Annotated in this window: 50 protein-coding genes, 1 pseudogene and 1 riboswitch (1 of these 52 running past the window's edge); of the genes and pseudogenes, 22 read left to right on the top strand and 29 right to left on the bottom strand. The window is 69.8% G+C overall.

Translation table 11 applies throughout. The features are described 5' to 3' along the window. Window positions 1-163: 163 nt before the first annotated feature. The 4 genes from PUT80_RS34810 to PUT80_RS34825 form a co-directional block, all read right to left on the bottom strand. Window positions 164-1,246 (bottom strand): Gfo/Idh/MocA family oxidoreductase, encoded by a 1,083-nt coding sequence (locus PUT80_RS34810; RefSeq protein ID WP_275294682.1) that lies wholly within the window; start codon window positions 1,244-1,246, stop codon window positions 164-166. After that, window positions 1,243-1,974 (bottom strand): sugar phosphate isomerase/epimerase, encoded by a 732-nt coding sequence (locus PUT80_RS34815; RefSeq protein ID WP_275294683.1) that lies wholly within the window; start codon window positions 1,972-1,974, stop codon window positions 1,243-1,245. The genes PUT80_RS34810 and PUT80_RS34815 overlap by 4 nt, the downstream gene beginning before the upstream one ends. Window positions 1,975-2,067: 93 nt before the next feature. Next, the gene (locus tag PUT80_RS34820) at window positions 2,068-2,607 is read right to left on the bottom strand and encodes a GNAT family N-acetyltransferase (RefSeq protein ID WP_275294684.1); all 540 of its coding nucleotides are present in this window, start codon (window positions 2,605-2,607) and stop codon (window positions 2,068-2,070) included. Window positions 2,608-2,626: 19 nt separating this feature from the next. Further along, the gene (locus PUT80_RS34825) at window positions 2,627-3,358 is read right to left on the bottom strand and encodes a FadR/GntR family transcriptional regulator (protein WP_037818796.1); all 732 of its coding nucleotides are present in this window, start codon (window positions 3,356-3,358) and stop codon (window positions 2,627-2,629) included. Between the two features lie 214 nt (window positions 3,359-3,572). Between PUT80_RS34825 and PUT80_RS34830 the strand changes: the two genes are divergently transcribed. From PUT80_RS34830 to PUT80_RS34860, 7 genes are read left to right on the top strand one after another with little or no spacing between them, the layout of a single operon-like run. Beyond that, a complete protein-coding gene (locus PUT80_RS34830) occupies window positions 3,573-5,180 on the top strand; it encodes an ABC transporter substrate-binding protein (RefSeq protein WP_275294685.1) in 1,608 nt (535 codons plus the stop codon). Window positions 5,181-5,196: 16 nt separating this feature from the next. After that, window positions 5,197-6,156, top strand: a complete 960-nt coding sequence (locus PUT80_RS34835) for an ABC transporter permease (protein ID WP_037713542.1) — start codon at window positions 5,197-5,199, stop codon at window positions 6,154-6,156. After that, window positions 6,156-8,117 (top strand): dipeptide/oligopeptide/nickel ABC transporter permease/ATP-binding protein, encoded by a 1,962-nt coding sequence (locus tag PUT80_RS34840; RefSeq protein WP_275294712.1) that lies wholly within the window; start codon window positions 6,156-6,158, stop codon window positions 8,115-8,117. The genes PUT80_RS34835 and PUT80_RS34840 overlap by 1 nt, the downstream gene beginning before the upstream one ends. Next, window positions 8,114-9,079: an ABC transporter ATP-binding protein gene (locus tag PUT80_RS34845; protein WP_037818793.1), complete on the top strand. Its 966-nt coding sequence runs from the start codon at window positions 8,114-8,116 to the stop codon at window positions 9,077-9,079. Before PUT80_RS34840 ends, PUT80_RS34845 begins: the two co-directional genes overlap by 4 nt. Next, window positions 9,076-10,005, top strand: a complete 930-nt coding sequence (locus PUT80_RS34850; RefSeq protein ID WP_043833635.1) for a dihydrodipicolinate synthase family protein — start codon at window positions 9,076-9,078, stop codon at window positions 10,003-10,005. The genes PUT80_RS34845 and PUT80_RS34850 overlap by 4 nt, the downstream gene beginning before the upstream one ends. Then, the gene (locus PUT80_RS34855) at window positions 10,005-12,011 is read left to right on the top strand and encodes a beta-galactosidase (protein WP_275294686.1); all 2,007 of its coding nucleotides are present in this window, start codon (window positions 10,005-10,007) and stop codon (window positions 12,009-12,011) included. Before PUT80_RS34850 ends, PUT80_RS34855 begins: the two co-directional genes overlap by 1 nt. Further along, complete coding sequence (locus PUT80_RS34860) at window positions 12,008-13,837, top strand: sialidase family protein (protein ID WP_275294687.1); 1,830 nt, start codon at window positions 12,008-12,010, stop codon at window positions 13,835-13,837. Before PUT80_RS34855 ends, PUT80_RS34860 begins: the two co-directional genes overlap by 4 nt. 35 nt (window positions 13,838-13,872) lie before the next feature. Here PUT80_RS34860 and PUT80_RS34865 read toward each other — a convergent pair whose 3' ends face one another. The 3 genes from PUT80_RS34865 to PUT80_RS34875 form a co-directional block, all read right to left on the bottom strand. After that, entirely contained in the window at window positions 13,873-14,598 is a 726-nt protein-coding gene (locus tag PUT80_RS34865; RefSeq protein ID WP_240690655.1) for a sulfite exporter TauE/SafE family protein, read from the bottom strand. Between the two features lie 244 nt (window positions 14,599-14,842). Further along, window positions 14,843-15,568 carry a GntR family transcriptional regulator gene (locus PUT80_RS34870; RefSeq protein WP_275294688.1) on the bottom strand — a complete coding sequence of 242 codons (726 nt, stop codon included), beginning with the start codon at window positions 15,566-15,568 and terminating at the stop codon, window positions 14,843-14,845. Window positions 15,569-15,924: 356 nt separating this feature from the next. After that, entirely contained in the window at window positions 15,925-16,689 is a 765-nt protein-coding gene (locus PUT80_RS34875) for an SGNH/GDSL hydrolase family protein (RefSeq protein ID WP_037818783.1), read from the bottom strand. A gap of 126 nt (window positions 16,690-16,815) precedes the next feature. Here PUT80_RS34875 and PUT80_RS34880 point away from each other — a divergent pair, with 126 nt between their 5' ends. Continuing rightward, window positions 16,816-18,015 carry a glycosyltransferase gene (locus PUT80_RS34880; protein ID WP_275294689.1) on the top strand — a complete coding sequence of 400 codons (1,200 nt, stop codon included), beginning with the start codon at window positions 16,816-16,818 and terminating at the stop codon, window positions 18,013-18,015. A 62-nt stretch (window positions 18,016-18,077) separates the two neighbouring features. On the opposite strand, the gene PUT80_RS34885 is transcribed toward PUT80_RS34880, so the two are convergent. Continuing rightward, window positions 18,078-19,070, bottom strand: a complete 993-nt coding sequence (locus PUT80_RS34885; protein ID WP_275294690.1) for an aldo/keto reductase — start codon at window positions 19,068-19,070, stop codon at window positions 18,078-18,080. Window positions 19,071-19,820: 750 nt separating this feature from the next. Next, window positions 19,821-20,132 carry an antibiotic biosynthesis monooxygenase gene (locus PUT80_RS34890; protein WP_006247389.1) on the bottom strand — a complete coding sequence of 104 codons (312 nt, stop codon included), beginning with the start codon at window positions 20,130-20,132 and terminating at the stop codon, window positions 19,821-19,823. Between the two features lie 107 nt (window positions 20,133-20,239). Here PUT80_RS34890 and PUT80_RS34895 point away from each other — a divergent pair, with 107 nt between their 5' ends. Beyond that, entirely contained in the window at window positions 20,240-21,181 is a 942-nt protein-coding gene (locus tag PUT80_RS34895) for a helix-turn-helix domain-containing protein (protein WP_275294691.1), read from the top strand. A gap of 492 nt (window positions 21,182-21,673) precedes the next feature. Here PUT80_RS34895 and glgC read toward each other — a convergent pair whose 3' ends face one another. From glgC to PUT80_RS34915, 4 genes are all read right to left on the bottom strand, one after another. Continuing rightward, window positions 21,674-22,891, bottom strand: a complete 1,218-nt coding sequence (gene glgC / locus PUT80_RS34900) for a glucose-1-phosphate adenylyltransferase (RefSeq protein ID WP_275294692.1) — start codon at window positions 22,889-22,891, stop codon at window positions 21,674-21,676. Next, window positions 22,888-24,045 (bottom strand): glycogen synthase, encoded by a 1,158-nt coding sequence (gene glgA, locus PUT80_RS34905; protein WP_134663472.1) that lies wholly within the window; start codon window positions 24,043-24,045, stop codon window positions 22,888-22,890. Before glgA ends, glgC begins: the two co-directional genes overlap by 4 nt. A 66-nt stretch (window positions 24,046-24,111) precedes the next feature. Beyond that, window positions 24,112-24,867 carry a putative protein N(5)-glutamine methyltransferase gene (locus PUT80_RS34910; RefSeq protein WP_037818777.1) on the bottom strand — a complete coding sequence of 252 codons (756 nt, stop codon included), beginning with the start codon at window positions 24,865-24,867 and terminating at the stop codon, window positions 24,112-24,114. After that, entirely contained in the window at window positions 24,864-25,349 is a 486-nt protein-coding gene (locus PUT80_RS34915) for a universal stress protein (RefSeq protein WP_199841133.1), read from the bottom strand. The genes PUT80_RS34910 and PUT80_RS34915 overlap by 4 nt, the downstream gene beginning before the upstream one ends. A gap of 207 nt (window positions 25,350-25,556) precedes the next feature. On the opposite strand from PUT80_RS34915, the gene PUT80_RS34920 reads away from it, so the two are divergent. Next, window positions 25,557-27,629, top strand: coding sequence for an AMP-binding protein (locus tag PUT80_RS34920; protein WP_037818776.1), 2,073 nt, complete (start codon window positions 25,557-25,559; stop codon window positions 27,627-27,629). Window positions 27,630-27,631: 2 nt separating this feature from the next. On the opposite strand, the gene PUT80_RS34925 is transcribed toward PUT80_RS34920, so the two are convergent. Next, a complete protein-coding gene (locus tag PUT80_RS34925; protein ID WP_275294693.1) occupies window positions 27,632-28,516 on the bottom strand; it encodes a LysR family transcriptional regulator ArgP in 885 nt (294 codons plus the stop codon). A gap of 70 nt (window positions 28,517-28,586) precedes the next feature. On the opposite strand from PUT80_RS34925, the gene PUT80_RS34930 reads away from it, so the two are divergent. The 7 genes from PUT80_RS34930 (at window position 28,587) to PUT80_RS34960 (ending at window position 36,188) form a co-directional block, all read left to right on the top strand. Beyond that, on the top strand, window positions 28,587-29,192 hold the full coding sequence (locus tag PUT80_RS34930; protein ID WP_343076911.1) for a LysE/ArgO family amino acid transporter: 606 nt from the start codon (window positions 28,587-28,589) through the stop codon (window positions 29,190-29,192). 70 nt (window positions 29,193-29,262) lie between these two features. Beyond that, the gene (locus PUT80_RS34935) at window positions 29,263-29,715 is read left to right on the top strand and encodes a MarR family transcriptional regulator (protein WP_275294695.1); all 453 of its coding nucleotides are present in this window, start codon (window positions 29,263-29,265) and stop codon (window positions 29,713-29,715) included. Continuing rightward, window positions 29,712-30,509 (top strand): ATP-binding cassette domain-containing protein, encoded by a 798-nt coding sequence (locus tag PUT80_RS34940; RefSeq protein WP_134732917.1) that lies wholly within the window; start codon window positions 29,712-29,714, stop codon window positions 30,507-30,509. The genes PUT80_RS34935 and PUT80_RS34940 overlap by 4 nt, the downstream gene beginning before the upstream one ends. Continuing rightward, window positions 30,469-31,290: an ABC transporter permease gene (locus PUT80_RS34945; RefSeq protein WP_134663478.1), complete on the top strand. Its 822-nt coding sequence runs from the start codon at window positions 30,469-30,471 to the stop codon at window positions 31,288-31,290. The genes PUT80_RS34940 and PUT80_RS34945 overlap by 41 nt, the downstream gene beginning before the upstream one ends. 45 nt (window positions 31,291-31,335) lie before the next feature. Next, complete coding sequence (locus tag PUT80_RS34950) at window positions 31,336-33,465, top strand: transglycosylase domain-containing protein (RefSeq protein ID WP_199818087.1); 2,130 nt, start codon at window positions 31,336-31,338, stop codon at window positions 33,463-33,465. 158 nt (window positions 33,466-33,623) lie between these two features. Next, entirely contained in the window at window positions 33,624-34,001 is a 378-nt protein-coding gene (locus PUT80_RS34955; protein WP_275294713.1) for a contact-dependent growth inhibition system immunity protein, read from the top strand. Window positions 34,002-34,574: 573 nt separating this feature from the next. After that, window positions 34,575-36,188 (top strand): AMP-binding protein, encoded by a 1,614-nt coding sequence (locus PUT80_RS34960; protein WP_275294714.1) that lies wholly within the window; start codon window positions 34,575-34,577, stop codon window positions 36,186-36,188. 102 nt (window positions 36,189-36,290) lie between these two features. Here the strand turns inward: PUT80_RS34960 and PUT80_RS34965 are convergent, their stop codons facing one another. The 4 genes from PUT80_RS34965 to PUT80_RS34980 all read right to left on the bottom strand — a co-directional run bounded on the left by PUT80_RS34965 (window position 36,291) and on the right by PUT80_RS34980 (window position 40,330). Beyond that, the gene (locus tag PUT80_RS34965; RefSeq protein WP_037818767.1) at window positions 36,291-36,698 is read right to left on the bottom strand and encodes an ATP-binding protein; all 408 of its coding nucleotides are present in this window, start codon (window positions 36,696-36,698) and stop codon (window positions 36,291-36,293) included. Between the two features lie 2 nt (window positions 36,699-36,700). Continuing rightward, window positions 36,701-37,075, bottom strand: coding sequence for an STAS domain-containing protein (locus tag PUT80_RS34970; protein ID WP_051172419.1), 375 nt, complete (start codon window positions 37,073-37,075; stop codon window positions 36,701-36,703). 1,096 nt (window positions 37,076-38,171) lie between these two features. After that, window positions 38,172-39,767, bottom strand: coding sequence for an FMN-binding glutamate synthase family protein (locus PUT80_RS34975; RefSeq protein WP_343076912.1), 1,596 nt, complete (start codon window positions 39,765-39,767; stop codon window positions 38,172-38,174). Between the two features lie 41 nt (window positions 39,768-39,808). Beyond that, on the bottom strand, window positions 39,809-40,330 hold the full coding sequence (locus tag PUT80_RS34980; RefSeq protein ID WP_275294696.1) for a DUF6790 family protein: 522 nt from the start codon (window positions 40,328-40,330) through the stop codon (window positions 39,809-39,811). A gap of 59 nt (window positions 40,331-40,389) precedes the next feature. Here PUT80_RS34980 and PUT80_RS34985 point away from each other — a divergent pair, with 59 nt between their 5' ends. Further along, window positions 40,390-40,803 (top strand): MarR family transcriptional regulator, encoded by a 414-nt coding sequence (locus PUT80_RS34985; RefSeq protein WP_037818764.1) that lies wholly within the window; start codon window positions 40,390-40,392, stop codon window positions 40,801-40,803. Between the two features lie 112 nt (window positions 40,804-40,915). On the opposite strand, the gene metH is transcribed toward PUT80_RS34985, so the two are convergent. From metH to PUT80_RS35035, 10 genes and pseudogenes are all read right to left on the bottom strand, one after another. After that, window positions 40,916-44,521 carry a methionine synthase gene (gene metH / locus PUT80_RS34990; RefSeq protein ID WP_275294697.1) on the bottom strand — a complete coding sequence of 1,202 codons (3,606 nt, stop codon included), beginning with the start codon at window positions 44,519-44,521 and terminating at the stop codon, window positions 40,916-40,918. A gap of 17 nt (window positions 44,522-44,538) precedes the next feature. Further along, a riboswitch (S-adenosyl-L-homocysteine riboswitch) is annotated at window positions 44,539-44,615 on the bottom strand. A gap of 44 nt (window positions 44,616-44,659) precedes the next feature. Further along, entirely contained in the window at window positions 44,660-45,262 is a 603-nt protein-coding gene (locus PUT80_RS34995) for a maleylpyruvate isomerase N-terminal domain-containing protein (RefSeq protein ID WP_275294698.1), read from the bottom strand. Window positions 45,263-45,266: 4 nt separating this feature from the next. Continuing rightward, on the bottom strand, window positions 45,267-46,637 hold the full coding sequence (locus PUT80_RS35000) for a carboxylesterase family protein (RefSeq protein WP_275294699.1): 1,371 nt from the start codon (window positions 46,635-46,637) through the stop codon (window positions 45,267-45,269). 203 nt (window positions 46,638-46,840) lie between these two features. Beyond that, a pseudogene (locus tag PUT80_RS35005) lies at window positions 46,841-47,698 on the bottom strand (lysylphosphatidylglycerol synthase domain-containing protein); the annotation flags it as partial. Next, window positions 47,650-48,636, bottom strand: coding sequence for a glycosyltransferase family 4 protein (locus PUT80_RS35010; RefSeq protein ID WP_275294700.1), 987 nt, complete (start codon window positions 48,634-48,636; stop codon window positions 47,650-47,652). The gene PUT80_RS35010 and the pseudogene PUT80_RS35005, both read right to left, overlap by 49 nt. Window positions 48,637-48,688: 52 nt before the next feature. Beyond that, window positions 48,689-49,528 carry an aldo/keto reductase gene (locus PUT80_RS35015; RefSeq protein WP_238607249.1) on the bottom strand — a complete coding sequence of 280 codons (840 nt, stop codon included), beginning with the start codon at window positions 49,526-49,528 and terminating at the stop codon, window positions 48,689-48,691. Between the two features lie 43 nt (window positions 49,529-49,571). After that, window positions 49,572-49,907 carry an STAS domain-containing protein gene (locus PUT80_RS35020; protein WP_275294701.1) on the bottom strand — a complete coding sequence of 112 codons (336 nt, stop codon included), beginning with the start codon at window positions 49,905-49,907 and terminating at the stop codon, window positions 49,572-49,574. 774 nt (window positions 49,908-50,681) lie between these two features. Next, window positions 50,682-51,095: an SsgA family sporulation/cell division regulator gene (locus PUT80_RS35025; protein ID WP_037818751.1), complete on the bottom strand. Its 414-nt coding sequence runs from the start codon at window positions 51,093-51,095 to the stop codon at window positions 50,682-50,684. Between the two features lie 488 nt (window positions 51,096-51,583). Further along, window positions 51,584-52,456 (bottom strand): alpha/beta hydrolase, encoded by an 873-nt coding sequence (locus PUT80_RS35030; protein WP_275294702.1) that lies wholly within the window; start codon window positions 52,454-52,456, stop codon window positions 51,584-51,586. A 51-nt stretch (window positions 52,457-52,507) separates the two neighbouring features. Next, window positions 52,508-53,443, bottom strand: coding sequence for a LysR family transcriptional regulator (locus tag PUT80_RS35035; RefSeq protein WP_275294703.1), 936 nt, complete (start codon window positions 53,441-53,443; stop codon window positions 52,508-52,510). 118 nt (window positions 53,444-53,561) lie between these two features. Between PUT80_RS35035 and PUT80_RS35040 the strand changes: the two genes are divergently transcribed. Further along, the gene (locus PUT80_RS35040; protein WP_275294704.1) at window positions 53,562-54,431 is read left to right on the top strand and encodes an alpha/beta fold hydrolase; all 870 of its coding nucleotides are present in this window, start codon (window positions 53,562-53,564) and stop codon (window positions 54,429-54,431) included. Further along, entirely contained in the window at window positions 54,428-55,831 is a 1,404-nt protein-coding gene (locus PUT80_RS35045) for an MFS transporter (RefSeq protein ID WP_275294705.1), read from the top strand. Before PUT80_RS35040 ends, PUT80_RS35045 begins: the two co-directional genes overlap by 4 nt. Before the next feature lie 2 nt (window positions 55,832-55,833). On the opposite strand, the gene PUT80_RS35050 is transcribed toward PUT80_RS35045, so the two are convergent. Then, a complete protein-coding gene (locus PUT80_RS35050) occupies window positions 55,834-56,739 on the bottom strand; it encodes a LysR family transcriptional regulator (protein ID WP_275294706.1) in 906 nt (301 codons plus the stop codon). 109 nt (window positions 56,740-56,848) lie between these two features. Between PUT80_RS35050 and PUT80_RS35055 the strand changes: the two genes are divergently transcribed. After that, window positions 56,849-57,601 carry an alpha/beta fold hydrolase gene (locus PUT80_RS35055; protein ID WP_275294707.1) on the top strand — a complete coding sequence of 251 codons (753 nt, stop codon included), beginning with the start codon at window positions 56,849-56,851 and terminating at the stop codon, window positions 57,599-57,601. A gap of 37 nt (window positions 57,602-57,638) precedes the next feature. Next, window positions 57,639-57,671, top strand: the 5' end (the start) of a protein-coding gene (locus PUT80_RS35060; RefSeq protein ID WP_275294708.1) for an SDR family NAD(P)-dependent oxidoreductase. The gene runs 768 nt beyond the window's last position; 33 of the gene's 801 nt are visible here — the first part of the coding sequence; its start codon is at window positions 57,639-57,641; its stop codon lies off the right edge, out of view.

The raw sequence follows: 57,671 nt of genomic DNA on the forward strand, positions 1-57,671 counted from the left end.
CCAGCCCCTCCCCCGCACCCCGATACGAAGCCTCCCTGCGGTCTGGGGGTGCTTGTCAAGGCATCTTTCCCGCCTTGACAAGCACCCCCAGACCGTCAGCACAATCAAGCTTCGGGGTGCCCCACGCAAGCACAAGCGATGTCGCCGCCAGGCGACGAGCCGTTCACAACGTCCGCACAAACGGATCCCACTCAACGGGCAACAGCTCCGCCACCTCCACCCGACTACCCACCTCAACCCCCACCCCGCACTCCATGGACTCCTCAACAGCCACCATCACATCCAGCACGTGATAAGCCATCTCCCCGGAAGCCCTCTCCCCCACCCCAGCCCGAACCGACCGAGCCAAATCAAGCACCCCCGTACCCCGAGAACCCGAATGCCCCACCGCGACAAGTTCCTCAGACTCCCCACCCACATGCACCACAGCAGAACCGTCAAACCGATTAGGATCCGGCAAAACCGCAGTCCCCAACGAACCAGAAACCTCAACAACCCCAGTCCGCCGCAACGCAGAATCAAAAGACAGCAAAACCTGCGCACACCCCCCGCGCGCAAACTCGATCAACGCACTAACCGTAGTAGGCACAGTAACCGCAAACTCAGTCCCAACCCGAGGCCCAGCCCCAATCACCCGAGTCTCCCGCCCCCGCCCGCCAACCCCAGTAACCTTCCGCACCGCCCCAAAAACCTGCACCAGCTGCGTCAAGTAATAAGGCCCGATATCCAGCAACGGCCCGCCCCCGGCCTGAAACAAAAACTCCGGCGCGGGATGCCAGCTCTCCGGCCCAGGCGTCTGAAACAACGCCAGCGCCGCAACAGGAACCCCGATCCGGCCGAGCGCACGAAGCGCGGTCTGGTGCCCAGCCCCCAGAAGGGTGTCCGGCGCCCCAGCCACCCGCACGCCCTTTTCCCGCGCCCGGTCGAGAAGTTTCCGCACCGTCGGCCGATCAACCCCGATCGGCTTCTCCGACCAAACGTGCTTCCCCGCCTCCACCGCCGCGAGACTCACCTCGACATGCACCGCGGGCACAGTCAGATTCACGACGATCTCGACATCCGGCAACGCGAGCAGATCCGCCATCGACCCGCTCCATGGAACCCCGTATTTCGCCGCCTGCCCCCGAGCCCGGGATAAATCGAGATCAGCGACCCCCACCACCCGCAGATCCGGAAACGCTGTCAAATTCTCCAAATAGGTGTCACTGATAAACCCAGCCCCGACGACCCCGACCCCGACCGTCACTTCCCCACCCCAGCGAGATAAGCGAAACTCTCCGCGATACCGCCGAAAACATCCTCATGCCGATCGAACTCCACCACCCGCAACGCCTCCGGAGCCGCCGCGAGCACATCCTCCAGCGGCACCCGCCCCTGCCCCGCGGGCACCTGCCCGGAAGCATCGACCGCCAGCGACCCGTCCTTCACGTGAATCGCGCGCACCCGCTCCCCCAGCCGATGCAGCAACGCGGGCGCGTCCTCGCCGCCCGCCGTGGCCCAGTAGGCGTCGACCTCCAGCACGACCTCCGGGTCAAGCCGATCCGCGAAGACCTCCAACGCGCTGCGCCCGTCGATCCGCGATTCCAGCTCCCACCAATGATTGTGGTACCCGACCCGGACGCCGTATCCCGCCGCGACCTTCGCCGCGGCATTGAGCGCTTCCGCAGCGGCAACGATATCCGCTGAATTCTGCCACTGCGCCGCCGGAATCATCGGTTCGATGACGACTTCGATCCCCAATTCCCGAGCCGCCGCGAACACCGCGTCCAGATCCTTCCCGACCAACGCGGCGTGTGCGGTCGGCGCGCTCAACCCGTGCGCGGCCAGCCCCGCACGAAGCACCTCGACGTTCTCCACCACCCCGTACGGCTCCACGCTGCCGAACCCGATCGCAGCCAGCCGCCGCAACGTCTCGTCCGGATCGGCCGCGAACGCGTCGCGCACCGAGTAGAGCTGCACCGAAGGTCCACCCATGCCAACTCCCAGAGGTAGAGGGCTTTCGCCAATTCCTACCACCTGGTCAGAATTGACACCAGGACAAAACCGGACGGAAATCCCGCGCCAAGATCAGCCGAGTTCCTTGTGCCAGATCAGAAAATCGCACGGAGTGGCCAGCAGCGGAGCCAGCTCCGGATGCGGCCCGTCGATCGTCGACGTCTCCACCACCCGGTACCCCAGCCGGCCGTACCACTGCGCGAGGAACTCCTTGGACGGATGCGTCCACTCCCGCGGCACCAGCAGCTCGAGCTGCATCCGCGTGCACCCCTCGGCCCGGCAATGCCTCTCCGCGAACCGGACCAGCTCCCGCCCGATCCCAGCGCCGCGCACCTCCGGCGAGGCAGCGAGCAGACCGAACTCCCCGAGGTCCTCAGCCAGGCGCTGGATCCGGACCGAGCCCACCACGGCCCCGTCGATCCAGGCGACCGCGATTTCCCCCGAGCGAACCAGCCCGGCCATCTCCGCGGCATTGGTCCGATCGGCCGAACCGGCCCACAATCCCGCCTCGGCCTTCGCGTAGACGGTGTTCACCAGATCGGTCAGCAAGGCCACCAGCGCGGCGTCCTCGGCGGCGGACGGCGGCAGGAAGGCGATCTCCGGAGTCGTCACCTGTCCAGCCTAACCACACTCAGCTGGCGGCCGAACCGGAAACCGCGGGCCGCGCCTCCCCGAAGCCGCCGTAGCGACCGGCTTTCGCGCGCTTGCGCACCTCGTCGAAATGCCGGTGCACCGCGTGCGCGGCCGCCTCCGCGTCGCCGCTCACGAGCGCGTCCACGATCGCCTGGTGTCGTTTCGCGGTGGCCGGAGCGGACGAAACCGGCCCGCCCATTTCGCCTTCCGCGGCCCGGTAGACGTCCCAGAACAAGCCGGTCAGCTCGCGCGCCAGGTCGAACCCCGCCTCGGCGCAGATGAGGTCGTGGAATTCGCGGTCGGCCACCGCCGCGTCCGGCCCCTTGCGGCGCATCCGCGCCACGCACGCCTGCAGTTCCCCGATCAGCTCCGGCCGGTGGTCGCGCGCGACCCGGCTGGTCAGCTCCGTTTCGATCATCTCGCGGACCTCGAGCAGGTCGCGCAGCCGTCCGGCGTCGGTGCTGCCGCGGCTGCGCGTGCGGAAGAGCAGCCACGTCTGCAGCGCCTCCGACCCCGCCGCGCCGACGAACGTGCCGTACCCGTGCCGGACCTCGACGATGCCGAGCGCCTGCAGCGCCTTCACCGCCTCCCGGATCGAATTCCGGCTGACCCCGATGTCCTCGGCCAGGCTCAGTTCGGTCGGCATCGGCGCGCCGGTCGGCAGCTGCCGGTCGACGATCAGGTCGATGATCTGCTTGGTGATCTCTTCACTGCGTTGCGGGCGCGCCACACGTGTCTCCCGGATGTCTTTCTTGCACTGGCACGTCGCCATCGGAGGACATCCTACGTCATGATCGGCTCGCGCCGCTGCACCCGCGCGGGTGGGAACAAGCCTCTTGACCGGGGCGGGAACGGGACTTAGGGTTCCGGCAAGTCATAGGACGTCCCACGTCCTACTTCTCGATGCTTTCTGGGTGGAACACCGCATCAAGTCAGGAGACGCCATGTCCCGAACCGCCATGGGGACTCAGTTCAACCGGCGCGCACTGCTGCGCTACGCCGGCCTCGCCGGGGCCGCCGCAGCGGTTTCGTCGACGCTCGCCGCGTGCGGCGGCCCCGCGTCGACCAACAAGACCGGCAGTTCGTCCGGTTCGGTCACCGCGGTGATCGGGTACGGCAACAACCAGACCTGGGACCCGCTGCAGACCGCGTCGGCGTTCGCGATGGCGGCGATCCTGCACAGCTACGAATCGCTCGTCGAGGGCGATCCGGTCACCCGGGAACCGTTCCCCGGCCTGGCTAAGGCGCTGCCTGCCGATCTCAAGAGCACCACGCTGCGCTTCGAACTGCGCGACGGCGCGAAGTGGCACGACGGAAAGCCGGTGACCGCGGACGACGTGGTGTTCACCTACGCCCGTGTGCTCGACCCGAAAGAAAACGTGCTCATCCACAGCTTCTTCGCGCAGTGGCTGGAGTCGGTCACGAAGGTCGACGCGAAGACGGTGGAGTTCAAGCTGAAGTTCGCGTTCCCGTACGCGCTGCAGCGGATCCAGATCTGCAAGATCGTGCCCAAGCACGTGTTCGAGAACAACTGGAAGGCCGCCGCCGCGGGCAAGGTCGTCGGCTCCGGGCCGTACAAGATCACCGAGCAGGCGCCGCTCTCGCACACCTCGTTCGAGAAGTTCGCGGACTACAACGGCCCGCGCCCGGCCGCGTACGACAAGATGCTCTGGAAGTCCATTGTGGATTCCGCGCCGAGGGTCGCGGCGATCTCCGGGGCCAAGCCGGACGCGCAGATCGCGGAGAACATCCCGCCCGCCAACGCCGAGCAGCTCCGCAAGGCGGGCCGCACGGTCGAATTCGCCGACGGCGGCAACAACCTGTTCCTGCTTTTCAACACCCAGCACTCGCCGTTCGCCGACAAGCGGGTCCGCCAGGCGCTGCATTACGCGATCGACAAGAAGAAGATGATCGAGATCGGCTTGCGCGGCACCGGAACCGCGGGCACGTCGTTCATCAACCCCAAGCTGCCCGGTTCGCAGCCCGCGTCGCAGAGTTTCGAGTTCAACCCGGAAAAGGCGAAGCAGCTCCTCGCCGAAGCGGGCGTGAGCGGTTTGAAGATCTCGCTGTCCACAACGAACACTTCGCTGGTGCTCGACTGCGTCAAGGTGATCAAGGAGGGCTGGGACGCGATCGGCGTGCAGACCACTTTGGACTCCCAGGACACGAAGGCGCTGTTCTCCAAACTGGACAACGGCGACGACTTCCAGGTCGTGGCCACCACGAACAACCCGCTGCAGTTCGGCAACGACCCAGACCTGCTCATCCGCTATTACTACGACGCGCAATCGGTGCTCATGACGAAGTACGCGCGCTGGAACGGCGACGACACCAACGCGTTGCTGGCGTTGCAGGACAAGGCCGCCGCGGAAACCGACGAGACCAAGCGCGGCGGGCTGTACAAGCAGTTGCTCGACCAGATTTCCGAGCAGGCGGTGATCTACCCGATCGTCTTCACGCAGATGGGGACCGCGTGGGACCCGAAGGCGATCAGCGGCGTCCGCGCCCAGGGCTACCCGGGCATCTACCTCAACCAGGCCAAACCGGTCTGACAAGGAGACCCGCGAAGTGACAGTCGTCGTGCGGATGCTGGCCGGCCGCATCCTCGCCCTGATCCCGCTGCTGCTCGGCGTGATCCTGTTCGTGTTCATCGTGATGCGGTTCTCGCCGGTCGACCCGGCGATGGCCGCGTTCAACGGCGCCAACGCCACCGCTGACCAGCTCCAGCAGTTCCGTGAGCAGAACGGCCTGCTCGACCCGTTGCCGCTGCAGTACGTGCACTTCGTGTGGCATCTGCTGCAGGGCGATTTCGGGACGAGCGTGATCACCAAGGAGCCGGTGGGCCAGACCATCGCCACCGCGCTCCCGCTCACCGTGCAGCTGACCCTGCTCGGCCTGGCGCTGGCGCTCGTCGTCTCGGTCGTGCTCGGCGTGACCTCGGCGCTGTTCCGCGGCCGCTGGCCGGACCACCTGATCCGGTTCGTGACGCTCGCCGGCGTCGCCGCCCCGGCGTTCTGGATCGCGCTGCTGCTGGTGCAGTGGCTGGCGGTCGGCAAGGGCCTGTTCCCCACCAGCGGCTACGTCAGCCCGGCGGATTCGTTCTCCGGCTGGCTGAACTCGCTGACGCTGCCCGCGATCGCGCTGGCCGCGCCGGTCGCCGCGCAGCTGACCCGGGTGATCCGCACGTCGATGGTCGAGGAACTCGACAAGGACTACGTGCGCACCGCACGCGGCGGCGGGCTGCCGCCGGTCGTCGTGGTCGGGCGGAACGTGCTGCGCAACGCGCTGGTCAATCCGCTGACCGTGCTCGGCCTGCGGGTCGGCTACCTGCTCGGCGGCGCGGTGGTGATCGAGACGATGTTCGCGCTGCCCGGCATGGGCCAGAACATGATCCAGGCCGTGCAGGACGGCGACACCGCCAAGGTGCAGGGCTTCGTGATCACCATCGCGGCCGGGTTCGTGCTCGTGAACCTGATCGTCGACGTGCTCTACCTCGTCGCCAACCCCCGTCTGCGGAGCCGCTCGTGATGCGCCCGGTCCTCCGCCCGAACCTGACCGCCCGGCTCTCCCGGCCCGGCGTCCGGTTCCGGCGGCTTCCCCTGCCCTCGTGGATCGCGCTGGGCGTGCTGATCGTGCTCGGGCTCGTCGCGGTCCTCGGCACCGTCGTGGCCACGCACAATCCGGACCTGCTCAGCACCGACACCGGCGGGCCCAGCGCGGCGCACTGGTTCGGCACCGACCAGTCCGGCCGCGACATCTTCTCCCGGCTCGTCGCGGGCACCCGCTGGTCGCTCGCGATCGGCCTCGGCGCGACGCTGCTGGCGCTGGTCGCGGGCGTCGTCGTCGGATCGTTCGCGGCGACGTCCGGCCGCCGGGCCGACGGCCTGGTCATGCGGGTCCTCGACGTCCTGATGGCCTTCCCCGGCATCGCGCTCGCCGCGGTGCTGGTGGCGGTGTTCGGGCGCGGCATCCTGGTGCTGATCCTCGCGATCGGCTTCCTCAACATGGCTCCGGTGGCGCGGGTGGTGCGGGCGAACGTGCTCGCGCAGTACGGCGAGGACTACGTCGCGGCCGAGCGGGTGATCGGCGCGAAACGGCTGTTCATCCTCGCCCGGCACGTCGCGGTCAACTGCGCCGCGCCGATCCTCGTGTACTGCACGGTGACCGTGGCGGACGCGATCGTGTTCGAGGCGTCGCTGTCGTTCATTGGGGCGGGGATCCAGCCGCCTGATCCGTCGTGGGGTTCGGTGCTGTCGGACGGCAAGGACCTTGTGCTGACCGGCGGCTGGTGGGCGACGCTGTTCCCCGGCCTGCTGATCCTGGCGACGGTGCTGGCGTTGAACATCCTCTCCGAGGGGATCTCCGACGCTTGGGCCGCGCCGTCGGCCCGCACCGCGAAGGCGGCCGAGGCGGCACAGCAGATCGAACTGGCCCCCGAAACGGTTCCGGCAGTGCTGCCGCTGCGCGGACTGCGCGAAGCCGGGCAACGGCTGGCGGCGAAGGCGAGGGATCTGTCCGGCCGGGAAACCGTGCTGGCGGTGGAGAATCTCGCGATCTCGTTCCCGGACCGGCACAACGGCGTCAACGTCGTCGACGGAGTGTCCTTTTCGGTCCGTTCCGGCGAGGTGCTGGGGCTGATCGGCGAATCGGGCTGCGGGAAATCGCTGACCGCGCTGTCGATCATGGGCCTGCAGCCGGACGCCGCGAGGCTCAGCGGCGAGATCCGGTTCGCGGGCGACGACCTGCTGACCATGAAGCCGAACGTCCGCCGCCGGCACCTCGGGCACGACCTGGCGATGGTGTACCAGGACGCGCTCAGCTCGCTGAACCCGGCGATGACGATCCGCGCGCAGCTCAAGCAGTTCACCCGGCGCGGCGGCACGCGCACGCCGGAAGAACTGCTCGAACTGGTCAACCTCGACCCGGGCCGGACGCTGCGGGCGTATCCGCACGAGCTTTCCGGCGGGCAGCGGCAGCGTGTGCTCATCGCGATGGCGCTGTCCCGCAGCCCGAAGCTGATCGTGGCCGACGAGCCGACGACGGCGCTCGACGTGACCGTGCAGGCGCAGATCATGGCGCTTTTGCTGCGGTTGCAGGAGGAACTGGGCTTCGCGCTGGTGCTGGTATCGCACGACCTCGCGCTGGTATCCGACATCGCCGACCGCGTTGTGGTGATGTACGGCGGGCAGGTCGCCGAGACCGGCGCGACCGCGGCTGTCGTCGGCGCGCCGCGGCACCACTACACGCGCGGCCTGCTCAGCGCGGTGCTGTCGCTGGAGGAGAACGAAGCGAAGCTCACCCAGATCAAGGGCGTCGTGCCCGCACCGGCGGACTTCCCGCCCGGCTGCCGGTTCGCGAGCCGGTGTCCCGCCGCTCGCGGGCACTGCTTCGAGGTCGCGCCTGAGCCGTCGGGCAACGGGCATCTCGTGGCTTGCCACTACCCCGCCGAAAGCCCCGTGGTGGCCATGGCAGAAGGAGCTCAAGCATGAGCCTCGTCGAAGTCGACGGCGTGCATGTGGTGCACAAGATCCGCGGGTCCGGCCTGTTCGGGCACGACCGGGTTTACGCGCTCACCGACGCGACCCTCGCCATCGCGAAGGGCGAAACCGTCGGCGTGGTCGGGGAATCCGGCTGCGGAAAGTCCACTTTGGCCAAAGTGCTGGTCGGGCTGCAGAAGCCAACCTCCGGCACCGTGCGCTACGACGGGAAACCGCTGTCCGCGTTGCGTCCGGCCGAACTGGGCCGCACGGTCGGCATGATCTTCCAGGATCCGTCGACCGCGCTGAACCGGCGGCTGCCCGTCTCGAAGATCCTCCGCGACCCGCTCGACGTGCACCAGATTGGCACGGCCGAGGAGCGCGCAGAACGGGTCCGGGAGCTGATGAGCCTCGTCGGCCTGCCGTCCAGCGTGGCCGACGCGCTGCCGTCGCAGCTGTCCGGCGGGCAGCGGCAGCGCGTGGCGATCGCCCGCGCACTCGCCCTTCGGCCGGCGTTGCTGGTGGCCGACGAGCCGACGTCCGCTTTGGACGTATCGGTGCGCGCGCAGATCCTGAACCTGTTGCTGGAACTGCGCGAACAGCTCGAACTGGCGATGGTGTTCGTGTCGCACGACATCCAGACCGTGCGCCGGATGAGCGACCGCATCGTGACGATGTACCTCGGCCGGATCGTCGAACAGGCCCCGGCCGCGGAACTGCCGCACCACGCGCACCATCCGTACACGCGGGCGCTGTTCTCGGCGACGCCGAGCCTGTTGCACCCGGTGGAACCGATTGTCCTCAGTGGACCGGTGCCGTCGGCGACCGCGCCGCCGCCCGGCTGCCCGTTCCACACGCGCTGCCCGAAAGCCACCGATGAGTGCTCCCTCGCCTTGCCACCGCAGTCCGGGCCGGACGAGCACACGTACCGCTGCATCCATCCCGAGATCACGACCGGAGTGACCGCCTCATGACTGCGCCCAAGTTCGCCGGCATCATCCCGCCGCTGTGCACGCCGTTCCACGACGATTTCACCGTGGACACCGCGTCGCTGCGGCGGCACATCGAAGTCCAGCTCGACGCCGGCGTGCACGGGATCTTCGTGCTCGGATCGTCCAGCGAGGTCGCCTTCCTGCCCGACGACCAGCGCCGGATCACCGTCGAAACCGCGGTCGACCAGGTCGCCGGGCGGGTCCCGGTGCTCGCCGGCTGTATCGACATGACGACCCTGCGCGTCGCGGAGCACGTGAAGACCGCCGAAGCCGCCGGCGCGGACGCCATCGTGGTGACCGCGCCGTACTACACGCGCACGCACGTCGCGGAGATCGACCGGCACTTCCGGCTCCTGCACGAGCGGACGTCGCTGCCGATTTTCGCCTACGACATCCCGGTGGCCGTGCACACGAAGCTCGACCGCGACATGGTGCTGAACCTGGCCGCGGACGGCGTCCTGGCCGGGCTCAAGGATTCCAGCGGCGACGAAGCCGGGTTCCGGATGGTCCTGCAGCAGCGGCGCGAACGCGGGCTGGAGCAGTTCGCCGTGTTCACCGGATCCGAACTGCTCGTGGACTCCGCGCTCGCGCAGGGCGCGGACGGCGCGGTGCCGGGGCTCGGGAACGTCGACCCGGTCGGCTATGTGCTGATCTACGACCACTTCCGCGGCGGCAACCCGCAGGCCGCGCGGCGCGAGCAGGAACGGCTGCTGACGCTGTTCAGCATCACCGACGTGGCGCCGCCGAACCGGATGGGCCGCGGCTCGGCCGCGCTCGGCGCGTTCAAGGCGTCGATGAAGATGCGCGGATTCATCGACAACGCGGTGATGGCGCCGCCGCAGCTCCCCCTCAACGACGACGAACTGCTGCAGATCAAGGGAAAACTAGCGGAAGCGGGTCTCCTCTGATGGATCGGCTGTACTACGGCGGGGATTACAACCCCGAGCATTGGTCGCCCGACGTGTGGGCGGAAGACCTGAAACTGATGGCCGAGGCATCGGTTTCGATGGTGACGGTCGGGATTTTCTCCTGGGCGCAGGTGGAACCGCGGCCGGGAGAATTCGATTTCGGCTGGTTCGACACGGTGATGGACAACCTCGCCGCCGGCGGCGTCCGCGCTTGTCTCGCCACTATGACGGCCTCACCGCCGCCGTGGCTTTCCCACCGGTATCCGGAAATCCTGCCGGTGCGCGCGGACGGCACCCGGCTGTCCGCCGGTGCGCGGCAGCAGTTCTGCCCGTCCAGCCCGGTGTTCCGCGAGCACGCCGCCCGGCTGGTCGAACAGGTCGCCACCCGGTACGCCGGGCATCCGGCGCTGGAAATGTGGCACATCGGCAACGAATTCGGCTGCCACATCCGCGCCTGCTATTGCGACGAGTCCGCAGTGGACTTCCGGCGGTGGCTCACCGAGCGCTACGGCAGCATCGAGGCGTTGAACGACGCCTGGAGCACGACTTTCTGGTCGCAGCGGTACTCCGAGTTCGCCGAGATCCAGCCGCCGCGCGTCGCGCCGACCTTCCCGAACCCGGCGCACCAGCTGGACTACCACCGGTTCTCCTCCGACGCGTCGCTCGGCTGCTACCTCAACGAGCGCGAGGTGCTGGCCCGGATCACCCCGGACGTCCCGGTGACCACGAACTTCGTCGGCCTGGTGCAGAAGTCGCTCGACTGGAACAGGTGGGTGCCGCACGAGGACATCGTGAGCCTCGACTCCTACCCCGACCCGTACGATCCGCGCGGGCACCTGGAAGCGGCCTTCGCCTACGACCTGGTCCGGTCCATCAAGGACGGTCAGCCGTGGCTGTTGCTGGAGCAGGCGCCGAGCGCGGTCAACTGGCGCACCCGCAACAGCCCGAAGCCGCCGGGGACGATGCGGCTGGGCAGCTGGCAGGCGGTCGCCCGCGGCGCGGACGCGGTGTTGTTCTTCCAGTGGCGGCAGACCCCGGGCGGGGCCGAGAAGTTCCACTCCGCGATGGTGCCGCACGGCGGTCCGGACACCCGGACGTTCCGCGAGGTGCGCGACCTCGGCCAGGAACTGGCGTCGCTGCCGCAGCTGGCGGACAGCCGGGTCAAGGCCGACGTCGCGGTCCTGCACGACTGGAACAGCTGGTGGGCGCTGGAGCTGAACTCGCATCCGTCGGACGACCTCAGCCAGCTCGACGCGCACCTCGCGCACTACGCGCCGCTCTTCGACGCGAACGTCACCTGCGACGTCGTGCACCCGTCGCGCGATCTGTCCGGGTACCGGCTCGTCGTGGTGCCCAATCTGTACCTGATGGACAGTGCGGTCGCGGCCAATCTCCGCTCCTATGTGGAGGGTGGCGGCCATCTGGCGGTGTCGTTCTTCTCCGGCATCGCCGACGAGAACGACCGGGTGTACACCGGCGGCTATCCCGCGCCTCTGCGGGACATTCTCGGCCTGCGCGTCGACGAGTTCTGGCCACTGCCCGAAGGCGGTTCCACCACGCTCGACCTCGACGGCACGACCGTCGGCGCCACGATCTGGTCCGAATGGATCGAAGCCGAGGGCGCGGACGTCGTCGCCACCTTCGCCGAGGGCCCGCTGGCCGGTCGTCCCGCGATCACGCGGCACGAGTTCGGCTCCGGGGTCGCGTGGTACCTCGGCACCCGGCCGGACGCGGACGTCATGCGCACGCTCTTCGACCGGATCACCGCCGGGGCCGGAGTTTCGCCGGTACTGCCCGGATTGCCGGACGGTGTCCAGGCAATCGTGCGGCACGGTGCCGACGACTACCTGTTCCTGCTCAACCACAACGATGCAGCTGTCACTGTTTCCCTGCCTTCCCCCGGTACCGACTTGCTCACCGATCCCGCCCAGCCATCGTCCGAAGTGGAACTGGCCGCGCACGGCGTGGCCGTCCTTTCCGGACAGTTCGGAACGGAGACCAGATGAGAACCGCCCTTCGCGTGGTGCTGGCGTTCGTGCTGCTGGCTTTCCTCGCTCCCGCCGGTGCGGCCCAAGCCGCGCCGCAGTTCGATCAGCAAGCGCTCTTCAACCCGCATCAGGAAACCGGATACGCGTGTTTCCGCATCCCGGCGATCGTCCGCAGCACGCACGGCACGCTGCTGGCCTTCGCCGAGGGCCGCAAGAACAACTGCGGTGACACCGGCGACATCGACCTGGTCCTGAAGCGCTCGACCGACGGCGGGACTACCTGGTCGCCACTGCAGGTGGTCAACCGCGGCGGCGGGGACACCCACGGCAACCCGGTGCCCATTGTGGACACCAAGACCGGCCGGATCGTCCTGATCACCACGTACAACAAGGGGCGTACCGACGACAAGGGCTGCGACGTGCCGTGCCCGCGCACGCCGCATTCGCAGTACAGCACCGACGACGGCCGCACCTGGTCCACGCCGGTCGACATCAGTGCGCAGGCGAAGCTGCCCGCGTGGGATTCCTGGTACGCCTCGGGTCCGGTGCACGGCATCCAGCTCCAGCACGGCCAGCACGCGGGCCGGCTCGTCTTCGGCGTGAACGCCGAACGCAGTGACGGCACCAATTCCGTCGAAAACTACGCCGGGCTCATCTACAGCGACGACGGCGGTTCCTCCTGGCACGTCGGCGCTGTCGACAACTACCTGCATCCGGTGGGCGGCACCTTTACGCAAAAGCCGTCGGAAGTCAGCGTCGTGGAACTGCCGGACGGCACGATTTACGCCGGAGGCCGCGAGCAAAGCGGCACTGACATCGGCAACCGCGACTACGCGTTGAGCCGGGACGGCGGCGAAACGTTCTCCCAGCGCTTCACCACGATCCCCGACCTCGTGACGCCGATGGTGCAAGGTTCGCTGCTGCGCCTGGACCGTCCCGGCGGCAAGCGGATCCTGTTCGCCTCCCCCGCCGACACCGACCGGCGCCGGTGGATGGCCATCCGTTCGTCCTATGACGACGGTCGCACGTGGGAAAACGCGGACCAGGGCACGCGGATCACGACGGACTGGTCGGGCTACTCCGACCTGGTCCAGCTCAGCGGCCCGCAGGACCGGAACGCGAAGATCGGCCTGATGTACGAGGGCGGCGCGGTGGACGCCCGCGACGAGATCCGATTCGCCCGTTTCGACGAGAACTACCTCGGCTGGAAGCGTTCGCCGGGAGTGTCCACTCCGGACGTCGCATGTAGACAGTCCGCGCGCATCCTCGGCGACGCCAAGCTGGTTCCCGGCAAGTTCGGCAAAGCTGTCCAGCTGAAGAACGGGTTCGTCCGCGTCCCGTACTCGCCGGCGCAACTGGTCGGCTCAGGCGACTTCACTTTCTCCACCTGGGTCAACTACGGCGCATCGAAGGACCCGCAGCCGCTGCTGTGGCTGGGCGGAATGGGCTCCACCGCGCCGCAGCTGTGGCTCCGCGCCGAACCCGCGTCGCATCGCCTGATCGCGATGATGACGACTGCGGCCGGAAGCAAGTCGGTCACCACGCAGTCGGCGTACGACGATCAGAAGTGGCATCACGTGGCGCTTCAACGGTCCGGCGGCCAGCTCCGCATCCTGGTCGACGGCGCGGTGGCCGCGTCCGGTCCGGACTCGCCCGGTTCGGTCACCCAGACCGTCTCGTTCCAGCTGTGGCTGGGCGAACGTCTGGACGGCGCGCAGCATCTGTCCGGCGCACTGGACGACAGCCGCCTGTTCCGGCGGGCACTGTCCACTGCGGACCTGACCGCTGTCCGTGCCGGGAAACCGGTCCCCGGCGCGGTCATGGAACTGCCCTTCGACCGGTAACGCACTGGCTGAAGCCGGGTGACTGCCACCCGGCTTCAGCCGTGCAACGCGAGATACGGCGCGATCCCGACCAGCACCGCGATGAGGGCGGCCTTGAGCGTTTTGGTCGGCAGAGCGTGCGCGATCCGCCAGCCGATCAAGACCCCCGCCAGCTCCGGGATCCCGACGATCGCCGCCAGCCGCCAATCGACCGCGCCGTGCAGGACATACCCGAGCGTCCCGACGCTGGCGATCACCACCGACTGCACCTGCGCCGCGGCGAGCGCCCCGAGCACCGGCATCCCGGCGACGACCAGCAACGGCACCGCCAGCATCGGCCCGCCGACGCCGACCAGCCCCGCGACCACCGCGACGCCCGCCCCGATCGCCCCCGCGACCGGCAGCCCGACCGCCCGCTCCCGCCCCTTCAGGCCGACGAACACCGCCACGACCAGCGCGAACCCGCCGAGCACGATCCCGAACGCCTTGGTCGACACCCAGGAGTTCAGCAGCACCCCCAGCGGCGTCCCGACGAACGCGGCCGCGGCGAGAACTCCCGCCACCCGCCGGGTTTCGGGTTCCCGCAACTGTCCGGAATGGACAAAAGCGGCACTGCCGAGAATCCCGGTGGCCACGTGCGTGACGATCGCGGTGCCCGCCACCTGCGCCGGGGTGAGCGAGGTGAAGACGAACAACCCGACCGTCGCGAGCACCCCGCCCGGCCCGACGGCGGTGATGCCGATCCCGGCCAGCAATCCGGTGACAATGAGCGCGGCGATCACCTCGGGCACCTCCGGAAGTCGTTCTCTGTTCTGCGCTCGGCCGTGGGGTCGGCGTGTCCGCGCCCGGTCCGCCGCCGGGAATCGCGGCGCACTCCCACCCGCCGGACGTCGTTCTCTGTTCCGCACTCCGCCGCACGGTCACCCAGCCCACGCCCGCTCTGCCGCCGGAAACCGCAGCGCACTTGGGCGTCGTGCGTGTTTGTGCCGGTAAGAACCGGCATCACCACGCACGAGGCTCGCCGGATCACGCCGCCCCGCGTTGCAAGGTCGCGCGCAGCGTGAGGCGGTCCGCGCGGATGTGCAGCCACTCCGCGTCGACCGGTCGTCCGTCCGGCAGCCGGGTCAACCGGTCCAGCGCGAATACCGCGGTCCCCGGCGCGACGTCCAGTAGCGCGGCCGTATCCGGCCCGGCGGACACCGCGTGCACCTCGACTTCCGCCCGCCCCAACCGGATTCCGTTCGTCTCCTCCAGGAGCGCGAACAGGTCCCGGTGCGCCAGGTCCTTCCCCAGCAACGGAATCCCCAGATCCGCGACCAGATAGGTCGAGTCCAGCGACAACGGCGCCCCGCCCAGCCGCCGGACGCGCTCGAGATGCACGACCTGCTCCCCCGCCGCCAGGCCGAGCCGCTCGGCCACCGACGGCGGCGCGGCGACCGTCTCGGCGGTGCGCACCTCGTTGACGACCTCGCCGTGCCCTTCGAGCGCCTCCGCCAACCCGGTCAGCCGATCGAGCCCGTGCCCGTACTTCGGGCGCACGACCAGCGTCCCAACGCCTTGCCTGCGCTCGACGAGCCCTTCGTCCCGCAGCAAGCCGAGCGCTTCCCGCACGACGTTCCGCGACGCGCCGAACCACTCGCCCAGCGCCCGCTCGCCCGGCAGCAGATCCCCGACCTCGCCCGCGACGATCCGCTGCCGCAACCCGTCGGCCACCTGCCGGGCCCGTTCCGCCCTCCGCTGCGTAGTCACCACTTCGGCGACGCTACCTGGATTTTGATTACGCCGAGGTTACGCCACCCGCATTGACCTGCGGAAACGCCGTGAGCAGCGGGAACGGCGACCCGGTGGCGCGTTCCGCCACCGCGAAGCGGCCGGACGGGCGCGGACGCTCAGGCGGGATCGGAGCCGGGCTAGGCCAGCGGCCTCCGTCACCTTCGGCGGAGAGTTCCCTTGAGCCACCACCGCGAGCCCGCACCGCGACCGGCCGCAAGCCCGCACCCCGCCCGGCCGCAAAGCCGCACCCCGCACCGCGACCGCGACCGGCCGCAAGCCCCACCGCAACCGGCCGCAAACCCGCCCCGCGCCTCAGCGTCCAGCAGCCGGAACGCTCAGCAAATGCTCCCCAGGCTCGACGTCCAGCCCCACCACATCCCGTACTCGGCGAGGTTCCCCGCGTCGTTCAGGTGCACGTTGTCCGCCAGCCACGGGCTCGGGTTCGGCAGGTTCGCCGAGCCCGCGGGCGGGATGTACTGCCGCAGGTCGACGAGCGCCGTCCCCTTGGCGACCGCCGTCTCGTAGATCGACGAGGCGTACTGCGACCAGAAGTACTTCTGCGTCTGCCCGCCCCACGGGTTGGGCGTCCACTTCAGCTCGGCGTAGATCGACAGCAGGATGTCGACCCCGGGCCGCGCGGCGCGGATGTTGTCGATGACCTTGCCGAGGTTCGCCTTGAACACCGCCGGGTCGGTCTGCGAGATCAGCTCGTTGCCGCCGAGGTCGATGAGCACCAGGTCGGGCTGGCGCTGCGTGATGTCGGCGAGCGCGCCGGTCGTGTCGGGCCAGCGGCCGCCGGGGAGGTAGTCGGTGGCCATCGCGCCGTTGTGCGCGTAGTTCTTCGTGGTGGTGTTCCACTCGGCGTGCAGGTCGTTGGCGATTTTCGTGGTCCAGCCGTACGTGGTCGGCGCGTAAGTGTCCGTAGTGGACTGGTAGCCCGTGGTGCCGTAGCCGGTGTCGGCCGACGTGCCGAGGATCGCGACCTGCTCCTTCTTGGTGCACCAGGTGCTGGTCTGCCCGGCGTCGGCGGCGACGGCGGGGGACATCGCGATGCCGAAGCCGACCAGGGTCAGCAATGCCGCGACACGGGCTTTTCGCATGGGGACCGGGCCTTTCCGGGGAGGATGATCTGCGGATGTGTCGCGGCGGCCGCCCCGCGCGTTACCGGTGTGCCCGAACAGAAACCTGGATGCGGGGAGCGTCACGGTTCTGGCAGTCTCGAGGAGGTGAAGATCTTGTTCGCCACCGCGCCCGGGTACGGGCTCACTCTCCCGCTGATCCCGGTCGTCTGGGCCGCCCGCGCCGCCGGGCACGAGGTGCTGCTGGCCACCACCGCCGAGATCGCCGAGGTGTCCGCGCGCGCCGGGCTGCCGGTCGCCGACGTCTTCCCCGGCCGCGACATCTGGGCCGATCTGCTGGCGAACGTCAAGGACGGTTCCGCCCCGGACGCGGACGAACCCGAGGAATACCGGCTCGCGCGGCAGGCCCAGGGTCCGTTCGGGCTCTTCACCGCCGCCATGACCGGGGGCACCATCGAAGCGGGCCGGGCGTTCGGCGCGGACCTGGTCGTCTACCCGTCCGACCACGGGGCCGGCGCGCTCGCCGCGGTCGCGCTCGGCGTGCCCGCGCTCGAGGTCGGCAACCGGATCTCGTGGTCGGCCAGGGACCTCTCGTGGCGCGCCGAGCACGACGACTTCCTGAGCGGCGAACTCGTCGCGCTGATGCGCGAGAAGCTCGGCATCGGCGACGCGCCGCCGAACGTCATCGCCCGGATCGACCCGCGCGCGCCGAGCATGGGCGGGCTGCGCGCGGGCGAGGAGCACGTCGACGAACGCGACGGCGCGCCTTGGTGGCCGATGCAGTTCGTGCCCTACAACGGCGGGGCGGTGCTGCCGGAGTGGACGCTGCGGAAGCCGGAACGGCCGCGAGTGGCGGTCACGCTGGGCACGGTGGTCCCGGCGATGACCGGGGTCAGCAGTTTGAAGGTCGTGCTGGACGCGCTCGGCGGGATGGACGTCGAGGTCGTCCTCGCGGCGGGCACCGCTGATCTGAGCGAGCTCGGCGAGCTTCCGGAGAACGTCCGGTCGGTGGGATATCTGCCGCTCTCGGCGTTCTTGCCGGGGTGTTCCGCGATTGTGCACCACGGCGGGTCCGGGACTACCGCCGCGCCGTTGTTCTACGGGGTGCCGCAGGTGGTGTTGCCGAGTTTCGCGGACAATCCGATGTCGGCGGAGCGGGTGGTCGAGCGTGGCGTCGGGCTGAGCCATGATCCGTCCGCTGTGGACGTCGAGACGATGCGGAAACTGGTGCGCCAGGTACTCGAGGACAATGCGTTCTCCACGGCGGCGGCCGAGGTGCGCGCGGAGATCGCCGGGCAGCCGAGCCCTTCCGACGTCATCGCGCGCGCCCTCGCCGCGTTGAGCTGAACCGGATCCGGCACCGCGCGGGGCGGACCCGGCAGGACCGTCGGCCGGTTCGGCCCGCGCGCTCAGCGGCCGAACAGCGACTTCAACTGCTCGGGAACGCGCTCGCCGCGAATGGGAATCTGCGCCGCGGCCTCCTCGATGTGCTGCAGGTCGCCGGGCGTCAGCTCGACGTCGAGCGCGCCAAGGTTTTCTTCGAGGCGGTGCAGCTTCGTGGTACCGGGGATCGGCACGAACCACGGCTTTTGCGCCAGCACCCAAGCGAGAGCGATCTGGGCCGGGGTGGCTTTCTTGTCGCCGGCGATCTGCTGGAGCAACTCGATCAGCGCCTGATTGGCCTGTCGTGCTTCGGGCGTGAAGCGCGGCAGGGAACGGCGAAGGTCGTTGTCGGCCAGAGGCGTGCGATCATCGATTTTGCCGGTCAGAAAGCCTTTCCCGAGCGGACTGTAAGGCACCAGGCCGATGCCCAGCTTCTCCAAGGTCGGAATGATCTCGGCTTCGTGCTCGCGCGTCCACAACGAGTATTCGCTTTGCAGCGCCGTTACCGGCTGCACGGCATGAGCGCGGGCGATTGTCGCCGCGCCCGCCTCCGACAAACCGAAGTGCTTGACCTTGCCTTCGGAAATCAGCTCTTTTACCGTGCCCGCCACGTCTTCAATGGGCACCTGGGGATCGACGCGGTGTTGGTAGAGAAGGTCGATGCGATCGGTGCGAAGACGCGTGAGCGACGCCTCGGTCACCCGGCGGATCTGCTCCGGGCGGCTGTCGAGGCCCGACATCGGGCTCGGTCCGTGTTCGCCGTGCCGGATGCCGAACTTGGTGGCGATCACCACCTGGTCGCGCACCGGAGCCAGCGCCTGACCGACCAGTTCTTCGTTGGTGAAAGGACCATAGACTTCAGCGGTGTCGAAGAACGTCACGCCTCGATCCGAGGCCGCCCGCAGCAGTTTCGTCATCTCGGCGCGGCCCGGGGGCTCGCCGTAGAAGAAACTCATGCCCATGCAGCCCAGTCCCAGGGCCGAAACTTCGAGTTGCTGTCCCAGCAAGCGCTTCTGCACCGCAAATGCTCCTCAGTAAACATCATCCAGGCCATTTGCGCAGGTCAGCGGCTCGTTCGCCCAGTTGGCGCATCAAGCGATAGACGCAAAGCCGACGTGATTAGGTCGTCGGTTCGATTCCGACAGGCGGCTCCGGCGAACAGCCCCTGACCTGCGCAAACGCAGGGCAGGGGCGGTTCGGTTCTGGTGGTCGCGCGATGCGCTGGCCTCACGGCTCTGCCCGACACCGACGTCGCTCTCCTCTGCGACGGACCCCTCGCCGGCTGAGCGCTCGCGGCCGGCATCCTGTCCGTGTGCCGATATGCCTCGCTCCGCTCGGCAACGCAGCGTGGCGTTGTGTCGCGACCTGGACGTGCGAGGTGTCAACGGTGCGTCGGCGCAGCGATCGTTGTGTGCGCAGCGAGATGCTCCATGCCGCACGCGCGGCGCGCACGAACGCAACGCCCCGGAACGCCAACGACCCGTCATCGCTGCGACGCGCAACGCGTCTCCCGTCACGGCAACGGATCGCAACCACGACCCGCCCACGGCGCCTCGCGGGACGGAGGGCAAGTTGACACAGTTGCGCTGCCATGGAACCGCGCTGGCTCTCTCGATGACCACCGGTGAAACAGTGCCCCTCCAGGCTTGCGCCTGGTGTTGCCTGGCCTCCTCGTGATCGGCCCGTCGGGGATCGTCAACGTGGTGCGGGTGTCGAGGAGGTCGGGTCCGACGGCTCGGCGGGGCGCGATCGTCTCGTGCGTTGGCGGACTACGGGAGCTTGGACGCGAGGACGTCGGCCGCCAGGATCTCGGGTGCTGCGCCGAGGAGGTGCTGGTTGGCCATCAGGGCTGCGACGATGGCGCCGTTGGCGTGGGCGTCGCGAGCGGCCTCGTCGGGGAATGCATCGAAGATCCAGAAGGTGTCGGCGTGGGTCCTAGCCGCGAACCAGACAATCGTTCCTACTTCTTCGTTGGCGAGTGCGACAGCGCCGGCGAGCAGATCGGCGAGCGCGTCGTGCTGTCCATCGGCCGCGACGATCTTGGCGACGAAGGCATACGGAAGTGATGCGGGTGTGGACATGAGGGGTTCTCCTTGAAGTCGGGGTTCTTCGTGGGGCGAGTTCAGCGTATGACGAGCGAGGGCCGGTGGGGAGTGGCGTATACGGCAGTATTGCTATTGTTCGCGCCATGCGTATCGGACTGATCGCGATCGACGGCTGCTTCGGTTCGGCGGTCGCGTCGGTCATCGACATCGTGCGGGTGGCCGACGGAGCCCGCGGCGATGTCGACCCGCGGATCGACCCGATCGAACTCGCCATCCTCGGACCGAAACGGCGAGTGACCACGACGGCATCGATGACCCTGTCGGTGGACCACCCGCTGTCGGAGTCCGGAGAGTTCGACGTGGTCGTCGTCCCTGCGCTTGGAACCCTCACGGCCGCCGCGACCCACGACGCCCTCCAGAGCCGAGATGCTCGTTCGGTCATCGCCTCACTCGGGCGCCTCGACGACGCGACCACCCGGATCGCCGCGGCGTGCACCGGCGTGTTCGCCGTCGCCGAGACCGGACGGATGCATCATCGGCGGGCGACGACCAGCTGGTTCCTGGGGCCGGAGTTCCTGAAGCGCTATCCGACCGTCGCCCTCGATCTCGACACCATGGTCGTGGTCGACGGGAACCTCGTCACCGCCGGCGCCGCCTTCGCCCACATCGACCTCGCGCTCTCACTCGTGCGATCGATCAGCCCCGACCTGGCCCAACATGTCGCCAAGCTCCTCATCATCGACGAGCGCCCGTCGCAGGCGGCCTTCGTCGCCTACGAACATCTCCGGCACGAGGACCCGATCGTCGTCGAGTTCGAACGCTTCGTGCGCGCCCGCCTGGACGAACCGTTCAACGTCGCCTTCGTCGCGCAGTCGCTCGGCACCAGCCGGCGCACCCTCGAACGACGAGTCCGTGCGGCGCTCAACCTCACTCCGCTCGGCTTCGTCCAACGGCTTCGCATCGAACGAGCTCGGCACCTCTCAGCAACCACGGACCTCACCTCCGCCGAGATCGCGCGACGGGTCGGCTACGCGAACGCCGAGACTCTGCGCTCCCTCCTGCGCAGGGAGCGACGCCATTCCTGACCTATCGCCATGCCTGTAGCCGGTGTCCTAGCGCTCGGTTGGAACCACCTCTCAGCACGTCGCGTCGACGCTCCTGCGTCGCCCCTGGACGACCCACTCGACACGCCCGCAGCACAGGCCATGTGCCGTGCCCCGGCTTCCCGGACGGTCGGGGTTGGGTGGCTGTGATGTCGCTGCGTTCTCGTCGAGGGGGTCAGCAGACCCGATCAGGGTCGATTGGGATGAGCCGCGAAGGCGGTCAGGTCAGGGCGGCCGAAGCCGGCCGGCGGGGTAGCGTCGGACACGTCGAGGTCTTTCGGATGGATGGCGTAGGAACCTCCATCGTCGGGAGACCTCGACGTCTATCTGCGGACCGACGCGCCCGGCCGACCTACACCCTCATCTGGGAAGAGCCCCATTGCTACTGCCCACAGATTAGGCAGGCCCTTCCGACATCTGGGAGATCCTGATGATGCAGGTACTGCGAGAACCCCTCTCGCCAGGGCACCGGCCCTAGATCGCGGTTTCTCCCTTGCCCAGCACGACAATCCCGAAATCGCTCACGTGGTAATGGCCGCGATCCCGCGCCAGGTCCACCCCGATGTGCGCGCCGGGCGGGACGACGACGTTCTTGTCCAGGATCGCGCGCCGCACCACCGCGCCGCGGCCGACCCGGGCGCCGTCCAGCAGCACCGAGCCCTGCACGACCGCGCCGTTCTCGATGAAAACATCCGGCGACAGCACCGAATCCACGACCTGTGCGCCGGAAATGATGCAGCCGTTGCTGACGATCGACTGGGTCGCGGTGCCGCCTTCCACGAACTTCGCCGCCGCGCGCTGGCCGGGATGGGCCAGGATCGGCCATTTCCGGTTGTACAGGTTGAAAATCGGCTGCGTCGAGATCAGGTCCGTGTGCGCGTCGTAATAGCTGTCGATCGTTCCGACGTCGCGCCAGTAGCCGTGGTCGCGGCTTGTTTCACCCGGCACCACGTTGCCGTTGAAGTCGTAGACCGCCGCCTCGGATTTTTCCACCAGCGCCGGGATGATGTCGCGGCCCATGTCGTGTTTGGACGCCGGGTTCTTGGCGTCCGCGTGCAGCGCGTCGAGCATTACCTGCGTCGTGAAGACGTAATTGCCCATCGACACATACGATTCGTCCGGCGAATCCGGCAGGCCGGGCGGGTCCTCGGGTTTCTCCAGGAACGCGTCGATCTTCGTCCCGTCCTCGGTGCTGATCACGCCGAACGACCGGGCCTCCGCGCGCGGCACGCGAATCCCGGCGACCGTCACGCCCGCGCCGGACGCGATGTGCGCGTCGATCATCTGGCGCGGGTCCATCCGGTAGATGTTGTCCGCGCCGAACACCGCGATGTACGCGGGCGATTCGTCGTGCACGAGGTTGAGGCTCTGGTGGATCGCGTCCGCGCTGCCCTGGAACCAGCGCGGGCCGAGCCGCTGCTGGGCGGGCACCGGCGTGACGTACTCGCCGGTCAGCGACGACAGCCGCCAGGTCGTCGAGATATGCCGGTCCAGCGAATGCGATTTGTACTGCGTCAGCACGCAGATCCGGCGGATCCCGCCGTGCACCAGATTGGAGAGCACGAAGTCGACCAGCCGGTGCACGCCGCCGAACGGGACCGCGGGTTTCGCGCGGTCGGTGGTCAGCGGCATCAGCCGTTTGCCCTCGCCGCCGGCGAGGACGATTCCCAGCACATCGGATCCGTCGATCACGAAACCCTCCCGCACGCCTCGTAAACCCCGACCGTCGCGGCGGCGATCGCTGCCCAGCCGAACTCTCCCACCGCGCGGTCCCGTCCGGCCAGGCCCAGCCGGGTGGCGCGATCGCGATCCGCGGCCAGGTCGTTGATCCCGCGCGCGAGCCCGGCCTCGAAAGCGCCGGGCTCGTTCTCGTCGTAATGCACCAGCACGCCGGTCTCGCCGTCCGCGACCACCTCCGGGATGCCGCCGACGTCGCTGGCCACCACCGCGGTGCCGCACGCCATCGCTTCCAGGTTCACGATGCCGAGCGGCTCGTACACCGACGGGCACACGAACACCAGCGCGTGCGTCAGCAGCTGGACGACCTCGGTGCGCGGCAGCATCTCCGGAATCCAGTGCACGCCGGACCGGTTTTCCTGCAATTCCGCGACAAGCCCGCGGAACTCCGCGTCCAGCTCCGGCGTGTCCGCACCGCCCGCGCACAGGATCAGCTGCACGTCTTCGTCCAGCGCGGCCCCGGCGCGCACGAGATGCGGCACGCCTTTCTGCCGCGTGATCCGCCCGACGAACAACGCGTACGGCCGGTTCGGGTCGATGCCGTGTTTCTCCAGCACATCGGTGCCCGGATCGGGTTGGTACAGCTCGGTGTCGATGCCGTTGCGCACCACGTGCACCCGCGCCGGATCGACGTTCGGGTACGCGGCGAGCACGTCGCGCCGCATGCCGGAGCTGACCGCGATGATCGCGTCCGCCGCCTCGTACGCGTCGCGTTCGATCCACGACGACACCCGGTAGCCGCCGCCGAGCTGCTCGGCCTTCCACGGCCGCAGCGGTTCGAGCGAATGCGCGGTGATGACGTGCGGGATGCCGTGCGCGAGCTTCGCGAGATGGCCGCCGAGGTTCGCGTACCAGGTATGACTGTGCGCGAGATCGTGCCCGGCGAGGGCGTCGGCCATCGAGACCGCGATGTCCATGGTGGCGAACGCGGGCTGGGCGTACCCGTGCGCGTCGCGGTGCCCGTGCGCGCCGTCCGGGCGGTCGGGGCCCCAGCAGTGCACGTCAAGGTCGACCAGCGACCGCAGTTCCCGCGCGAGGAACTCGACGTGCACCCCCGCTCCCCCGTACACGTCCGGCGGGTACTCCCGGGTGAGCAGGCCGACCTTCATGGGTCGACCCTAGACGTCCGCCCCGGACGCACGCAGTACGGAAAGCGGGCGAATCCGGTTCGCCGCTCAGTGTTCGCGCCGTCCTACCACGACGGTCGCGCCGAGTTCGTCCTCTTCTTCCACCCACGCGACCAGCCCCGCCCGCCGCAGTTCGGCCGTCGCGGCGTCGGCTTGGCGTTCGCTGGCCTCGAAAAGCACGTGCCCGCCCGGCACCAGCCACTCCGGAGCCTCGGCGACGACGCGACGGAGCACGTCGAGACCGTCGGCTCCCCCGTCGAGCGCGACACGGGGTTCGTGGTCGCGCGCCTCGGGCGGCATGAGCGCCACGTCGTCGGTCGGGACATACGGGACGTTCGCGATCAGCACGTCCACCCGGCCGCGCAACCGCCGCGGAAGCGGGGCGTAGAGATCGCCTTGGTAGACCTCACCAGGCACGTTCTGCCGCGCACAGTCCACCGCGGCGGGCTCGACGTCCGCCGCGTGCAGCTCGATCCCGGGCACCTCGGCCGCGACCGTTGCGCCCAGTGCACCGGAGCCGCAGCACAGATCGAGCACCACCGACTGCTCCCGCGCGAACCCGGCGGCCAGCCGCACGAGCAGTTCCGTGCGGTGCCGGGGCACGAAGACGCCCGGCGCGACAACGAACCGGCGGCCGACGAATTCCGCCCAGCCGAGGATGTACTCCAGCGGTTCCCCGGCGACCCTCCGCTCGACCATCCCGGCCAGGTCGCCCGATTGGCCCAGCAGAAGCCGGGCCTCGTCCTCGGCGAACACGCACCCGGCGGCGCGCAGCCGCGCGACAGTGTCCTCGAAGTCGCTCACGGCACCACGACGACGGGCCAGGTCGCGGCGCGCACCAGCCGGTTGCCGACCGAACCGACGAGCCGGTGCCCGCCCTGTTCGGAGGCGCCGACCACGACCATGTCCGCGTTCACCTCCTGCGCGGCCTGACGCAGTTCGGGGAAGGTCTCGCCGCGGCGGACCACGAACGTGACCGGCACCTGCAGGTCGGCCGCCCGGTCGCGCAGTTCCGCGCGCAGCTGCTCGATCTCTTCCTCGAAGGTCTGCTGCTGCACGTCGACGACCGCGGCCGCGGCGAGGCCGGTCCACACCGTCGGCGCGGCCACGTACACCACGACCAGCCGCGCGCGCTGCCTCCGCGCGAGGCCGCCGCCGTAGGCCGTCGCCCGCAGCCCGGTCGGCGAAGTGTCCGCGCCGACCAGGATCACGCGCGGTCCGTCGGTGCCCCGTTCGTACGGGCCCGGATCCCAGCTGGGTCCGTATTCCTCGACCAGTTGCTCCACCCGGCCCATTATGTCCGGCGTGCCGGACGTCGCCGGGTCGCGCCCGTCACCCTCGGGCACGCTCCGCAAGAAAATTCCCACCCAGTTGGATTTTGGGCCTTTCGGAGTACCCCGGGCGTCTCGTGCCTGGTAGCGTCCCCGCAACCTGAACACGCGTCCGGGAAGGACCGGGGAGCCCACACGCGTGCGGCGGCGAGGCGGATCGCGATGCGAGACGATGTAGTCGAGGCGAGTGCGGTGGTCGGGCACTCGCCCGAACAGGTGTGGCAGATAGTCGGCAGTCCGGAGCTGTACCCGAGGTTCGTCCCGGCGATCAGCTGGTGCGAGGTCACCGTTCCGGCCGAGCGCGGGCGCGGGCCGCACTGCCTGATCCGGCTGGCCCCGGACCGGCACACCATGGTCGAGGGCACGATTCACGCGGCGGTGTACCGCCCGGGCGAGCACGTCGTCTGGTGCGGGCTGCCGGACGAGCGGACCTGGGTGTCGGTCGAACTGCGGCCGGTCCCGCGCGGCGGCACCGAGATCGTGCTGCGGATGATGCTCCCGTCGCTGCCCCCGGAACACTCCGACCTGCTCGCCCGAGGCACGGCGAAAGGCCTGCTCAAACAGCTGGCGAAGCGGATCGGGCAGCAGCTGTCCGGGCTGCCGGGCGACCCGCCGGAGCAGGAGCCCGCCACCGCCCTGCGCACGGCGAACACGCTGGTCCGAGCGGGCGTGCTGGCCGCGGGACGGCCGGACAAGATGGTCAAGCAGCTCAGTTCCCTCGCGCGCTGGGGCGCGACCCTGGCCGGCGGATACCTCGCCGCGACCGCGCGCGGGGCCGATGACGTCGCGGTGCACGACGAGCGCAACACGCGCACGTTCGGCGAGATCGACGAACGCAGCAACCAGCTGGCCAACGCGCTGGCCGCGCTCGACGTGAAGCCCGGTTCGCGGGTCGCGCTGATGTGCCGCAACCACGCGGCGATGATCGAGGCGTTCGTCGGCTGCAGCAAACTCGGCGCCGACGTCGTCCTGCTCAACACCGGTCTCTCCCCCGCCGCCGTCGAGGAGGTGCTCACGCAGCACCCGCCCGCCGCGGTGCTCGCCGACGACGAGTTCGCGCCGATCATCGCGTCGGTGCCCGGCGAATTCCCGCGCGTGAGCACGTGGGACGACGCCGACCAGGGCTACCGCACGCTCGACGAACTGCTCCAGGACGCACCGACGACCCGGCCGAAGCCGAGCGAACACGAAGGCCGGATAGTCGTGCTGACCTCCGGCACCACCGGGGCCCCGAAGGGCGCGCGCCGTCCGACGCCGAAGGGCGTGAGCACATCGGCGACCGTTTTGTCGCGAATCCCGTTGCGGGCACGGGACAAGATCGCCGTGGCCGCCCCGCTGTTCCACAGCTGGGGGCTGGCCGCGATGCAGCTCGGCATGGCGCTGCGGGCGGAGCTGTCGCTGATCCGCCGGTTCGATGCGGAGCAGACGCTGCGCACGATCGCCGAGCACCGCTGCGACGCGCTGTTCGCGGTCCCGATCATGCTGCAGCGGATCCTCGACCTGCCCGAACGCGTGCGCAACCGGTACGACCTGTCGTCGCTGCGGATCGTGGCGAGCAGCGGTTCGGCGATGCCGGGCGCGTTCGTGACGTCGTTCATGGACACCTTCGGCGACGTCCTCTACAACTTCTACGGCTCCACCGAGGTGTCCTGGGCGAGCATCGCCGACCCGGCCGACCTGCGCGCCGCGCCGACGTCCGCGGGCCGCTGCCCGCCCGGCACCCAGGTCGCGATCCTCGACGACGACCGCCGCCCGGTCCCGCCCGGCGACGAGGGCCAGATCTTCGTCGCCAACGACATGCTGTTCGACGGCTACACCAACGGTTCCAGCGTCCCCCGCGCGCACGACCTGATGGCCACCGGCGACGTCGGCTACCAGGACGCGTCCGGACGGCTGTTCGTCACCGGCCGGGCCGACGAGATGATCGTGTCCGGCGGCGAGAACGTGTTCCCGCGCCCGGTCGAGGAAGCACTGGCCGCACTGCCGGGCGTCTCGGACGCGGCCGTGGTCGGCGTCCCGGACGACGAGTTCGGCCAGCGGCTGGCCGCGTACGTCGTGCTCCGCCGCGGCGCCCGCATGCACGCGGAGGACGTCCGGCACTACATCCACCAGCGGCTCGCGAGGTTCGCTGTGCCGCGCGATGTGTACTTCGTGCCGGAGCTTCCGCGCAATGCGACCGGGAAGATCGTGAAGCGGCTTCTCAACGACGACCTTTGGCCGATCGCGCAGGGGTAGCCCTACGGCCCCAACGCGCGCCCAGCCGCCCTCCCCACCGCCTCCGCCACCGCGGCCAGCGACGGCGAGTCCAGCTTCCACTGCTGCCAGTACAACGCCACGTCGACCGCCCGGTCCGGCGCGAGATCCACCAGTTCCCGTCCGGACAGCTGCAGTTCCGGCACCATCCCCCAGCCGAGCCCGGCCGCCACCGCGTCCACAAAGGACACCGACGCCGGGATGCAGTGCCGGGCGCGGCCCGAGAGCTTGCGCCGGGTCAGGCGGCGCAGGAACCGGTCCTGCAAATCGTCTTTCCGATCGAACACCACCACCGGCGCGGCGGGCAGCCGCTCCGCGAGCGAGCCGCCGTCCAGCCAGCGGCGCACGAACTCCGCCGACGCCACTGCCCGGTACCGCATCGTGCCGAGGCGGCTGACCGTGCAGCCCTGCACCGGTTGCGGCGTCGCGGTGATCGCGGCCATCACCAGCCCCTCGCGCAGCAGGGCGGCCGTGTGGTCCTGGTCGTCGCTGCGCAGGTCGAACGAGACCGGCGGTTCGGCGGGGACCTCTTCGAGCGCGGCCAGGAACCAGGTGGCCAGCGAATCCGCGTTGACCGCGATCGGCAGCGTCGTCGGCTGGCCGGCTCCGCCGAGGCCCAGTTCCGCGCGGGTGTCGGATTCGAGCCGGGTCAGCTGCCGGGCGAACCGCACCAGCACCTCGCCGGATTCGGTGAGCCGCACGGGTTTCGACCGCAGCACGAGCACCCGGCCGATCCGCTGCTCCAGCGCCTTCACCCGCTGGCTCACCGCGGGCGGCGTCACGTGCAGGACCGCCGCGGCCCGGTCGAACGACTGCTCGTCGACCACCGCGAGCAGAGTGCGAACCTGGTCGAGCGGAAGATCGGACATCACGAACGCTTATCTTAGTTCAGAACCTTTACCTGGAATAATGCGGACGACCGCTTCTACCGTCGGCAGGGTGATCGCAGCGCTCAGCGCCGGGTTCGGCACCGGCATGTCCCTCATCGTCGCCATCGGCGCGCAGAACGCTTTCGTGCTCCGCCAAGGATTGCGCGGCGGTCTCGTCGTGCCGGTGATCCTCGTCTGCACGCTGTCCGACGCGGTCCTCATCGCCGCCGGGGTGAGCGGGATCGGGGCGGTGCTGCAGCGGTGGCCGTCGGCGATCAAGGCGATCGCGATCGTCGGCGGGCTTTTCCTGGTGGGATACGGGATCCTCGCCGCGCGCCGCGCTTTCCGGCCGGGCACGCTGGCCGTCGCCCCGGCCGACCTGTCCTCGCCGAAGCGCGTCCTCCTCACCTGCCTCGCGCTCACCTGGCTCAACCCGCACGTCTATCTCGACACCGTCCTTCTCCTTGGCTCCGTCGCGGCCGGACACGGCGACAGCCGCTGGCTGTTCGGCATCGGCGCGGTGGTCGCGAGCGCGGTCTGGTTCAGCACGCTCGGGCTCGGCGCGCGAAAGCTGTCCGACGTCTTCGCGCGTCCCACCGCCTGGCGGATTCTGGACGGCGTGATCGCGGCGACCATGACCGCGCTGGGCGTCGCGTTGCTGCTTCATCAGGGATAAACCAGCAGGCTTCCGGCGAACGAGACATTTAGCGTTGCTAATGACTCTGACTTAGAGCTAACTTCGAGGCATGCCCGCACCCCGGATCGACCTCGCCGAACGCGTTCTCGCCGCGGTGCTGGGCGTACGCCGTGTCGTACGCCGCCGCGTGCGAGCCGAACTTCCCGGACCGCATCTGCCGGGCTCGCAGGTGGAACTGCTGCGCGTCGTGCACCGGAACCCGGGCATCGGCGTCGCGGCGGCGGCCCGGGAGCTCAGCCTGGCCGGGAATTCGGTGAGCACGCTCGTGAACGTGCTGACCGAGGCGGGCCTGCTGCGGCGCGAGGTCGATCCGGCCGACCGCCGGGCCGCGCGGCTGCAGCTCACCGACGCGGCCCAGGACCGGATGGCGACCTGGCGGCGTACGCGAACAGGCCTGGTTTCCGCCGCGCTCGCTCAACTGTCCGAAGAGGACACTTCGGCGATCTTCGCCGCGCTGCCCGCCCTCGAACGGCTCACCGAAGTGCTCAAGGAGGACACGTGAGCGAACCGGCAGTCCGCTGCACCGAAGTGCGGCACTCCTTCGGGACCACCGTCGCGGTCGACGGCGTGGATCTCGCCATCGAGCCCGGCGAGGTCTTCGGCCTGCTCGGCCCGAACGGAGCCGGGAAAACCACCACGATCCGGATGATCACGACGCTTTTGCCCGTCTCGCCGGACCGCATCACCGTCTTCGGGCTCGACGTCGCCCGCCGCCGGATGGCCGTCCGCCGCCTGATCGGCTATGTCCCCCAACAGCTTTCCGCCGACGGCGCGCTCACCGGCCGCGAGAACGTGTCGCTGTTCGCCCGGCTCTTCGACGTGCCGCGAGCCCAACGCGCCGCCCAGGTGCGGGAGGCGCTGGAGCTGGTCGGCCTCGAGAACGACGCGGACCGCCCGGCCGGGCGCTACTCCGGCGGCATGATCCGCCGGCTGGAACTCGCGCAAGCGCTGGTCAGCTCGCCCCGGCTGCTGATCCTCGACGAGCCCACCATCGGCCTCGACCCGGTGGCGCGCTCGGCGGTCTGGGAGCGGATTTCCGAGATCCGCGCCCACACCGGGATGACCGTGCTCGTCACCACCCATTACATGGACGAAGCCGAGCAGTACTGCGACCGCGTAGCGCTGATGCACACCGGCAAGATCCGCGCGCTCGGCACCCCGGCCGACCTCGAGGCCGGGCTCGGCCCGCAGTCCACTTTGGACGACGTGTTCCGGACCGTCACCGGGAACGCGCTCGACGCAGGAGGGATCCGCGATGTCCGCGCCGCTCGCCGCACCGCCCGCCGTCTCGGCTGACCCCGGCCCGCTGGGGCAGTTGCGCGTCCTGTTCTCCCGGATCGGCGCGATGTGCCTGGTGGAACTGCAGAAACTCCGCCGGGACCAGACCGAATTGCTCACCCGGGCGATCCAGCCCGCGCTGTGGCTGCTCATCTTCGGCGAAACGTTCACCCGGTTGCGCGCGATCCCGACCGGTTCGGTGCCCTATCTCGACTATCTCGCGCCCGGCATCCTGGCCCAGTCCGCGCTGTTCATCTCCATCTTCTACGGCATCCAGATCATCTGGGAGCGCGACGCGGGCGTCCTCGCGAAGCTGCTCGTCACGCCCACGCCGCGCGCGGCGCTGGTGGCGGGCAAGGCTTTCGCCGCCGGGGTGCGCGCCCTCGTGCAGGCGTTCATCGTGGTGATTCTCGCCGCACTGCTCGGCGTCGGGCTGACCGCGAACCCGTTGCGGCTGCTGGGCGCCGCGGTGGCCGTTGTGCTCGGTTCGGCCTTTTTCTGCTGTCTTTCCATCGTTATCGCCGGTTTGGTGCTTTCCCGCGAACGGCTGATGGGCATCGGCCAGGCGATCACGATGCCGCTGTTTTTCGGGTCCAACGCGCTCTATCCGGTGAACCTGATGCCGTCCTGGCTCAAGGTGCTGAGCCACGCGAACCCGCTCAGCTACCTTGTCGACGCCTTGCGGGGATTATTGATCGGCACCCCGGAGAACCTCTGGGCCGACTTCGGCGTCTTAGTGGGTGCGACCGCGCTGGCGATCGCGGTCGCTTCGGCTCTGCTGGGAAGGTTGGCTCGATGAAACACCCTCGTCCGCACACCGGTTTCTCACCGGGACAGGCATAGGTTGGGAACCGTGTCTCGTCGCAGGGGGATAGCCCCGTTCCTCGGATTGTGCGTACTGGCCGGGATTCTCGTCGCGGGCACGCTCGCCCCGGTCGCGATCGGCGCCGGCGTGCTGTCCAACCAGGTCAGCGATTCGGTCGACGCCATTTCCGCCGATCTCGTGCACGCGGAGCCGCCGCTCGTCACCACGGTCACCGACCGGAACGGCGGGACGATCGCGACTTTGTACTCGCAGTACCGCATTCCGGTCACTCCGGCGCAGATCTCCCCGGCGATGAAAGCCGCGATCGTCGACATCGAAGACCGCCGATTCTACAGCGAGGGCGGCGTCGACCCGCAGGGCATGCTGCGCGCCGCGGTGCACAACAGTTCCGGCGGGAACCTGCAAGGCGCGTCCACGCTCACGCAGCAATACGTGAAGAACTACCTCGTGAACGTCGTGGACCGCAACGACAAGGCGGCGCAGCAACGGGATCAGGAGGATTCGCTGGCACGCAAGCTGCGCGAGGCGAAGATGGCCGTGCAGCTGGCGCAGACCGTGTCCAAGGACGACATCCTCGCCGACTACCTGAACGTGGTCGAATACACCGGCACGGTGTACGGCGTCGGCGCCGCCGCGCAGGCGTATTTCGGGACGACCGCGGACAAACTGACCGTGCCGCAGGCGGCGCTGCTCGCCGGGATGGTGAACAACCCCAACATCTACAACCCGTACACGCATCCGGACAAGGCGCTCCAACGGCGCAATCTGGTGATCGATTCGATGGTGCAGGCGCATTCGATCCCGGCGTCCTACGGGGCGACCGCGAAGGCGACCCCGCTGGGCCTCAGCGGTGCGCGGCCGCAGGCGCCGGCGAGCACGTGCCTCGGCGCGGCTCCCGATGCCGGGTTCTTCTGCGCGTACGCGGTGCGCTATCTCGTGCAGTCCGGGCTCACCGTCGACCAGATCGACACCGGCGGATACACCGTGAAGACCACCATGGACCCGCACGTGAGCCAGGTGACGAAGGACGCGGTCGACGCGAACGTGCCGACCACGCAGGACGGCGTCGCCAACACGTTCGCGGTCGTGCAGCCCGGCGCCGACGGGCACCAGGTGCTCGCGATGGTCGCGAACCGCAACTACGGCACCGATCCCGACCAGGGCGAGACGTCCACGAACATCGTGGCCGACGCGAGCAACAAGTTCGGCGCGGGCTCGTCGTTCAAGATCTTCACCTCGGCCGCGGCGATGGTCGCCGGGAAGGCGGGCCTGAACACGCCGCTGCCGAACCCGTTCAGCGACTGTTTCAACCCGCCCAACATGAACCGGTACACGCACTGCTATCCGGTGAGCAACGACGGCACGAGCTACCCGAACCCGATCACGCTGGCCGCCGGGCTCGCGACGTCGCCGAACGTCGCGTTCGTCGGCCTGGAATCGCAGGTGGGCATGCCCGCGGTGCTGGACATGGCGCGGAAACTGGGCCTGCGCAACACCATGGCGACCAACGACGCGGGCAGCAAGCCGATCACCGACCCGTCGGACGCGCGGTCGAAGAACCCGCAGTACAACGAACCGCAGTCGCAGTATTTCCAGAACCTGCTGTCGTTCACCCTCGGCAACAGCCCGGTGAGCCCGCTGGAGATGGCGAACGTCTCGGCCACCCTGATGAGCGGCGGGATGTGGTGCCCGCCCGACCCGATCCTGTCCGTCACCGACCGCCACGGCCAGCCGGTCGCGCTGCACCAGCAGGCATGCGAACAGGTGATCCCGCCCGGCGTCGCGAACACGCTGGAGGCGGGGCTGAGCCAGGACACCACCATCGGCACGTCCGCCCGCGCGGCCCAGTCGGCGGGCTGGACCCACCCGGACATCGGCAAGACCGGAACCACGCAGGAAAGCGAATCCGTCGCGTTCGTCGGCGGAGTCGACCACTACGCGGTGTCGTCCATGGTCTTCGCCGACGGCCCCCACCCACAGGAAATCTGCCCCGGCACCCCAGTCCACCTGGGCAACTGCGGCCACGGCGCCTTCGGCGGCACGGTCGCCGCGCCGCCGTACTTCGCCGCGATGAACCAGCTGCTGGCCGGACAGCCGGACGTCCCGATCCCGCCCCCGGACCCGGCCTACCTGGACGCGCACGCCTGAGCCGCTGGGGCTTTGCCATGCGGGGAACCCTGACTCGCTCGCGGTTTCCCCGCACGGGCCTCCCGCGGACCGTCAGCGGCTCTCCGAAACTCGTCCCCGGAACGAGGTGATCACCCCTGTCCCGACGACCCGACCGGTCCGCCCAGTCGCTGGAGCAGATCGAAAACGCCGACTGGGGCGACCCTCCCGCCAACGCGACCAGGCTAATCGAGACCGTGCATCGCTTGCGGCGCAAGCCCATCGCCCTGCTCACGGCCGAAGACCTCCGCCTCCTGCTCGGCCAGGACGTCGGCGCGCCGATCCTCCTGCCGCGCGCGCTGGCGATGCTGGAGCACGACCCCCTCTGCGAAGGCGACCTCTACCCCGGCGATCTGCTCGCGTCGACACTGCGCATCCCGCCGTCGCACTGGCACGCCCGCCCGGACCACCTCGAGCGGCTCGAACGCGTCCTCGCCGCGCTCGACACGACCGCCGAGGACTTCGACTTCCTCCTCCGCAAGCCCATCGCCAAGTTCCGCGAGCGGCTCGGTTCCTGACCGGCGCGGCACGGCCCGCCGCACTCCGGCACCAAGCCCGCACCCACCACGGTGGCCGCACCGACGGCTCAGCCCGCCAACCCTGTCCCGACTGCGCTCCGTGCCCCCGCGAGCAGCTCCGTTCCTGACCGGCGCGATCCGCCGCACTCCGGCACGAAGCCCGCACCCACCACGGTGACCGCACCGCGGGCACAGCCCGCCAACCCCGTCCCGATTGCACTCCGTGCCCCCGAGAGCGGCTCGGTTCCTGATCGGCACGATCCGCCGCACCCCGGCACCAAGCCCGCACCCACCACGGTGACCGCACCAAGGGCGCAGCCCGCCAACCCCGCCCCGACCGCGCTCCATGCCCCCGCGAGCAGCTCCGTTCCTGACCGGCGCGATCCGCCGCACCCCGGCACCAAGCTCGCACCCACCACGATGGCCGCACCGACGGCGCAGCCCGCCAACCCCGCCCCGACTGCACTCCGTGCCCCCGCGAGCGCCGTCCGATGTTGCGTCTTCCTGACGGTCGTAAAACGTATTACAGTAGCTGGACGCGTGAATGGCCGTCGTCTGAATTGGGGGCACGTGGTGCAGCTCCAGCCGAGTGCGCATGTCGACACGTTCTGCCGGGACCACCTCCCGCCGTTCGAGCAGTGGCCGCGGTTGTGGTTCGACCTGCCCGAACTGCAGTACCCCGACCGGCTCAACGCGGCCACGCGGCTGCTCGACGACACGATCGCGCGCTGGGGAGCCGACCGTCCCGCGTTGCTCTCCCCCACCGAATCCTGGTCCTACGGCGACCTGCTGACGCGCGCCAACCAGATCGCCCACGAACTCACCGCGCAGGGCGTCGTGCCCGGGAACCGCGTGCTGCTGCGCGGGCCGAACACCCCGTGGCTCGCCGCGTGCTGGCTGGGCGTGCTCAAGGCGGGCGCGGTCGCCGTCGCCACCATGCCGATGCTGCGCGCGCACGAACTGTCGAAAATCATCGAGGCGAGCACGCCCGTCCTCGCCCTGTGCGACCACCGGTATCCCGAGGAACTGCAGTCCTTCGACCTCCCCCTGGTGCCCTACGGCGGCGACAGCCCCGACGACCTGGCCGCCCGCTGCGCCGCCCGTCCCGCGACCTTCGAGGACGTCGACACCGCCGCGGACGACGTCGCTCTCCTCGCCTTCACCTCCGGCACCACCGGCCGTCCCAAGGCGACCATGCACTTCCACCGCGACCTGCTCGCCATCGCCGACACGTTCTCCCGGCACCTGGTCAAACCCCGGGAAACCGACCTGTTCTGCGGCACTCCCCCGCTGGCGTTCACGTTCGGCCTCGGCGGCCTGCTGGTCTTCCCGCTGCACGCCGGCGCCGCGACGCTGCTCATCGAGCGCGCCACCCCGACCGAACTCGCCAACCTCGTCGCCGAGCATCACGTGACGGTCCTGTTCACCGCGCCCACCGCGTACCGCGCGATCCTGGCCTCCGACCGCCGCCCGCTGCTGTCCGGCTTGCGCCGCGCGGTGTCGGCGGGCGAGGCGCTGCCGGAATCCGTCGCGACCGACTTCCACGAGGCCACCGGCCACTGGCTCATCGACGGCATCGGCAGCACCGAAATGCTGCACGTCTTCATCTCCGCCGCCGACGAGGACGCCCGTCCCGGCGCGACCGGCCGCGTCGTCCCCGGCTACCGCGCACAGATCGTCGACGACAACGGAAACCCCGTCCCCGACGGCACCCCCGGCCGCCTGGCCGTCCAAGGCCCGACCGGCTGCCGCTACCTCGCCGACGACCGGCAGACCGTCTTCGTCGAGGACGGCTGGAACCTCACCGGCGACACCTACGTCCGCGACTCCGACGGCTACTTCCACTACCGCGCCCGCAGCGACGACATGATCGTCTCGTCCGGCTACAACATCGCCGGCCCGGAGGTGGAGGAAGTGCTGCTGCGCCACCCGGATGTGCTGGAATGCGCGGTCGTCGCCGCCCCGGACGACGCGCGCGGCTCGGTCGTCGCCGCTTACGTGGTCCTCAACGAGGGCGTCCCCGGCGACGACGCGAAGGTGAAGGAACTGCAGGACTTCGCGAAATCCCTTGCCGCGCCGTACAAATACCCGCGGCGGGTGGAGTTCATCCCCGACCTGCCGCGCAACCCGAGCGGGAAAGTGCAGCGATACCTGCTGCGCCGCCGCGCGGCCGAACCGGTGAGCTGACTCCCGGAGCGACCGTCCTTACTGGACCGGCCCTCAGCCGCCAGCGTCGCCGGTGCCGACCGCCCTCCAAACCGGACCCCATCGACCGGGGAACTGGGTCCGTCAGAGCTTCCAGCCGAGCGTGACCACCGTGCCGTCCGCGCCGGTCCGCACGTCCGCTTGGTCCGCCGTCGCCTGCACAAGCAGCAACCCGCGCCCGCGCACCGACACCGGATCGTCCTCGGCCTCGTCCGGCGGACGCCACTCGCCGTGGTCGGCGATCACGACCTCGACGCTGTCCGGCCGGCACACCGCGTCGAGATCCACCAGCCCCGGTTCCCCCGGATAGGCGTGGTCCGCGACGTTCGCCAGCGCCTCGTACCCGGCGAGCACGATGTCGTGCGCGCGATCGTCCGGGATGCCGGACTCCAGCGCCCAAGCCAGCAACCGGTGCCGCAGCGCCCGCAGCGCCCCCGGTTCGGCCACGATCCCGTGGCAGCTCAGCGCGCGGGTGTCCTCCTGCACGTCCATGGTCAGCCGCCCGCTCCGGCGACCCCGGCCAGCGCCTGGTCGACCGAGGGGAACAGCGAGATCCACTCGTCGAGGCCGGTGGTCGTGAACGGCCGCGAGGTGATCGAAGACGTGCTCACGACCCGCAGCGCGCCCGCGTCGAGCTTGCGATGCGCGCCCGCCAGGACCTGCAGCCCGGACGAGCTGAGAAAATCGACCGCGCGCAGGTCGACCACCAGCACGCCAGGCTCGCGTTCGAGCACCCCGCCCACGAACTCGCCGAGTTCGGGCGCGGTGACCAAATCGATCTCCCCGCCCACGGTCACCACCGCGGCCGGCCCCCGCCACCGGACGGATACCTCGAGGTCGCCCGCGTCCTGCCCGTCTCCCGAAGCCACGATCACCGATCGTGCCCGATCGGAGGACGAATCGCCAGTGGACCACCGGACGGGGGCGCCATGATCCCTCCGCCCGGCCGCGCCCGCACTCCCCCATCGGCGGGGCTGGCGGGGGCCAGTCGCGGGGAATGGCACGTCAACCGTGGGGGTGGTCTGGTTGCGGCGATGCGGAACTGGCCGCATGGGGTGGCTCTTCACCCGACCGGCGTCGGCCCAGCAAAACTCCTCACCCGACTGCCCCCAGCTCGACAACGGCCCTTCGCCCGACCGACCTCAGCCCAGCAAACTCCTCGCCCAACTGCTCCCAGCTCAGCAACGACCCTTCCCCCAACCGGCCTCAGCCCGGCAACACTCCTCGCCCAACTGCCCCCCTCAGCTTGGCAACGACGCTTCGCCCGGCATGTCCCCATGGGGTTTTCTCTGCGGTGGGACGAAGTTCCCGCCCCAGCCGACGGACCCGGCGCGCGTTGCCGACGTCCGTGAGGGCCACCCTCACGGAATCTGATTCCCTCGGGGTGGCCCTCACGGACCTCCACCAAGCGGAGCCGCGTAGCCCGGCTCGCCAGCCGGTGCTCCGCATCGCCCTGGCAAGCGCCGCTACCGCGACCTCGCCGCAAACCACGCTGCAGAAATGGCCCCAACGCCACATTGGGTGCGTTCCACGCACCCAATGTGGCGTTCGGTGCGTCAGACGCACCCAATGCCGCATTGGGGCACCAAAGAGAACCGGAGAAGAGCAAGGGGCTTCGGCCGACCAGGTGCCCGCCTCGCCGTCGATCACCCGGCGAATATCCGCAGCACGACTCGCCCGCAACCAGGCCAGACCAACTGCCCAGCGGCACTTCCGTCCTCAGGCGAACGTCCGGGTCAGCCGCCGCCCAGCAGCGCCCTGCACTCAAGCGAACCGAGCCGCATCCGCCGCAGCCCAGTCCTCCGCCCAGTCGCGCCCTGCGCTCAAGCGAACCGGTCCGGATCAGCGCCCGCTCAGCGGCGTTCCCGCGCTCAGGCGAAAGTCCAGCCCAGTCCCCCGTCCAGCAGCGCCCTGCACTCAAGAGAACCGGTCCAGATCAACCGCCGCCCAGCAACGCCCCCGCCCTCAAGCGAACCGATCCGCATCCGCCGCCGCCCACTCCTCCGCCCAGTCGCGAGGCGGCTCCGCCAGCAGTTGCCCAGGCTCCAGCCAGTCGTACCACTCCGCGTAGGACAGCACCGTCCGCGGATCCACCCGGCGGCGCAGCAACCTCGGCGACAGCTCCGCCGGGTCCGAGACCCCCATCGCCGCCATGATGCGCATCGCCGAGGCGACCGTCGCCTCCTGGTATCGCCGCACTCGCTCGGTCTTGTCGCCCACGTCCAGCGCCCGTCCACGGCGCGGGTCCTGCGTCGCCACCCCGACCGGGCACTTGTTCGTGTGGCAACGCTGCGACTGGATGCATCCCACCGCGAACATCATCGCCCGCGCGGCGTTCGTGTAGTCCGCGCCCTGGATCAGCCGCTTCACCACGTCCGCCCCGGTCGCGACCTTTCCGCTCGCCCCGAGCCGGATGCGGTCCCGCAGACCGGTGCCAACGAGTGCATTGTGGACAATGTGCAGACCCTCGGTGAGCGGCGTGCCAAGGTGATCCGCGAACTCCAGCGGGGCGGCCCCGGTACCGCCTTCAGCACCGTCGACCACGATGAAGTCCGGTGTGACCCCTTCGGCCAGCATCGCCTTGCACACCGCCAGCACCTGCACCCGCGAGCCGACGCACAGCTTGAACCCGGTCGGCTTCCCACCGGCCAACTCGCGCATCCGGGCGATGAACTGCACCAGTTCACGAGGAGTCGAGAATACCCGGTGATACGGCGGGGAAACCACCGTTTCTCCCATGGGGACCTCGCGCACCCGCGCGATTTCCGCATTCACCTTCGTACCCGGCAGGACACCGCCCATCCCGGGCTTTGCACCTTGCGAAAGTTTCAGGGAAACGCATTTCACCGCGTCGTGTGCGGCTTTGTCGGCGAAGGTCGACGGGTCGAAATCTCCGTCCGAGGTTCGGCAGCCGAAGTAGCCGGTGCCGATTTCCCAGATCAGGTCGCCGCCGCCCCGCAGGTGATACTCCGACAAGCCGCCTTCGCCGGTGTCGTGGGCGAAGCCACCGCGGGCGGCACCTTGGTTCAGCGCGAGGATCGCGTTGCTGGACAAGGAACCGAAGCTCATCGCGGACACATTCAGCAACGCCATCTCGTACGGCTTCGTACAGTCCGGCCCGCCGACCCGGACTCGCGGCGCGTGATCCGGAACCGGCACCGGCGCGAGGGACGGGACGAGGAATTCGTATCCCTCGGCGTATACGTCGCGCTCGGTGCCGAATGGTTCTTCCGCGGCCGTGCCCTTGGCGCGCTGGTAGACAATGGACCGGACGTCGCGGTCGTAGGGGCGGCCGTCGAAGTTGCGTTCCACAAAGTACTGCTGCAATTCCGGCCGGATGCTTTCGAGCAGGAACCGCAGGTGCCCGAGCACCGGATAGTTCCGCAGCACCGAATGCCGCCGCTGGATCACGTCGTACACCCCGGTCGCCGCGAGCAGCAGCAACGGTCCTGCCAGGAACCACCACCAGGGCGACACCGTCGCGCTGAGCACTGCCGCGCCGGCCGCGAGCACGACCAGTCCCGCGACCAGTCCGAATCGGACCACACTGAGTCTTGCCACGGCGTCGAAACTAAACCCAGCGGCCACGACGTGCAGGTCGGCTAGACCAGCGCGGGCTTTTCGACAGCCGTGGCCAGTCGCTTCGAGCGGACGGCGAGGACGATCAGCACCGCCGGGAACAGCAGGTCGCAGACCAGGACGCCGCCGGTGTTGCCCGGCGCGTGGTCGCCGTTGGCGAACCACTGGTACACGTGGCCGATCAGCGCGCCCCACAGGAACATCCCGGCGCCGAGGCCGACGGTGATCCGTTCCCGGGCGGTGGCCGACGACGAGGCGGCGCGGAAGCCCATCACTGCGAGCCCGAGGTTGGCGAACGCGATCTCGAACTGGAACGGCGAGCGGGCGAACCCGATCGTGTCGGCCATCACGCCCGGCATGCCGAGGAAGGCCAAGACCATCCACAGACTGCCGCAGCCGAGCGCGGCGACGGCCCACCACCGCTGCCAGGTTTCGAGCCTGGCCTGCGGCGAAGGGCTCTTCCGGGTGCGGATCAGCGCGCCGGCGACCGCGATCAGCGGCCAGATCAGGGGGAACAGGGTCTGAGCGACGTAAGGGATCTCCATGCCGATGAGTCTTGCATAGTTAATATTAACCCGTCAACACTCCTGGTAGGCTCGCTCCCGTGGACGACGGACTTGCCGAAGCGCTTCATCGAGTGGTGTACCTGCTGGGCGAAGCCGCGCGGAAACGCGCGGACGACTCAGCCGGGCTGACCTACAGCCAGCTGCGCCTGCTGGGCACAGTGGACGACATCGAACCCGCGACACAGCACCAGCTCGCGCAGGCGATGTCGGTGTCCGACCCGGCGATCAGCCGCGCGCTGCGCCCGCTGGAATCAGCCGGGCTCGTCCAGGTGCGCCAGGACCCCGACCACGCCCGACGGCGGCTGGTCACGCTCACCGACGCGGGCCGCAGAGCCTTCCACGACACCGGGAAACCGCTCCGGGACGAGTTCCGGGAGGCCTTGCTGAAGGCGGGTTTTCCGTACGAGCAGTACCTGCGCGACACCGAGCGGCTCGCCGAACTGCTGTCCTGAAGCATCTCCGGGAACGGCCGCTTTCAGAGATGCCGTGAGGGGAACCCTGAGCGAATCAGATCCCCTCACGCACCTCGACGCCCGTCACCCAAGGGCCACGGCGAAACGCGGCTCAGTAAGCCAGATTGGGCCGCAGCCACCGCTCCACTTCGGACAGTTCCTCGCCGCGCCGGGCCGCGTAGTCTTCCATCTGGTCGCGGCCCAGGCGGCCGACCGTGAAGTACCGCGATTCCGGGTGCGCGAAGATCAGCCCGCTCACCGCGGCGGCCGGGGTCATCGCGTACGACTCGGTCAGCCCGATCCCCAGCTCGTCGGCGCCCAGCAGCTCGAACAGGTCCTTCTTCTCGCTGTGGTCCGGGCTCGCCGGGTAGCCGAGCGCCGGGCGGATGCCGCGGAAGCGTTCCGCGTGCAGGTCCGCCAGGTCCGGCTGCACGTCCGGCTCGAACCAGCGGCGGCGGGCTTCCAGGTGCAGGTACTCGGCGAACGCCTCGGCCAGCCGGTCGGCCAGCGCCTTCACCATGATCGCCCGGTAGTCGTCGTGCTCGGCTTCGTAGCGAGCGGCCAGGTCCTCCGCGCCGTGGATCCCGACCGCGAATCCGCCCAGGTGGTCGCCGAAACCGGCGGGGGCGATGTAGTCGGCCAGGCACCGGTTCGCGCGGCCGTCCGGCTTCTGCGTCTGCTGGCGCAGCATCGGGAACTTCCAGTCCGAGTACTCGCCGTCGAGCAGGATGTCGTCGCCCTCGGAATGCGCGGGCCAGAACGCGTACGCGCCGCGTGCGGTGAACGAGCCGTTCTCGATGATCTCGTCCAGCAGCTGGTTCGCGTCGTCGAACAGCTCGCGCGCGACCGGCTGGTCGAGGATCGCCGGGTACTTGCCCTTGAGTTCCCAGGCCAGGAACAGGAACTGCCAGTCGATCATCTCGCGCAGCTCGGGAATCGACGGCTCGACCACGCGCACGCCGGTGAACTCCGGCGTCGGGATCTCGTCGAACGACACCTTCTCGGCGTTGGCGCGGGCTTGCTGAAGAGTCAGCATCGGCGTCGAGTGCCGGTTTTCGTGCTGGATCCGCAGCCGCTGCTGCTCCGCGCGGTTGGCGGTGTCCAGCGCGTCCGCGCGGTCGGTGTCGAGCAGGTCGGACACCACTCCGACCACTCGCGACGCGTCGAGCACGTGCACCGTCGTGTGGTCGTACGCCGGGGCGATCTTGACCGCGGTGTGCTGCTTCGACGTGGTCGCGCCGCCGATCAGCAGCGGCAGCTTCAGCCCGCGCCGCTGCATTTCCTGCGCGACCGACACCATCTCGTCCAGCGACGGCGTGATCAGCCCGGACAGCCCGACGACGTCCGCGTGCTCGGCGACCGCGGTGTCGAGGATCTGCGCCGCGGGCACCATCACGCCGAGGTCGATCACCTCGTAGTTGTTGCAGCCCAGCACGACGCCGACGATGTTCTTGCCGATGTCGTGCACGTCGCCCTTCACCGTGGCGAGCACGACCTTGCCCTGCCCGCGGGTTGTCTCGAAGCGGCCCTCTGCCTGCAGTTTGGCCTTCTCCGCCTCCATGTACGGCTCGAGATAGGCCACCGACCGCTTCATCACCCGCGCGCTCTTCACGACCTGCGGCAGGAACATCTTCCCGGAGCCGAACAGGTCGCCGACGATCTTCATGCCGTCCATCAGCGGGCCCTCGATGACCTCGAGCGGCCGGTCGAACTCCTGCCGGGCTTCCTCGGTGTCGTCCTCGATGAAGTCCACGATGCCGTGCACCAGCGCGTGCGAAAGCCGTTCCGCCACCGGGTTTTCCCGCCAGGACAGGTCGACCACGCGCTTGGTCCCGCTGCCCTTGACCGTCTCGGCGAACTCCACGAGCCGGTCGGTGGCGTCCTCGCGGCGGTCGAACAGGACGTCCTCGACGAGTTCCAGCAGGTCCTTCGGGATGTCCTCGTACACCGCGAGCTGGCCGGCGTTGACGATGCCCATGTCGAGCCCGGCGCGCACGGCGTGGAACAGGAACGCCGAGTGCATCGCCTCGCGCACGACGTTGTTGCCGCGGAAGGAGAACGACAGGTTCGAGATGCCGCCGGAGGTGTGCGCGCCCGGACAGCGTTCCTTGATCAGCGGCAGCGCCTCGATGAACGCCTTCGCGTAGCCGTTGTGCTCGCTGATGCCGGTGGCGACGGCGAGCACGTTCGGGTCGAAAATGATGTCCTCGCCCGCGAAACCGGCCTCGCGGGTGAGCAGATCGTAGGCGCGGGAACAGATTTCGACCTTGCGCTCGACCGTGTCGGCCTGGCCCTTCTCGTCGAAGGCCATCACCACGACGCCGGCGCCGTAGTCGTGGATGCGCCGCGCCTGCTCCAGGAACGGGCCCTCGCCCTCCTTGAGGCTGATCGAGTTGACCACGCCCTTGCCCTGCACGCAGCGGAGCCCGGCCTCCAGCACGCTCCAGCGCGAACTGTCGATCATCACCGGGATGCGCGCGACCTCGGGCTCGGTGGCGATGAGGTTGAGGAACGTCGTCATCTCCTGCTCGGATTCGAGCAGGTCGGCGTCGAAGTTGACGTCGAGCAGGTTCGCGCCGCCGCGGACCTGCTCCAGCGCGACGTCCACCGCCGCCTGGTGGTCGCCCGCCTCGATCAGCCTGCGGAACTTCGCCGAGCCGGTGACGTTGGTGCGCTCGCCGATCATCACGAACCCGGTATCCGCGCCGATCTTGAACGGTTCGAGGCCGGAGAACCGCGTGCTCGATTCGTGCGCGGGCACCGGACGCGGCGGCAGGCCCTTGACGGCCTCGGCGATCTTCGCGATGTGCGCGGGCGAGGTGCCGCAGCAGCCGCCGACGATGTTGACCATCCCGGACCCGGCGAACTCGCCGAGCATGCCGCCGGTTTCCTCGGGCGTCTGGTCGTAGCCGCCGAAGGCGTTGGGCAGGCCCGCGTTCGGGTGGCACGCGGTGTAGGTGTCGGCGAGCTTCGACAGTTCCTCCACGTGCGGGCGCATTTCCGCGGCGCCGAGCGAACAGTTGACGCCGACGACCATCGGGCGCGCGTGCGCGACGGAGGTCCAGAACGCCTCGACGGTCTGGCCGGACAGCGTGCGCCCGGACAGGTCGACGATGGTCACCGAGATCCACAGCGGCAGGTGCGGCGCGACCTCGCGGGCCGCGGTGATCGCGGCCTTGCAGTTGAGGGTGTCGAAGATGGTCTCGATCATCAGCAGGTCGACGCCGCCGTCGGCGAGCGCCTTGATCTGCTCGGCGTAGGAGGCCTTGACCTCTTCGTAGGTGACCGCGCGGAACGCCGGGTCCTCGACGCGCGGCGACAGCGACAGCGTGACGTTGAGCGGGCCGATCGACCCGGCCACGAAGCGGTCGCCGAACTCGTCGGCGGCCTGGCGCGCGAGTTCCGCGGCGCGCAGGTTCATCTCGCGCACCCGGTCCTGGAGGCCGTAGTCGGCCTGGCCGATGCTGGTGGCGGTGAACGTGTTGGTGGTGGTGATGTCCGCGCCCGCGGCGAGGTACTGGCGGTGCACGTCGAGCACGACGTCCGGCCGCGTGAGGTTCAGCAGGTCCGGGTCGCCGGTGACGTCCTTCTCGTGGCCCTCGAGCCAGTCCGCCCGGTAGTCCTCGGGAGCGAGACCGGCCCCCTGCAGCATCGTGCCCCAGGCCCCGTCGAGCACGACGACGCGCTGGTCGAGCAGGTTCCGCAGGTTCTGGGTCATCGCCACCTCCGCATGAGTTCACGGAGGCGCCCTTGGATCGTGGTACCGGCCGAGCGTGGCGGACCACCGGTCCGTTGCAGCGCCTCTCGACCTGGTGGTCAAGACTACCGGATGTGACCAGCCCCCGGGCAGGCGTGTTCACTCCTCGGGATTCGAGCGGTCCTCGAGCGGGCTGCCCCGCCACTTCCAGCCGGTCCGCCGGGGCCGTCCGGGCAGGGCGATCCGCCCGGCGCACCAGCGCAGCGCGTCCCAAGCGTCGGGAATCGGCTCCTGCTCGGGGAAAAGCCGCGCGACGACGCGGGCGCAGGTGCCGCGCGGCGGGTCGATCGCGACGCCGAGGCCTTGTGCGATGTCGTCCCCGTGCAGCAGCAGTTCCACGCAGCCCATCGCGGCGAAACCGGCCGGATCCGAGCGGCCGGTCGGGTGGTAGGCGCGCTCGTCCGGTCGGCTGCTCCGGACCGCGGCGGCGAGCAAACGCCCGCCGGTGAGAGCGAATTCGAGCAGTTCGGCCGGGGACGCGTCGGCGTCGGTTTTGGCGAGGAAGCGCACGTAGCGGTCGGCCGGGCGGCTCGCGACCTGCGCGGCGTAGGACAGAAGCGTGTCCCCGAGGTGCTCCGCGGTGTAGCGGCAATCCCACTCGAGATCGCCTGCCGGACGCGTCCAGTCGCCGTCGGTGACCGGCTCGAGAGCGGCGGACACGCAGGCGAGGGCTTCGTCGAGGTCTTCGGCGCGGACGGTCATCCGGTCAGCGTAGAGAAGCCCAGAACCCGCAGTGGTGATCTTTCGCGAATCCGGTCAGCGGCTGCGCGCCGCCCGGCCGGTACGCGACCGCCTGCCCGGTCGGGCCGCCGCGGACGAACGCCGTCCAGTCGTCCACCATCCGGTCCGCGAGCCGTTGCTGCGCCGGGGTGAATGTCGTTGGCTGCCCGGCGAAATCGAACAGGTAGGGCAGCTCCGCGGTGTGCGTGGCCCCGAGCGGGAACGGCGCGCGCAACGCGGCCGCCGCCGGCGAGGTCGGATCGTTGAACTCGTAGGTCGACACACTGGGCAGCGAACTGGCGAGCCGCGCGGACGGGCAGGCGAACGCCCAGTCGGTCACAGCCGCCGCGTACGCCAGCGATGCGTTGCCGCTGAACGCATCCACCGGGTACTCGCGAGCGACCGCGTCGGCGTGCGGGAAGACGTTGGCAAGCGCTTGCGGGTAGCCGTGCCGCGTGACTTCGCGGCCGGCCGCGGCCTGTTCGGCGAGGAAATACGTGAACTCGTCGTGCGTCGTGCCCAGCATGACCGGCACCGGAGTCGCGGGAACCTTCCCGGGCAGCACCGAACCGCCGGTGACCGGTCCCGGCATCTCGATGCCCGCGATCGAGCCGTACGCCGGAGCGGTCCGGAGTTTCCCGACGGGCAACTCCCGCAGGCACTTCGCGGCGGTCCGGCGGTCGGTGCAGCCGCGCGCGGCGGCGTACTCGATGCTCTTGCTTTCGGCGGCGGGCAACGTCGCCTGCGCCTGGCACGGTCCACTTTGGATGATCGCGGCGCGGAACAGCCCGCGCGAGCCGGGGGCGACGAGGTGGTCGCACACCGACATCCCGCCCGCGGACTCCCCCGCGATGGTCACCTGGTTCGGGTCGCCGCCGAAGGATGCGATGTTGTCGCGCACCCACAGGAGCGCCTGCTGCTGGTCGAGGAAGCCGTAGTTCCCGGGCTCCGGGCCCAGCGACGGGTCGGCGAGGAAGCCGAGCGCGCCGAGCCGGTAGTTGAGCGTGACGACCACCGCGTCGCCGCGCTCGACCAGCCGGGCGGCGCCGTAGCGGTCGCCGCCGCCGCTGAGGAACGCGCCGCCGTGCAGCCACACCAGGACCGGCCGTCCGGTCTCGCCGGCCGGCGGGGTCCAGACGTTCAGATAGAGGCAGTCTTCGCTGGTCAGGGCTCCGTCGGCGGCCTGCGGACAGCGGGGCCCTGGTTTCGTGGCGTCGCGCTCCCCCGTCCAGGGCTCGACCGGGGCGGGCGGCTGCCAGCGCCGCTCGCCGACAGGTGCGGCCGCGTACGGGATGCCTTGGAAGAGCCGGTGATCGGGAGCGACACTGCCGCGGACAGCGCCGGCTGCGGTGTGCACGACGTCGCCTGCCCGGGTGATCGCCGCGACCGAAGACGCGCAGGCCGACGCGGCCAGAACGGGGACGACGGCCAGCGCCGCGAACCACCGTCGCCGAATCCCCCGAAAAGCCGCCGCCACCGGCCGGACGATACCGGCCGGGCGTCCGGGCCCGGCCGCCGGATCATCCGGCGGAGCGCGAGAACCGCCCCGCCGGGCAGCGTCGAGACCAGACCGAGCACGCCGTAGCCGACCGCGACCGTCACGCCCTGTTCCGCGCCCAGTCCGGCGGCGGCGAACGAAACCGCCGCGGCGCCTTCGCGCGGGCCGAATCCGCCGACGTTCAGCGGCATCCCCATCGCCAGCAACGCGAGCACGAGCAGCGGCAGCAGGACGCTCAACGGCGCGGTCGCCCCGGCCGCGCGGGCGGCGACCACGAACAGCGTCAGATGCCCGGCCGCCGCCAGCAGAGACCAGCCGGTGACGCCGGGCCACGCTTCGAGCACGCCGGTCCGGATGTCGGCCGCCCAGACGTGCCGCAGCCGTTTCCGCATCGCCACCGCGACGACGGCCAGCGCCACGATCACGATCCCCAGGCAGATCAGCACCTGCCGCGGCAGCAGCTCCGGCCGGAAGACCACGACGGCCAGTCCGGCGACCACCACCAGGGTCTGTCCGGCGGCGCGTTCGAGCACGACTGCTCGGATGCCGCGGCCGACGTCGCCCGATCGTCGTCCGTGCTGGACGGCGCGGTGGACGTCGCCGAGCACGCCGGCCGGGAGGACGCCGTTGAGGAATTGCGCGCCGTAGTAGTCGCCGACGGCTTCACGAAACGGCAGGTGCAGGCCGAGCCGACCCGCGACCAGCCGCCAGCGCGCGGCGCTCGCGAGCGTGGTCACGACGCCGATGACCAGGGCTATCGAGATCGGTCCCGGTCCCAGAGCCCGCAGGCCGCCGGTGAACGCTCCCGTGCCGAGCCGCCACCACAACGCGGCGATGAGCGCGGCCCCGGCCAGCAGTCGCAGCCACCGCATCAAGCCACCGCCAAGATTCCGCGCAACCGGGCCGCTGCCTCGGCCCATCCCTCCAGTGTGCGCGCTCGTGCGACAGCCGCAGCACGGAGTCGTTTCCGCAGGTCAGGGTCGTCGCGCCAGCTCCGGAGCGCGTCCGCCAGCGCTGTTTCGTCGCCGGGCGGGACGAGCATTCCCGGCAGCTCTCCTTCCGGTGTCCGGCCGAGCGCGTCGGGTACGCCGCCAACGTTCGAGGCCAGCACCGGAATTCCGCGCGCGAGCGCTTCCGTGACGACCATGCCGTACGTCTCGGCGTGCGAAGGCAGGACGAGCAGGTCGGCGCGGTCGTAGGCGTTCTCTAGCGCTTCTCCGGCGAGCGGGCCGGTGAAGTGGGCGCGAGGGTGGCTCAAGCTGTTGGCGTAGGCCGGGTTTCGGGTGCGCGAGCCGACGAGGTCCACCTTCAGTCCGTCTACTTCGGACAGTGCTTTAAGGAGGATGTCCTGACCCTTGCGCGGGGTCACCGCGGCGACACAGACCAGCTGGGACACCCCGTCGGTCCCGGTCGCCCGCGGTGCCGGATCGGTCCCCGGCGGTGCGATGTGGACAGTCGCGAGGCCGTGCCGCTGCTCGACGGCGCGGGCGGCGGCGGGGCTGGTGACGATGACCTGGTCCGCCAGGTGGAGCGACTTCCGTTCGCGGGCGTCGAGGTCGGCCGCGCGCTGTGGGTCCAGGCCGGTTTCGTCGGCCAGCGGCAGATGCACGAGGACGGCCAGGCCGATCCGGTCCGCGTGCCGGGCGAGGACGTCCGGCACTCCGCACGCGATCAAGCCGTCGAGCAGCACTTTCGCGCCGTCGGGGACCTCGGCGAGGACCTGGTCCAGCTGATGCCGGTCGCCGTCCGGCCAGGTCCCGCCGACTGGCCGCAGCCGCACCCGCAGCTGCTCGGCCATGCGGCGGTCGTAGGTGTTGCCGCCGCTGGGCACGCCGAGGTCTTCGATGTCGCCGGGCACTACGAAACAGGACAGTCGCACGTTGCCTACACGGGCGGCCGGCCGATCCGGTTCAGCCTTCGAAGGTGTCCGGGTCGAAGCCCGTCCGGCGGCCTTCGTCGAGTCCGCTGAGGACGTCCAGGTCGCCGTCGCTCAGGGAGAAGTCGAAGATGTCGATGTTCTCCCGCATCCGCTTCGGCGACGACGACTTCGGGAACACGACGTTGCCGAGCTGGATGTGCCAGCGCAACACGATCTGGGCGGGCGTTTTGCCGTGTTTCTCGGCCAGTTCGGCCAGCAGCGGGTCTTCGAGGACCTCGCCTTGCGCCAGCGGGCTCCACGCCTCGGTCACGATGCCGTGCGCCTCGTGGTACGCGCGCAGTTCCGGTTGCTGCAGCGCGGGATGCAGCTCGATCTGGTTGACCGCGGGCACCGTCGCCGACTCGGCGGCCAGCCGTTCGAGGTGCGGGATCTGGAAATTGGACACCCCGATCGCGCGGGCCTTGCCGGCGCGCAGCAGTTCCTCGAAACCGTGCCAGGTGGCGACGTACCTGTCCTGTTTCGGCAGCGGCCAGTGGATCAGGTAGAGGTCGACGTAGTCCAGTTCGAGCCGCTGCAGGCTGCCCTCCAGCGCGTTGATCGCGTTGTCGTGGCCCTGCGCGTCGTTCGCCAGCTTTGTGGTGACGAAGATTTCCTCGCGCGGTACGCCCGAATCGCGGATGCCCGCGCCGACGCCTTCTTCGTTGCGGTACATCTGCGCGGTGTCGAGGTGCCGGTACCCGGCCTCGAGGGCTTCGCGCACCGCCGCGGCCGTTTCCTCCGGCGGAATCTGGAAGACGCCCAGGCCGAACTGCGGAATCCGGACGCCGTTGTTGAGTTCGAGCTGCGGAACGCGGTTCGTCTCGATCGTCATGTCGGCGGCCTACCCGTGCGCGGCGGTCGTGAAACTCGCTGGATCAGGCGGCGACCGCCTCGCGGACACCCAGAATCTCATCGGCGCCGGTCACCGAAAGACACCGCCGGACGGCATGCGCCGGTCCGACCACGACAGTGAACTGAGGATTCCGCTGATGCGCGTCGAGCAGGGCGCGAACGCCCGCGCAGCTCAGAAACGCGACACCGGACAGGTCGACGACCACCGGCCCGGCCAACGGCGCGACGGCCGCCGCGAAAACATGCGCGGTAGCCGCGTCGAGGTCCCCGACCGGAGCGAGGTGAATGGCGTCCGCCTGCCTCGTCGCGCGGACGGTCAGTTCCACCGGCGCGGTGACGCCGGGAAGGTGGAGAGTCATGGGTTTGCGCTCCTTTCGCAGAGACCTGCTTGGGGCGCTGACCGCAGTATGGTTCTGGACAACAGCCAACACAGGCGACCGTACGCGTTCTCCTGGTGCGGTCAACCCGGATCACCACGAGGTTCACTCACGCGGCGGCCGAGTCCGCCTGGTCGGGGGGCTGACGATGATGCAGTGGTGACAGGGTGCGCTGGGGCGGAGTCCTACGGGCGCGGTTGTTGGCGGGATGCCGGTTTCGCGGCGACGGTGCGGATTTCGTTCATCGGCCGTTCATGCGGGGGCACCTGGTCGGGGGATGCCCGGTTCGCCGTTCGCGGTTCGCCGCTCGCGCCGCGGCTGGCGGTTCTTGGAGTGCGGCTCCGCCGGGCTTCAGACTCCGCCTGGCTTCAGTTGGTGCTCGCGGCTCGAGCCCGCCGGGCTTCAGCTGATCCTCGCAGTGCGAGCGCGCCCGGCCTCAGCTGATCCTCGCGGCACGAGCCCACCGGACTTCGGTTGATCCTCGCCACGCAAGCCCGCCCGGCTTCACTTGATCCTTGCGACACGAGGTCGCCGGGCCCTGGGTGATCTTCGCGGGGCGACTCGGCCCGGCTTCAGTGATGATTGCGAGGCGAGCCCGCCGGACCCGAGCTGGCCGATGGGCCTATCCACCCTCGGGCCGAATCCTCGACGCGGCAGGCATTAGCGCAGCGACGAAGCCTCGCCCGCTCCCGCAGCAGGTCATCTCTCCTGCCCGGGAGCCTTCCGGCCGCTGCGGCCGATGTCCACTATGGACAGTCAGTCGCGCAGGGCGAGCTTCGCGAGTTCCTCGTCGAAGTCGAAGCAACGGTCTTCGGAACCGACCGGGACCTCGTCGTAGGTGCGGTCGAGGAAGTCGGCGAGTTCGTTCGCCGCCGCCTCCAGCACCGCGGAGCCGTCGGGTGCGTTCAGCTCCACCAGCACGCGGCTGTCGTCGGCGGCGGGACGCACCTGGACGTCTCCGTCGCCGGCCGGGGCGAGCAGGCCGTCGGCGAGCAGGTCCCGCCCGAACAGCCAGCGCACGACTCCGCCGCCCGCGTGGTAGCCGACCGACACCGCGAACGGATCCGCCGGGTCGTATTCCAGATCGGCGCGCACCGGCAGCGGGACGGACCCGAACGTGCGCAGCCCGAAGATGATCGTCGCGCGGACGACCTGCGGTTCGGTTTCCACGACGGCGCCTCCTTCGTTACCCGGTCGCGAACCTGTCCGGACCGAAGTGAATGTTTCTCAATAAGTAACGCGCCGTAAGAGCCTAAGCTGCCCGACGGGGGAGATTTCACCCCAACGGTGGAGATCTACGTCTCAGTCGGCTACGCAAGGGCAGCATTGACAGCAGGATCGGGCAACGCACCCACCGATGCCCCCGCCGGACCGGGGCTGCTTCGACCTGCGGAAACGGACCGCCACGATCGTGGCACCGGACGGCCCGAGGGCGCGGAAAGATCGTCGCCCGCCTCCCGGAAATATCGGCGACCACCGGGACGAATCGATTCAATGGTGCGCGGCGGCTCGGTTGCCGCTCAGCGGCGGACGCGACGGCAGAGTCCGGTCTCGGCGCCGGACCGGAAAGCGAATCCGCGTGGGAAGCGGCCGGGCAGGGACAGGTCGGCAGCGACGCGAGCAAGCAGCAGTTCGTCGGGTATGGCGCTTCGAGAAGGTCAGCGCGTCCGCTTGAGAAAGGCCTCGACGGCGTCCACGACCTCGCCAGGCGCTTCTTCCGGAACGTAGTGGCCGCCGGGGACGGCACGACCGGTGACCGCGGCGGGAGCGGCGTGATGGTCCTGCCAGACGCGCACCACGTCGCGCCCGCCGAGTCCGCCCTCGGCGCCCCACAGGAGCAGCAGCGGGGCCCGCACCCGCAGTCCGCTGGCGTGATCCGCCTCGTCGCGTTCGAGGTCGGCCGTGAAGCCGGTCCGGTAGTCCTCGAAGGACGCCCGCAGCCGCGCCGGGTCGCTGAACGCCTCGACGTAGTGCTGGAAGGTTTCCTCGTCGACGGCGCCGGATTCGCGCACCCTGGCGAAGAAATGACCGAGATACGCCTCGACGTTCCCGTCGACCAGCTTCGCCGCGAGCTCCGTGTTCCGGTGGAAGAACCAGTGCCACATCGCGCTCGCCGAATCGCGGTCGAACGAGTTCATGACCACCCTCGTGGGGAGAATGTCCAGCAGCGCAAGCGCTTTGACCTCCGCCGGGCGATCGAGCGCCCAGCGATGCGCGACGCGCGCGCCGCGGTCGTGCCCGACCACCGACGCCGACTCGAACCCCAGGTGATGGATCAGGCCGCTCAGGTCCGCGGCGGCGGCCCGTTTGCTGTAGTCCCCGGACCGGGCGAGGCCCGAAGCGCCGTAACCGCGCAGATCCGGGGCGACGACGGTGCGGCCCTGGCTGAGCGGCTCGATAACGTGCCGCCAGCACGCGTTCGTCTGCGGCCACCCGTGCACCAGGACGACCAGCTCCGGCCCGTCGCCTTCGACGCGGTAAGCCAGTTCCACGTCGTCGAGGCGCACCGATTCGAGCGTGTCCCGCGGCATAGTTCTCCTTGCGGTCGTTGAGTTTTCTCGCGTCCACAGTGGACTCGACGGTCATGAAGCGCCCAGCGCCGGATGGCGGGCGAGCAGGTCGTCCAGCCGGGAGCCGACCTCCGCGCAGTTCCGCCGCACCACGGCGAGGAACGCCGCGAGAACCGGCGAGGAGTCGGCGGCTCGGAAGGACATCTGCAAATCCGGCAGCCGGAAGCGGGGCTCGACGTCGCAGAACCGGATGTCGTCGCGAGCGATCAGGCGCATCCGGTTCGGGCCGAGCCCGACCCCCGCGCCGCAGGCGGCGAGCCCGGCGATCGTGTGGACGTCGCGCGCCAGCGCGGCCCCGTCGAGGGCGGCGGGATCGTGCTCGAACAACGGTCGCAGGTAAGAACCGGCGGCGTCCGCGCTGACCACGAGCGGCTCGCGCGCCAGCTGCCCGGCCTCGACGGACCGCTGCCCGGCGAAGGGGTGCGCCGACGAGACCACGGCGACCAGATGATCCGCGCCGATGGGCACCGTCACCAGGTCCTCCGCCCCGGCTCCGCGAGGGCCGCCGCGCCCCACCGCGACATCCAGTTCGCCGGCGAGCAGGGCCGCGGACGCGGTCGGCGTGTCCAGTTCCTGGAGGCCCGTCCGGACGTCCGGACGGGCCCGCCGGAACCGGCCGAGCACGCCCGGCAGCGGGTCGAGCAGCGCGGACCCGATGAACCCGAGCCGCAACCGCCCGGTCTCCCCGCGCGCGGCCCGGCCCGCCTCGACGCGCGCGAGTCTCATCTCGGCGAGCGCGCTGCCCGCCCTGGCGAGGAAGGCATTGCCCGCGGCGGTGGGGAAAACGCCGCGCGGGGTGCGGTCGAACAGCCGCTCGCCGATCTCGCGTTCGAGCGCGGCGATCTGGGTCGACAGCGGCGGCTGCGCGATGCCCAGTGACGCCGCGGCGCGGCCGAAATGCTGGTGCTCGGCGAGCGCCAGAGCGTAGCGAAGGTGACGGGCTTCCACGCGGCCACGATACGCGGAAAGTATGACGAAGGATCCTGTCAGATATGAGCATGGATAACGGGGTGGAGCTGCGGTGACCTGGTGCGGTCCGTGATCAACCCTTGCGAAGGGCCCTGGAATGACCCGTCCGTCCTCGTCCGAGACCGTCCTGCTGCTCGTGCACGGTGCCTGGCACGCCGCCCTGCACTGGAGCCCGACCCAGCGCGCGCTCAGCCGCCACGGCCTGGCCAGCATCGCCGTCGACCTGCCCGGCAGCGGGCTCGGCGCGCCCGTCCCCAGCGGGTACTTCCAGCCCGGCCAGCCGGGGCTCGCGGCCGAGAAATCGGCGTTGAGCGACCTCACCTTGCAGGACAGCACCGATGTCGTGCTCGAAGCGCTGGTCAGCGCCCGCACCCGCTACCGGAATGTGCTGCTGGTCGCGCACAGCGCCGCGGGTTCCGTAGTGTCGGCCGCCGCGGAGCAGGCGCCCGAACTGGTCGACCGCCTCGTGTACCTGTCCGCGTTCGTGCCCGCGGGCCGGCCGCGGTTCTCCGACTACATCGAAGCCGAGGAGAACGCCGGCGCCGTCCAGATTCCGCCGGTCGGCGACCCGGCCGAACTGGGCGCGATCCGGATCAATCCGCTTTCTCCCGACCCGGCGGTCACCGACGTGATCCGCCGGGCGTTCCTGAACGACCTCCCCGCGGACGCGCCGGACTCGTGGCGGCAGTTCCTGCACCCGGATCACCCGTTCTCGCACTACGGCACGCCGGTTCCGCTCTCGGCGGAGCGCTGGGGACGGCTCCCGCGCGCCTACCTCCGGTTGACCGGCGACCTCGCCCTGCCGCCAGTGACCCAGGATCTGATGATCGCCGAGGCCGACCAGGTGACGCCGGACAATCCGTTCCAGGTGCATTCCCTGCCGGGCGGCCATTCGCCGTTCGTGATCCGGCCGGAGGAGCTGGCGACGCTGTTCGCCGCCATCGCGCTGCAGCGGTCCGCCCGATGACCACGACGCGGTCCCCCTCGCGGCGGCTTCTCCTGCCGATCATCCTGTCCGGCACGTTCGTGCAGCTGTTCAGCGTCACGGTCATGCAGGTGGGCGTGGTCGACGTCCAGCGAGATCTGGGCGCCGGGGCAGGCGAGAGCCAATTGGTTCTCGCCGCCTACACCCTCGCCTACGCCTGCTCGCTGATCGTTTCCGCGCGGCTGGGCGACAACTACGGCTACCGGAGGATGTTCGTCGCCGGGATGGCGCTGTTCACTCTCGCCTCGGTCGGGGCGGCCGCCGCGCCCGAAGCGTGGGTGTTGATCGCCGGACGGCTGTTGCAGGGTTTCGGCAGCGGGCTGATGGCGCCGCAGATTCTGTCGATCATCCAGTCCGCGGTGCCCCCGGGCCGTCGTGCCGCCGCGTTGAGCGCGTTCGGCGCGACCATGGCGGCCGCGTCGCTCGCGGGCCCGGTGCTCGGCGGCGTGCTCATCCAGCTCGACCCGCTCGGACTCGGCTGGCGGGCGGCGATGCTGCTGACCGTTCCCGTCGGCATCGCCGCCCTCGCGCTCTCCCCCGCGCTGCCGCCGGACCACGGCGAACGCGCGGCGGCACGCGTCGACCGGACCGGGGCGGCGCTGAGCCTGTTCGGCTTGGCCCTGCTGGTTTTTCCCCTGACAATGGGGCGGGACGCCGGCTGGCCGTGGTGGACGTGGCTGAGCCTGGCGCTGGCCGCGGCTCTGCTGGCCGGTTTCGCGATTTCCCAGCGCAGGGCGGCGGAACCGCTCGTCCATCCGTCCGCATGGGCCGAACCGGCGACGCGATGGGGGCTGGGCATCGTCCTGGTCTTCAACGCCGGAGTGCCGTCCTTCACGCTGTTGCTGTCGATGCATCTGCAGGGCGCGCAGGGCTGGAGTCCGCTTCAGACCGGGTTCGGCATCACCCCGTACGCCATCGGGGCACTGGCCGGGAGCGGGATCGCGAAGAGGCTGGGCCGGCGCTTCAGCCCGTGGGCTCTGGCGTCGTCCGCCCTGGCCATGGGATCGGTGTCGCTGGTCGTCCCGGCGACCATCGGCGACCCGGCCCTGCGGTGGCTGTACTGGCTCGCGCTGTGCCTCGGCGGCATCGGGTTCGGCGTGTTCACCGCTTCGGCGTTCACCCAGATCATCGCCAGAGTCCGCCCCGAAGCCGCGACCTCGGTCTCGGGTCTTCTCCCGACGGCACAGCAATTGGGCGGAACCCTCGGCGTCACGTTCGCGGGCATCGCCTACGCGACGTCCGCCGGGAACCCCGGCCGGGCGTTGTGGCACGCGATGACCTACGAGGCCGCGGTGTTCGCATTGGCCGCCGCCTTCGCTTTCGGGCTGGCCGGCCGCGCGGCTCGAAAAGCACCGGCCCGGACCGGCTCGGCGATCTGCTGAACTCACGGCTGCGCGCTGTAGGTGGGATCGGCCCGGTATTTCCGTGCGGTTTCCCGCAGGCAGTGCAGGAGCAGGTCGCCGTATTTCGGGTCCGTGCCGGCCCAGGCGGCCCAGGTGCGCATCCAGTGTTCGGGCCGATGTTCGCTGAGCGGGACCCAGGTCCAGCCGGGGAACCATTTGCGCGCCGAGGCATTGCCGATGAGGACCGCGTCCACGCGGGAACTCGTGGCGATCAGTTCGCTGTGTTCGGAGAAGGCGCGAAACAGCCAGTCGACTTCGGTCCGGGTGGTCGAGGCGGCGGTGCGGAGACTGATTTCCTCGCCCTTGGAGGAATGCGCCATGACACGCAGCCCGGCGAGGTCCGTGACGTCGATTTCGGTTCGGCCGGCCGGGAGCGCGTCTTCGCGGAAGACGCAGCCGAGTCGTTGCCGGAACAGCAATTCCGCGTGGAGTTCGGGCGGTTCGGTGTGCATCAAGCTCAGATCGAGCAGACCGTTGTTGAGCATCCGCCGCTGTTCCTCGCTGGTGGCCTCGACGATGGCGAACCGGACCTCCGGCGCCTCGGCGGCAACCGACGCCAGGTAATCCTCGATCCAGCCGTGCGGAACTCCCGAGGGCACTCCGAGATGCACGAGGCGCCCGCCGGCCGAGGCGGTCTGGAGGACTTCCGGGACCCGGTCGACGAGTTCGAAGATCGACAGCAGGTGCGCGCGCAGGCCTTCCCCCGCGACGGTCAGCGTGGTGCCAGCCGGCGTGCGCCGCAGCAACTGGTGCCCGAGGTTCTTCTCCAGCTGGGCGATCTGCCTGCTCAGCGTGGGCTGAGTGAGGTGCAGTGCGGCCGCGGCGCGCGAGATCGAGCCGTATTCGGCCACCGCGCGGAAGTAGTCGAGCTGACGCAACTCAAGCATGGGGACATGCTATGCCTCCGGAGCATGAGGATGGCCAATAACAGGTATTTGCTAAATAACCGGCGGCCGCTGACGATCTGAGGACCGAAGACACTCCCCGGAGGACCCCATGAGCGCAAAGATCGTCGAGCTGGCTTTCGAGCGGTTTTCCGGTGGCGCCGCGCCGTTCTCCTTCGTGCTCGTGCACGGCTGGGCCCGGTCCCGTGCGGACTGGGCTCCGATCCTCGACGGTCTCCGTGCCCTCGCTCCGGTCGTGGCCGTCGACCTGCGCGGGCACGGCGAGTCCCGGCCGGGCGAGGGCATGCGGCTCCCGGATGTCGCGGCCGACGTCCGGGCCGTGCTCGATCGGCTCGGGCTCGCTCGCGTCGTGCTGGTCGGGCACTCCGCGGGCAGCGAGGCGGCCGCCTTCCTCGCCCGGCGGGAGCCGGAACTCGTCGCCGGTCTGGTGGTCGTCGATCCGGCGTTCGGGCTTCCCGACGACGACCGCGCGCGGATCGAGGCGCTGGCCGGGCGGCTCCGGCGGGAGGATCCCGTCGCCGTCGCGGCCGAGCACTTCCTGAAGTCCGGGCCGAGCCCGTTGCCGGGCGCCGGCGGGCCGGTCTCGGCCACGCCGGAAGCGATCCGCGATCTGTTCGCCGACTTCGCCTTCGCGCCGGAGGCCCTGCATTTCCAGACCGAGACCGCCAGGTTCTTCGCCGGGTTCCCCGTTCCGGTCCTGGCGTTCTACCGGAACGAAGAACGTGCCGCTCTCGCCCGGGAAATCCTTCCTGCCGCCCGGATCCAGGTGCTTCCCGGCGGCCATTGGACCCACCACGAGCATCCCGGCGAGGTCGTGGCCGCCATCGCGGACTGGATCCGCTGACCGAGTTCTTTTTCGTGCACTGAAAGGAAAGAAGAGAATGACCGAGCCGCAACGCGTCGCCATCGTCACC

Source organism: Amycolatopsis sp. La24 (assembly GCF_029087445.1).
In the GTDB taxonomy this organism is placed as follows: Bacteria; Actinomycetota; Actinomycetes; order Mycobacteriales; family Pseudonocardiaceae; genus Amycolatopsis; species Amycolatopsis nivea.

Coding starts and splice junctions, on each gene's coding strand:
- PUT80_RS34895 (WP_275294691.1), top strand. CDS start 20,240: ATGCGTATCGGACTGATCGCGATCGACGGCTGCTTCGGTTCGGCGGTC.
- PUT80_RS34855 (WP_275294686.1), top strand. CDS start 10,005: ATGGATCGGCTGTACTACGGCGGGGATTACAACCCCGAGCATTGGTCG.
- PUT80_RS35055 (WP_275294707.1), top strand. CDS start 56,849: ATGAGCGCAAAGATCGTCGAGCTGGCTTTCGAGCGGTTTTCCGGTGGC.
- PUT80_RS34995 (WP_275294698.1), bottom strand. CDS start 45,262: ATGACCGTCCGCGCCGAAGACCTCGACGAAGCCCTCGCCTGCGTGTCC.
- PUT80_RS35050 (WP_275294706.1), bottom strand. CDS start 56,739: ATGCTTGAGTTGCGTCAGCTCGACTACTTCCGCGCGGTGGCCGAATAC.
- PUT80_RS34875 (WP_037818783.1), bottom strand. CDS start 16,689: ATGCGAAAAGCCCGTGTCGCGGCATTGCTGACCCTGGTCGGCTTCGGC.
- PUT80_RS34980 (WP_275294696.1), bottom strand. CDS start 40,330: ATGGAGATCCCTTACGTCGCTCAGACCCTGTTCCCCCTGATCTGGCCG.
- PUT80_RS34815 (WP_275294683.1), bottom strand. CDS start 1,974: ATGGGTGGACCTTCGGTGCAGCTCTACTCGGTGCGCGACGCGTTCGCG.
- PUT80_RS34830 (WP_275294685.1), top strand. CDS start 3,573: ATGTCCCGAACCGCCATGGGGACTCAGTTCAACCGGCGCGCACTGCTG.
- PUT80_RS34945 (WP_134663478.1), top strand. CDS start 30,469: ATGTCCGCGCCGCTCGCCGCACCGCCCGCCGTCTCGGCTGACCCCGGC.
- PUT80_RS35015 (WP_238607249.1), bottom strand. CDS start 49,528: ATGACGATCGAGACGAACCGCGTTCCGCAGCTCGAACTCAACAACGGC.
- PUT80_RS34840 (WP_275294712.1), top strand. CDS start 6,156: ATGCGCCCGGTCCTCCGCCCGAACCTGACCGCCCGGCTCTCCCGGCCC.
- PUT80_RS34850 (WP_043833635.1), top strand. CDS start 9,076: ATGACTGCGCCCAAGTTCGCCGGCATCATCCCGCCGCTGTGCACGCCG.
- PUT80_RS34935 (WP_275294695.1), top strand. CDS start 29,263: ATGCCCGCACCCCGGATCGACCTCGCCGAACGCGTTCTCGCCGCGGTG.
- PUT80_RS34860 (WP_275294687.1), top strand. CDS start 12,008: ATGAGAACCGCCCTTCGCGTGGTGCTGGCGTTCGTGCTGCTGGCTTTC.
- PUT80_RS34845 (WP_037818793.1), top strand. CDS start 8,114: ATGAGCCTCGTCGAAGTCGACGGCGTGCATGTGGTGCACAAGATCCGC.
- PUT80_RS34890 (WP_006247389.1), bottom strand. CDS start 20,132: ATGTCCACACCCGCATCACTTCCGTATGCCTTCGTCGCCAAGATCGTC.
- PUT80_RS35030 (WP_275294702.1), bottom strand. CDS start 52,456: ATGCCGCGGGACACGCTCGAATCGGTGCGCCTCGACGACGTGGAACTG.
- metH (WP_275294697.1), bottom strand. CDS start 44,521: ATGACCCAGAACCTGCGGAACCTGCTCGACCAGCGCGTCGTCGTGCTC.
- PUT80_RS35020 (WP_275294701.1), bottom strand. CDS start 49,907: ATGACTCTCCACCTTCCCGGCGTCACCGCGCCGGTGGAACTGACCGTC.
- glgA (WP_134663472.1), bottom strand. CDS start 24,045: ATGAAGGTCGGCCTGCTCACCCGGGAGTACCCGCCGGACGTGTACGGG.
- PUT80_RS35040 (WP_275294704.1), top strand. CDS start 53,562: ATGACCCGTCCGTCCTCGTCCGAGACCGTCCTGCTGCTCGTGCACGGT.
- PUT80_RS34920 (WP_037818776.1), top strand. CDS start 25,557: ATGCGAGACGATGTAGTCGAGGCGAGTGCGGTGGTCGGGCACTCGCCC.
- PUT80_RS34925 (WP_275294693.1), bottom strand. CDS start 28,516: ATGTCCGATCTTCCGCTCGACCAGGTTCGCACTCTGCTCGCGGTGGTC.
- PUT80_RS34965 (WP_037818767.1), bottom strand. CDS start 36,698: ATGGACGTGCAGGAGGACACCCGCGCGCTGAGCTGCCACGGGATCGTG.
- PUT80_RS35045 (WP_275294705.1), top strand. CDS start 54,428: ATGACCACGACGCGGTCCCCCTCGCGGCGGCTTCTCCTGCCGATCATC.